Annotated in this window: 48 protein-coding genes (2 of these 48 cut by a window edge); 28 read left to right on the top strand and 20 right to left on the bottom strand. The window is 67.7% G+C overall.

The genetic code is table 11. The features are described 5' to 3' along the window. The 5 genes from ACIHAX_RS18805 to ACIHAX_RS18785 form a co-directional block, all read left to right on the top strand. Positions 1-403: the end of a glycosyl hydrolase family 28-related protein gene (locus tag ACIHAX_RS18805; RefSeq protein ID WP_397278721.1), read on the top strand. 956 nt of this gene lie to the left of the window's left edge; only the last 403 of its 1,359 coding nucleotides appear in the window; its start codon lies off the left edge, out of view; its stop codon occupies positions 401-403. Further along, positions 400-1,764: a GNAT family N-acetyltransferase gene (locus ACIHAX_RS18800; RefSeq protein WP_397278719.1), complete on the top strand. Its 1,365-nt coding sequence runs from the start codon at positions 400-402 to the stop codon at positions 1,762-1,764. Before ACIHAX_RS18805 ends, ACIHAX_RS18800 begins: the two co-directional genes overlap by 4 nt. A gap of 160 nt (positions 1,765-1,924) precedes the next feature. Beyond that, positions 1,925-3,292: a glutamate-1-semialdehyde 2,1-aminomutase gene (locus ACIHAX_RS18795; RefSeq protein ID WP_397278717.1), complete on the top strand. Its 1,368-nt coding sequence runs from the start codon at positions 1,925-1,927 to the stop codon at positions 3,290-3,292. Continuing rightward, complete coding sequence (locus ACIHAX_RS18790) at positions 3,289-4,383, top strand: glycosyltransferase (protein WP_397278715.1); 1,095 nt, start codon at positions 3,289-3,291, stop codon at positions 4,381-4,383. Before ACIHAX_RS18795 ends, ACIHAX_RS18790 begins: the two co-directional genes overlap by 4 nt. Before the next feature lie 259 nt (positions 4,384-4,642). Beyond that, on the top strand, positions 4,643-5,836 hold the full coding sequence (locus ACIHAX_RS18785; protein ID WP_397278713.1) for a glycosyltransferase: 1,194 nt from the start codon (positions 4,643-4,645) through the stop codon (positions 5,834-5,836). Between the two features lie 39 nt (positions 5,837-5,875). On the opposite strand, the gene ACIHAX_RS18780 is transcribed toward ACIHAX_RS18785, so the two are convergent. Next, positions 5,876-6,988, bottom strand: a complete 1,113-nt coding sequence (locus tag ACIHAX_RS18780) for a helix-turn-helix transcriptional regulator (RefSeq protein ID WP_364432810.1) — start codon at positions 6,986-6,988, stop codon at positions 5,876-5,878. 157 nt (positions 6,989-7,145) lie between these two features. Here ACIHAX_RS18780 and ACIHAX_RS18775 point away from each other — a divergent pair, with 157 nt between their 5' ends. Next, positions 7,146-7,610 carry a DNA-directed RNA polymerase subunit beta gene (locus tag ACIHAX_RS18775; RefSeq protein WP_364432813.1) on the top strand — a complete coding sequence of 155 codons (465 nt, stop codon included), beginning with the start codon at positions 7,146-7,148 and terminating at the stop codon, positions 7,608-7,610. A 487-nt stretch (positions 7,611-8,097) separates the two neighbouring features. Here the strand turns inward: ACIHAX_RS18775 and ACIHAX_RS18770 are convergent, their stop codons facing one another. Next, a complete protein-coding gene (locus ACIHAX_RS18770) occupies positions 8,098-8,919 on the bottom strand; it encodes a helix-turn-helix domain-containing protein (RefSeq protein ID WP_397278710.1) in 822 nt (273 codons plus the stop codon). An 85-nt stretch (positions 8,920-9,004) separates the two neighbouring features. On the opposite strand from ACIHAX_RS18770, the gene ACIHAX_RS18765 reads away from it, so the two are divergent. Together ACIHAX_RS18765 and ACIHAX_RS18760 are read left to right on the top strand one after the other, a co-directional pair. Beyond that, positions 9,005-9,868, top strand: coding sequence for an SDR family NAD(P)-dependent oxidoreductase (locus tag ACIHAX_RS18765; RefSeq protein ID WP_397278708.1), 864 nt, complete (start codon positions 9,005-9,007; stop codon positions 9,866-9,868). 105 nt (positions 9,869-9,973) lie between these two features. Then, positions 9,974-10,318 (top strand): hypothetical protein, encoded by a 345-nt coding sequence (locus ACIHAX_RS18760; RefSeq protein WP_355073219.1) that lies wholly within the window; start codon positions 9,974-9,976, stop codon positions 10,316-10,318. 124 nt (positions 10,319-10,442) lie between these two features. Here ACIHAX_RS18760 and ACIHAX_RS18755 read toward each other — a convergent pair whose 3' ends face one another. From ACIHAX_RS18755 to ACIHAX_RS18735, 5 genes are all read right to left on the bottom strand, one after another. Further along, positions 10,443-11,537, bottom strand: a complete 1,095-nt coding sequence (locus tag ACIHAX_RS18755; RefSeq protein ID WP_397278706.1) for a threonine aldolase family protein — start codon at positions 11,535-11,537, stop codon at positions 10,443-10,445. An 18-nt stretch (positions 11,538-11,555) separates the two neighbouring features. Beyond that, entirely contained in the window at positions 11,556-13,802 is a 2,247-nt protein-coding gene (locus ACIHAX_RS18750; RefSeq protein WP_364432833.1) for a heavy metal translocating P-type ATPase, read from the bottom strand. 34 nt (positions 13,803-13,836) lie between these two features. Then, the gene (locus ACIHAX_RS18745) at positions 13,837-14,781 is read right to left on the bottom strand and encodes a hypothetical protein (protein WP_397278704.1); all 945 of its coding nucleotides are present in this window, start codon (positions 14,779-14,781) and stop codon (positions 13,837-13,839) included. 16 nt (positions 14,782-14,797) lie between these two features. Further along, positions 14,798-15,004, bottom strand: a complete 207-nt coding sequence (locus tag ACIHAX_RS18740) for a heavy metal-associated domain-containing protein (protein ID WP_356963323.1) — start codon at positions 15,002-15,004, stop codon at positions 14,798-14,800. Positions 15,005-15,137: 133 nt separating this feature from the next. Then, entirely contained in the window at positions 15,138-15,884 is a 747-nt protein-coding gene (locus ACIHAX_RS18735) for a carboxymuconolactone decarboxylase family protein (protein ID WP_364432840.1), read from the bottom strand. Positions 15,885-16,003: 119 nt separating this feature from the next. Here ACIHAX_RS18735 and ACIHAX_RS18730 point away from each other — a divergent pair, with 119 nt between their 5' ends. Continuing rightward, positions 16,004-16,558 (top strand): TetR family transcriptional regulator, encoded by a 555-nt coding sequence (locus ACIHAX_RS18730; RefSeq protein WP_364432843.1) that lies wholly within the window; start codon positions 16,004-16,006, stop codon positions 16,556-16,558. Positions 16,559-16,925: 367 nt separating this feature from the next. Here ACIHAX_RS18730 and ACIHAX_RS18725 read toward each other — a convergent pair whose 3' ends face one another. From ACIHAX_RS18725 to ACIHAX_RS18715, 3 genes are all read right to left on the bottom strand, one after another. Beyond that, positions 16,926-17,642 carry a sterol desaturase family protein gene (locus ACIHAX_RS18725; RefSeq protein ID WP_397278701.1) on the bottom strand — a complete coding sequence of 239 codons (717 nt, stop codon included), beginning with the start codon at positions 17,640-17,642 and terminating at the stop codon, positions 16,926-16,928. Positions 17,643-17,650: 8 nt separating this feature from the next. Next, positions 17,651-18,388, bottom strand: coding sequence for a FadR/GntR family transcriptional regulator (locus ACIHAX_RS18720; protein ID WP_397278699.1), 738 nt, complete (start codon positions 18,386-18,388; stop codon positions 17,651-17,653). A gap of 214 nt (positions 18,389-18,602) precedes the next feature. Next, positions 18,603-19,685, bottom strand: a complete 1,083-nt coding sequence (locus ACIHAX_RS18715; protein ID WP_397278697.1) for an alpha/beta fold hydrolase — start codon at positions 19,683-19,685, stop codon at positions 18,603-18,605. A gap of 105 nt (positions 19,686-19,790) precedes the next feature. Here ACIHAX_RS18715 and ACIHAX_RS18710 point away from each other — a divergent pair, with 105 nt between their 5' ends. Beyond that, positions 19,791-20,585, top strand: coding sequence for a TetR/AcrR family transcriptional regulator (locus tag ACIHAX_RS18710; RefSeq protein ID WP_397278695.1), 795 nt, complete (start codon positions 19,791-19,793; stop codon positions 20,583-20,585). 271 nt (positions 20,586-20,856) lie between these two features. Here ACIHAX_RS18710 and ACIHAX_RS18705 read toward each other — a convergent pair whose 3' ends face one another. Genes ACIHAX_RS18705 through ACIHAX_RS18675 form a run of 7 tightly spaced genes read right to left on the bottom strand, consistent with a single transcriptional unit; the run spans position 20,857 to position 30,361 of the window. Further along, positions 20,857-21,519, bottom strand: a complete 663-nt coding sequence (locus tag ACIHAX_RS18705) for a hypothetical protein (RefSeq protein ID WP_397278693.1) — start codon at positions 21,517-21,519, stop codon at positions 20,857-20,859. Continuing rightward, a complete protein-coding gene (locus ACIHAX_RS18700) occupies positions 21,516-23,186 on the bottom strand; it encodes an ABC transporter family substrate-binding protein (RefSeq protein ID WP_397278691.1) in 1,671 nt (556 codons plus the stop codon). Before ACIHAX_RS18700 ends, ACIHAX_RS18705 begins: the two co-directional genes overlap by 4 nt. A gap of 37 nt (positions 23,187-23,223) precedes the next feature. After that, positions 23,224-24,924, bottom strand: coding sequence for an ABC transporter family substrate-binding protein (locus tag ACIHAX_RS18695; RefSeq protein WP_397278689.1), 1,701 nt, complete (start codon positions 24,922-24,924; stop codon positions 23,224-23,226). Continuing rightward, a complete protein-coding gene (locus tag ACIHAX_RS18690; RefSeq protein WP_397278687.1) occupies positions 24,921-26,606 on the bottom strand; it encodes an ABC transporter family substrate-binding protein in 1,686 nt (561 codons plus the stop codon). The genes ACIHAX_RS18695 and ACIHAX_RS18690 overlap by 4 nt, the downstream gene beginning before the upstream one ends. Positions 26,607-26,619: 13 nt before the next feature. Further along, positions 26,620-28,470 carry an ABC transporter ATP-binding protein gene (locus tag ACIHAX_RS18685; RefSeq protein ID WP_397278685.1) on the bottom strand — a complete coding sequence of 617 codons (1,851 nt, stop codon included), beginning with the start codon at positions 28,468-28,470 and terminating at the stop codon, positions 26,620-26,622. Next, a complete protein-coding gene (locus tag ACIHAX_RS18680; protein WP_355073166.1) occupies positions 28,467-29,387 on the bottom strand; it encodes an ABC transporter permease in 921 nt (306 codons plus the stop codon). The genes ACIHAX_RS18685 and ACIHAX_RS18680 overlap by 4 nt, the downstream gene beginning before the upstream one ends. Next, positions 29,384-30,361: an ABC transporter permease gene (locus ACIHAX_RS18675; protein WP_355073164.1), complete on the bottom strand. Its 978-nt coding sequence runs from the start codon at positions 30,359-30,361 to the stop codon at positions 29,384-29,386. Before ACIHAX_RS18675 ends, ACIHAX_RS18680 begins: the two co-directional genes overlap by 4 nt. A gap of 155 nt (positions 30,362-30,516) precedes the next feature. Here ACIHAX_RS18675 and ACIHAX_RS18670 point away from each other — a divergent pair, with 155 nt between their 5' ends. Beyond that, on the top strand, positions 30,517-31,356 hold the full coding sequence (locus ACIHAX_RS18670; RefSeq protein ID WP_355073162.1) for an HAD family hydrolase: 840 nt from the start codon (positions 30,517-30,519) through the stop codon (positions 31,354-31,356). Positions 31,357-31,800: 444 nt separating this feature from the next. Here ACIHAX_RS18670 and ACIHAX_RS18665 read toward each other — a convergent pair whose 3' ends face one another. Continuing rightward, a complete protein-coding gene (locus tag ACIHAX_RS18665; protein WP_397278683.1) occupies positions 31,801-34,314 on the bottom strand; it encodes an N-acetylmuramoyl-L-alanine amidase in 2,514 nt (837 codons plus the stop codon). 250 nt (positions 34,315-34,564) lie between these two features. On the opposite strand from ACIHAX_RS18665, the gene ACIHAX_RS18660 reads away from it, so the two are divergent. After that, positions 34,565-36,004: a SpoIID/LytB domain-containing protein gene (locus ACIHAX_RS18660; protein ID WP_397278681.1), complete on the top strand. Its 1,440-nt coding sequence runs from the start codon at positions 34,565-34,567 to the stop codon at positions 36,002-36,004. 73 nt (positions 36,005-36,077) lie between these two features. On the opposite strand, the gene ACIHAX_RS18655 is transcribed toward ACIHAX_RS18660, so the two are convergent. Then, positions 36,078-36,578: a MarR family winged helix-turn-helix transcriptional regulator gene (locus ACIHAX_RS18655; protein WP_397278679.1), complete on the bottom strand. Its 501-nt coding sequence runs from the start codon at positions 36,576-36,578 to the stop codon at positions 36,078-36,080. A 104-nt stretch (positions 36,579-36,682) separates the two neighbouring features. On the opposite strand from ACIHAX_RS18655, the gene ACIHAX_RS18650 reads away from it, so the two are divergent. Both ACIHAX_RS18650 and ACIHAX_RS18645 read left to right on the top strand, forming a co-directional pair. Next, on the top strand, positions 36,683-37,660 hold the full coding sequence (locus ACIHAX_RS18650; RefSeq protein ID WP_355073154.1) for an EamA family transporter: 978 nt from the start codon (positions 36,683-36,685) through the stop codon (positions 37,658-37,660). Positions 37,661-37,711: 51 nt separating this feature from the next. Next, positions 37,712-38,470 carry a MerR family transcriptional regulator gene (locus ACIHAX_RS18645; RefSeq protein ID WP_397278677.1) on the top strand — a complete coding sequence of 253 codons (759 nt, stop codon included), beginning with the start codon at positions 37,712-37,714 and terminating at the stop codon, positions 38,468-38,470. Between the two features lie 50 nt (positions 38,471-38,520). On the opposite strand, the gene ACIHAX_RS18640 is transcribed toward ACIHAX_RS18645, so the two are convergent. Continuing rightward, entirely contained in the window at positions 38,521-39,153 is a 633-nt protein-coding gene (locus ACIHAX_RS18640) for a helix-turn-helix domain-containing protein (protein WP_355073149.1), read from the bottom strand. A 108-nt stretch (positions 39,154-39,261) separates the two neighbouring features. On the opposite strand from ACIHAX_RS18640, the gene ACIHAX_RS18635 reads away from it, so the two are divergent. The 14 genes from ACIHAX_RS18635 to fadD32 form a co-directional block, all read left to right on the top strand. Next, a complete protein-coding gene (locus ACIHAX_RS18635) occupies positions 39,262-39,984 on the top strand; it encodes an SDR family oxidoreductase (RefSeq protein ID WP_364432887.1) in 723 nt (240 codons plus the stop codon). Positions 39,985-40,228: 244 nt separating this feature from the next. After that, positions 40,229-41,455 carry a UDP-galactopyranose mutase gene (glf, locus tag ACIHAX_RS18630; protein ID WP_356963340.1) on the top strand — a complete coding sequence of 409 codons (1,227 nt, stop codon included), beginning with the start codon at positions 40,229-40,231 and terminating at the stop codon, positions 41,453-41,455. Between the two features lie 7 nt (positions 41,456-41,462). After that, positions 41,463-43,397, top strand: coding sequence for a glycosyltransferase (locus ACIHAX_RS18625; protein ID WP_356963503.1), 1,935 nt, complete (start codon positions 41,463-41,465; stop codon positions 43,395-43,397). Positions 43,398-43,471: 74 nt separating this feature from the next. Next, positions 43,472-44,032, top strand: coding sequence for a phosphatase PAP2 family protein (locus tag ACIHAX_RS18620; protein WP_355073744.1), 561 nt, complete (start codon positions 43,472-43,474; stop codon positions 44,030-44,032). 1 nt (position 44,033) lies between these two features. Next, positions 44,034-44,960 carry a decaprenyl-phosphate phosphoribosyltransferase gene (locus ACIHAX_RS18615; protein ID WP_355073143.1) on the top strand — a complete coding sequence of 309 codons (927 nt, stop codon included), beginning with the start codon at positions 44,034-44,036 and terminating at the stop codon, positions 44,958-44,960. A gap of 4 nt (positions 44,961-44,964) precedes the next feature. Further along, positions 44,965-46,905: a flagellar motor control protein ZomB gene (zomB, locus tag ACIHAX_RS18610; RefSeq protein WP_397278852.1), complete on the top strand. Its 1,941-nt coding sequence runs from the start codon at positions 44,965-44,967 to the stop codon at positions 46,903-46,905. A gap of 229 nt (positions 46,906-47,134) precedes the next feature. Continuing rightward, complete coding sequence (locus ACIHAX_RS18605; RefSeq protein ID WP_355073141.1) at positions 47,135-48,202, top strand: alpha/beta hydrolase family protein; 1,068 nt, start codon at positions 47,135-47,137, stop codon at positions 48,200-48,202. Positions 48,203-48,508: 306 nt separating this feature from the next. Beyond that, a complete protein-coding gene (locus tag ACIHAX_RS18600; protein WP_364432894.1) occupies positions 48,509-49,570 on the top strand; it encodes an alpha/beta hydrolase family protein in 1,062 nt (353 codons plus the stop codon). 882 nt (positions 49,571-50,452) lie between these two features. Then, entirely contained in the window at positions 50,453-51,493 is a 1,041-nt protein-coding gene (locus tag ACIHAX_RS18595) for an alpha/beta hydrolase family protein (RefSeq protein WP_364432897.1), read from the top strand. Positions 51,494-51,715: 222 nt separating this feature from the next. After that, positions 51,716-53,515 (top strand): alpha/beta hydrolase-fold protein, encoded by a 1,800-nt coding sequence (locus ACIHAX_RS18590; protein WP_397278674.1) that lies wholly within the window; start codon positions 51,716-51,718, stop codon positions 53,513-53,515. A 630-nt stretch (positions 53,516-54,145) separates the two neighbouring features. Beyond that, positions 54,146-54,643, top strand: a complete 498-nt coding sequence (locus ACIHAX_RS18585; protein WP_355073133.1) for a DUF732 domain-containing protein — start codon at positions 54,146-54,148, stop codon at positions 54,641-54,643. Continuing rightward, the gene (locus ACIHAX_RS18580) at positions 54,634-55,626 is read left to right on the top strand and encodes a cutinase family protein (RefSeq protein ID WP_397278850.1); all 993 of its coding nucleotides are present in this window, start codon (positions 54,634-54,636) and stop codon (positions 55,624-55,626) included. Before ACIHAX_RS18585 ends, ACIHAX_RS18580 begins: the two co-directional genes overlap by 10 nt. 170 nt (positions 55,627-55,796) lie before the next feature. Continuing rightward, the gene (locus ACIHAX_RS18575; RefSeq protein WP_356963344.1) at positions 55,797-56,840 is read left to right on the top strand and encodes an LLM class F420-dependent oxidoreductase; all 1,044 of its coding nucleotides are present in this window, start codon (positions 55,797-55,799) and stop codon (positions 56,838-56,840) included. 190 nt (positions 56,841-57,030) lie between these two features. Further along, on the top strand, positions 57,031-57,488 hold the start of the coding sequence (gene fadD32, locus ACIHAX_RS18570; RefSeq protein WP_355073128.1) for a long-chain-fatty-acid--AMP ligase FadD32. 1,456 nt of this gene lie beyond the right edge of the window; the window shows 458 of its 1,914 coding nt (coding positions 1-458); it begins with the start codon at positions 57,031-57,033; the stop codon falls past the right edge of the window.

Raw genomic sequence — 57,488 nt, 5'->3', positions numbered from 1 at the left:
CTTCGACGCGGAGTCGCAGCCGCCGGGCATCCCGGTGCGCGTGGATCCGGTCGGCTGTCCGGAAGGCACCGCGCTCGGATTGATCTCGGGGATCACCGACGACATTCCCGTCGAGACGTTTCCGGGCGGCTGGAATGTCATCGGCCGCAAGGGCATGCGCACTCCGCGGTTCACCGGCACCGTGGTGTCCCAAGCGGGACCGCACGGCGCGGACGTGTTCCAGGCACAGAGCAGCGACGGGGCCGTCCGCGCCGCGGTGACCGCCGACGGAACCTGGGTTTGCGAGCACGCCGACAACGGTCCAGTGCTCAAGGCGCCCGACGGCGGCTACTGGCGGCTCACGGTCTCCGACGACGGAAAGCTGGGCACGGTCGCGCTCGGCAGGAAGCGCCCCGGCGGATGACCCGACGACAGTACCGCCGTATCGAAGCGCAGCCGACCATCACCGGTCCACCCGGAACGCCGGTGCGGTTGCGGCCGCCGCGCTTCGACGATTTCGCTGAGTGGCGGCGGATCCGGCTCCATGATCGCGCGATCATGGAGCGCTACTGGGTCAGCTCGGAGCAGGACTGGCCCGACCGCCACACCGCCCGCCATTGGGTGCGGGAATGCCTGGACAACTGGGCCGAGGCACGCGCTGGGCGGCGGGTGAGCATGGTCATCGAGGTGGCCGGGCGGTTCGCCGGACAGATCGAACTGGCCTCGATCGATGCGGCGGCGGGCAGCGCCGAACTCGGCATCTGGATCAGCTCCGCCGTCGCGCGCGGCGGTATCGGCGCTCTTGCCTTGACCATGATGACGGACTTCGGTTTCGACAGTCTCGGCCTCATGCGAATCACCGCACCGATCGCACCCGGCAACGTCGCCGCGGCCAAGGTCGCGGCCACGGCGGGCCTGCGGTACGAAGCCCGGATGACCACCTATTTCGATGCCGGTGGCGCACGCCGCGACCACGAGCTGTGGGCGGTGACCCGCCCCGATCGGCCCGACCTCGGGTTCACCGCCGTCTACCTGGCCCGGCAGCGCCTCCACCCGACGACGACGCAACTGCCCGCCGCCCCCGCTGTCCCGCACGGGCCGCCCCGCGTGAGCATCGCAGCCGCGCGTCTGCGGTACCAGCTTTCCCGATCGCGCCGGGTGTTCAGGTGGTTGCGGGGCAGCGCCGCCGTCGCCCTCACCGACTCCGATGACCGCGGCGGGGTGCTGGTGCGGTCACGCCGTGTCTCCGATTTCCGGCAGCGCCGCGCGGCCCGTATCCGCAACCGGGCGACGCTGGCACGCGATCCGCACATGTCACCCGCCGCGTGGCTGCGCCGACAATCCCTGCGCCACTGGCTGGCCGAACTCGCCGAAGCCAGGGCAGGCCTGCGTTCCGGGCCTGGGCTGACGCTGACGATTCTCGACGACGGCCGATTCGTCGGGGAAGCCCGGCTGCACGGGCTGGACATGTTCGATCGCAATGTCCGGCTCAGCGTCTGGACCGACGCGTCGGCTCGCCCGGAAACCCGCGCGAGCGTGCTCCGCCTACTGGTGCGCCATGCGACCGAACGGCTCGAGATTCTCCGCGTCGCCATCGCGATCCCCGTGTCCGACGTCGCCGCAGCGGCTGCGGTCGCCGCGGCCGGGTTCGCCGAGGAAGGGCGGATGCGCGGGCACCTCGATGTCTTCGGACCTCGCGGCGATCACGACCTCTGGGCGTACAGTCATCCGGCCCGCACGGCTGTCCCGGATGACGCGCCGGTCCGTGGGGAGCCGGTCCCGTGAGTTCGGCGACCGGGCGCGCCCCGGCGCACGACCACAACACCTCCGGCCGTCCCGCGACCTCCTCGCCGCCGGAGCGTATCCCCGTCCGGCACTTCACCGGCACCGCTCTGCTGTACCGGCTTCCGCCGGTATCCTGCCCGCACCGCATACGGAGCACCAGATGACTCTGCCCCCCGACCTCCCACCGCACCACGGGTTCGCCCGCAGCAATGCGCTGCAGCGTCGGCTGCACGAGCTGGTGCCGGGCGGCGCGCACACCTACGCCCGCGGAGCCGATCAATACCCCGAGCAGATGGCGCCGATATTGGTGCGCGGCAACGGATGCCGAGTCTGGGATGCCGACGGCAACCAGTACGTCGAATACGGGATGGGACTGCGTTCGGTCACCCTCGGCCATGCTTGTGCACCGGTTCTCGACGCCGTGACGACCACGATCGCCGACGGAGTGAACTTCAGCAGGCCGACCGAACTGGAACTGCTCGCGGCCGAGGACTTCCTGGACCTGGTCCCCGGTGCGGACATGGTCAAGTTCGCCAAGAACGGCTCCGATGCCACCACCGCCGCCGTCCGGCTGGCCAGGGCCGTGTCCGGTCGCCAGCGGCTCGCCGTCTGCGAGCAGCCGTTCTTCTCGGTCGACGACTGGTTCATCGCGACGACACCGATGTCGGCGGGCATCCCCGCTCAGGTCGGCGCCGAAACCGTCCGGTTTCCCTACAACGACGTCGACGCCCTCGCCGCGGTCCTGGCGGGCGACACCGTGGCCGCGGTCGTCATGGAGGCGGCCACCGCGACCGCGGAACCCGAGCCAGGCTATCTCCAAGCCGTGCGCGCCCTGTGCGATCGGCACGGCACCCTGCTGGTGTTCGACGAGATGATCACCGGATTTCGCTGGGCCGCAGGCGGCGCACAGTCCGTCTACGGCGTAACTCCCGACCTGTCCTGCTGGGGCAAGGCCATGGGTAACGGATTCCCCATATCGGCGCTCGCCGGACGGCGCGAGTACCTGGAACGGGGCGGTCTGCGCACCGACGCCGACCGCGTGTTTCTGCTGTCCACCACGCACGGGCCGGAAACCAGCGGGCTGGCGGCCTTCCGCGCGGTCGCCGCGGCCTACCGGACCGGCGATCCGATCGCTCGAATGGAAGCGGCCGGCGCCGCACTGGCGACCGGGTTCACCGCGCTGGTAACCGAACTCGGGATCGGCGACCACCTCCGGGTCCGCGGTCGCTCCTCCTGCCTGATCTTCGAAACCCTCGATTCCCACGGGAACCCATGCCAGGCGTTCCGCACGTTGTTCCTGCAAGAACTGCTGCAACGCGGAGTACTCGGGCAATCCTTCGTCACCTCGGCGGCACACGACCACGACGCGATCGCCGCCACCCTGTCGGCTTGCCCGGCCGCGGCCGAGGTGTACCGGACCGCCCTCGAACGCGGCACCGTCGATGGACTGCTGCGCGGACGATCGGTCGCTCCCGCGATTCGCCGCACCGCCGCGCCGCGGCACATCGAAACGAGCACATCTCGATGACCACACCCCGCATCGCCATCGTCCACGAACGGTTCACCGAATTCGGCGGATCCGAAGCCGTCGTGGGCGAATTCGCCCGCACCTGGCCCGGTGCGGACATCTACGCCCCGATCGTCACGCCGGACGGAATCCGCCTGCCCGTCCGGCATGTCCACGACACCTGGCTCTCCCGCGCCCACACGGTGACCCGCGGTCGGCACGCCCCTCTGCTGCCGTTCGTCCCCCGTTCCCTGCGTCGTATGCCGTTGCAGGGCTATGACGCCGTGGTCGTCAGCCACCACTCGTTCGCCACTCAGGCCGCGTTGGCCACCGACGCGCCCGTGATCGCCTATGTGCACAGCCCCGCGCGATGGGCCTGGGATCGAGAGTTCCGCATCCGCGAAGCCGGCGGACGGACCGGCCAGTTCGCCCTCTGCGCCCTGGGCGCACTGGCCCGCCGCACCGAACTGCGAGCCGCGCCGCGCCTGACCCAGGTGATCGCCAACTCGACCGCCGTCGCCGACCGGATCCGCGACTGGTGGGGCCTGACCGCCACCGTGATCAATCCCCCCGTCGATGTCGACCGTTTCACCCCCGATCCCACACGTGCCCGGGAGGACTTCTTTCTCTGCGCCGGTCGCCTCGTTCCCTACAAACGCGCTGATCTCGCCATACGAGCCGCGCAACTCGCCGGCGTGCGGCTGGTCGTGCTGGGCGCCGGTCGTTTCCGGCCTCAGCTCGAAGCCCTCGCCGGACCCGAGACAACTTTTCTGGGCGCCACCTCTACCGACGTCCTGCGGGACATGTACCAACGCTGCCGCGCCCTGCTCATGCCCGGCGTGGAAGACTTCGGCATCGTCCCGGTCGAAGCCATGGCCTGCGGTACCCCGGTGATCGCCATCGGCGCGGGCGGCGCGCTCGACACGGTACGACCGGGCACGACCGGCGAACACATCGCTCCGGGCGCCGATCCCGACGTCGTCACCCGCCTGGCCGCGGCGATGGCCGACTTCGACGCCGCCCGCTACGACCCGCGCATCGTCCGCGCCCACGCGGAAACGTTCGCACCAACTGCGTTTCGGGCACGGATGGCCGCGTGCGTCGCTCAGTAAGCGGCCGCCCAGCGAAGTGCCGAACGCTGTTTGCTCGGCGAGCGTGATCTGCCTGGCCGCATGGTCGAGCGCGTCTGCTCACTCGTCGAGCCGGTCGTAGCAACGGCTGCCGTGACGTATCACAGGTTCTCCGGGATGGGAACGGATGCGCAGGGGGGCAACGTGTTCCGGGTCGATGATGGTCGGTATGGGCGGCATCGTCGACTTCGTTCGGGCCAGGCGCATCAGTGTGCATCCAGCTGTAGAGCGTCGGTGACCCGTGCGGGTGCTGTTGACGGCGAGTGGGTCGCGCGGCGACAGCGAGCCGATGTTGGGGCTCGCGCTGTGGTTGCGGGAATTCGGAGCGCGGGTGCGGGTGTGCGCGCCACCGGATATCGCCCCGCGTTGCGCTGACCTGGGGGTGCCGATAGTGCCGCTGGGGCCGCTAAAGGCCGGTTCCCGAGCCGGGAGACCGTCGCGGGCTGAGCTGTCGCGATTTGTGACGGCCTGGCCCAGAATCCAATTCGACACGATCGCCACAGCGGCCGCAGAATGCGACGTTGTGGTCGCGGCCGGCGTGACCCAGGTCGCGGCCCGGTCCGTCGCCGAGAAGCTCGGCATCCACTACCAGTATGTGAGCTACCAGCCGACCAGTCTGCCCTCGCCGCATCACCCGCCGATGCCGCTGCCGGGCGATCGACCCGCGCCCGAGGCGATCGCGAACCAGTTGCTGTGGGAAATCGACAGCCACGGTTGGAACGCACAGTTCGGCCACGCGCTCGATACCGGCCGGGCGGCGCTCGGGCTAGGGCCGGTCACCGACGTACGCGACCACGTCATCACCGAGAGTCCGTGGCTGGCCGCGGACCCGGTGCTGGGTCCATGGCCGCAATCGCCGCAACTGAACGTGGTGCAGACGGGTGCCTGGATCGTCCCCGACGAACGCGCCTTGCCCACCGACTTGTCGGCGTTCCTGGACGCGGGCACACCCCCGGTGTATGTCGGGTTCGGCAGTATGCCGATGCGCGGCGGGATCGCGCGGGCCGCGATCGAAGCGATCCGCGCCCACGACCGCCGAGTCCTCCTTTCCAGTGGCTGGGCCGAGCTGGCCCTGATCGATGACCTGCCCGACTGCATGGCCATCGACGAGGTCAACCATCAAGCGCTGTTCGGCCGGGTCGCCGCCGTCATCCACCACGGCGGCGCGGGCACGACGACCGCCGCCGCCCGGGCGGGCGTCCCGCAAGTGGTGGTACCCCAGATGATGGACCAGCCGTACTGGGCACGCAGGGTGGTCGACCTCGGCATCGGAGCGGCGTGTGCGGAAGCCGACCCCAGCGCAGCCGCATTGTCCGCCGCTCTCGACATCGCATTGGCGTCTACCACCCGAGCGCGCGCGAACGAAGTGGGCGGCATGATCCGCTCGGACGGGGCGGCGGTGGCTGCGAAACTGCTGATCGACGGGATCAATTGAGTTTCGGCTCGTAGCCAGCGCGATTCCGCGAGTGCTCATTCAGGTCAGCATTCCCCGCACTTCGGCAATCCGCCGATCCAGCCGTGCCGAGTGCGCGGTGGCGGCAGCCTTCTCCGCCTGCCGGATGGTTGCGCGCGCTGCGTCCAGTTCACGCTTCCTCAGGAAAGACTCCGCGAGCCAGGTGCGGTAGAGGGCCACTTCGCGGGTTCGGTCGGCCGAGAGTTGCCCGATCGCGCGGGACAACAGTGGGCTCGCTTTGGCTGGTTCGCCCAGCTCGACGAAGCACCTGCCTGCCATCACGTCTATCTCGGTACGGTCCATCCAATACACCCACTCCGGCTCAGGAATGTCCGATGACCTGCGCTCATACGACTCGTCGACCGCATCGAGCGCTCGTTCGGCTCCTTCGCGATCACGCGACCGTGCGCATGCCCACGCCAAGCGATCGGTCAGCAAGGACCGGACCACCGGAGGTGCATCTATCGCTCCCTTGACGGCGGTACGTGCGAGCAGCGCGGCCTCACTGGGATTGCCGATATTGGCGATCTGATAGCTGAGGCTGGATAAAAGTTGCGCCGTCAATACGCGGTCTCCGGCATCATCGGCGGCCGATGCGCCGCTCAGGTACAGCCGCTGGGCGTCGTCATATCTACCTGCGTCGCCGGCCACCCACCCGGCGAGTTGTGCGAGCTCACCCGCGACTGTCAACAGCCGCTTGCCCACTCGTTCGGAATAGCTGCATTCCGTGATGACTTCCCGTGCGCTTTCGAACTCCTGCAATACCAAGGGGAACAAGTCCTCGCCACCGACACTGTCGTCCAGATGCCGAAGCTGGACCACACGGTGTTCCATTTCGGTCGCCAGCGATTCTCCGACGCGCCGACCAGTCGAGGCACGCGCCTTGGGTACAGGATCCGCCACCAGCCATTCGTGCGCGACTCGGATCGGGTCCGGTGATGGCGTCATGAGGGCACCAATCGGAATATTCAGCGCCCGTGAGTAGCCAATGATGTGCTCTTGCTTCACATCGCGCTGCCCGTTCTCCAACATGCCGAGCAGCGACTTGCTGTAGTTGGTCTTCGCCGCGAGCGCGGCCAGGCTGACCCCCCGGCTCAGCCGCGCAGTGCGGAGCAAAAATCCAGGATTCTCCATGGAGCCGACGCACCCCCGATTCTGTGGACTCTTGTGGACTGTAAATCGATTCCGCGCCCCACCGATCGATCCGAGACTACTACGTACCGCCTGGTAGAGGCGGGTCCGAATCGTATGGGAGTGGGGGTACCGAATGGAAACGCGCGGAGATACACCGTTGTCGCGATGCTTGTTCTATCGGCAGGAGTGCGGTCTGCCCGCTGTGGTCGACCCGCCGGAACTCGGGCGGATCGTGATGCGGGCCGGGTCGGTGTGGGCGATGACGATGCCCACTCGCCTGGGGCAGGCGGTGAAGGCGCACATGCACAACAGAAGCGTCCCGTTGGGACCGATTGTGGGACATCCGCGTTCGGGGCGCTGGACCTTCCTCATCCAGCCCGATCTGCCCGATGACGTGCGGTTGTTCGCCGAACTGTTCCGGCTGGACGTGGCGGTCGCGCGGACGGGAGCGACGATCGCGCTGCCTTCGCCAACCGCTGCGGTAGGCGCGATCCGGCACTGGATAGTGCCGCCGCGCACCGCCTTCCGCCCGTCAGGCAGGTTCGTAGTCGAAGCCGTCCGGGCCTGGGCGGACCAGATGCCGCGTACTCGGCACAGGTCGGGGACAACTCATGTCGGATGACGAATTGCGCACGAGGCGGCTCCTCCGCGTCGATGAGTCGCGGTTCCGGCGCGCACATGACAACCCACACTGGCCGGTATCCAGTCGCGCGAATGCCAGAAAGGCGCTGGAACTGCACTACGAATGCGACTACTCATCGTGTGCGACGCTCGTCGCGGCGGTGATAGCCAGCCGCGAGGACTACCGATACTTCCGCCGCACCGAAACGAACGCAGCCGGAGTCGTGAGCGATTGCGCGACGTCCACACCGGGACCAGGTGCGTGATGTGTGGCGATTCATCCATGAACCCATCGAACGACGTTCACGTGAGCGTATTCCTACACGGACTGCGAATGGATTTCGCCGCATGCGCCACGGCGGCGATCACCTTCGCACGGGAATGGCGGCACACCCATTATCCCGACGCGGTGGAGATCCTCCCGGACGGCGCACACGGCTTGCCCCGCCTCCCTTGTGAACGCTTGTATTGCGATCGTTCGCGCCCGATCAACGGAAGCGGGTGAGTGCGCGGCACGGGGACGGGGCGGGCACCTCACCTCGGAGGAACGAGGTCGGCGGCACGCCCATCAGGCTGCGGAAATCGGCTGTCATGTGGGACTGGTCGTAGTAGCCGGTGCCTGCCGCGAGGTCGGCCCACGGTGTGTCTTCGGCTCGGGACAAGACGCGCCGGACGCGGTCGATGCGGGCGAAGTGTTTCGGGGAGACGCCGATTCCGGTGGTGAACAGGTTGCGGAGCTGGCGTTCGCTGACGGAGAGGCGTGTGGCGAGTTCCGGGACGGGGAGCGGGTGGGCGGCGGCGATGGTTGCTACGGCGGTGGCGAGCAGTCGGCGGTGGGCGCGCTGGGCCGGATCGTCGGGAATGCGGCGCGGCAGTGCGTTCTCCAGGTACGGCACGACCTCGTCGTGCTCGAGTTCGATCAGCTCGGCGGCGAGGTGCGCGACCGGGCCGGGTAGGTCGTCCAGTCGCGCTACGCGATCGGTGAGGTCCGCCGCAGGGACTCCGAGCAGGGCGGGGACGGCACCGGGCGCGAGTCGTAGGCGCACGCAACCTGCGGGTTTGCTCGCGCGCGAGTAGCTGGCTTTCGTCTGCGGGCCGACGACGAGCGCGGCGCGGGTGGCTCCGGCATCTCCGTGTTCGGCGCGCAGCACGATCGTGGTGGCCGTCTGTGGAATGTGCGCGAACGGCTCGGAGAGGTCGAGCACGGTGGGGATGCGGCCGAGTTCGACCAGCCACGGCCGCAGCGACTCCGGTGCGGGTTCGGACGTCTCGACCAGATCGGCGGTCACGACGCGCGGCAGGGTGATCACCGGATCCACTGTAGGCAGTCGCTGCCGCGCCAGGTGTGCCGGAATTTCCTAGAGACCTGCGCGAACGCCCGGCACGGTGGTCCACATGATCGTGATCACGGGTGCGACCGGCACCATCGGCAGTGAAATCGTCCGGCAGTTGAGCGAGCGAGGGATATCGGTCCGGGCCGTCACCCGAAACCCGGACCGGGCGGAGGTACCCGCCGGGGTAGAAGTGGTGCGCGGCGATTACACCGACCTCGCGTCCATGGCGAAGGCGATGGCCGGTGCGGAGGCCGCGTTCGTCGTCGGCGTGCTGGGCCCGGAATATGTGGAGGCCGACCGGGCACTCATCGCCACCGCGCGGGACGCGAAAGTTGCCAGGATCGTCAAACTTTCCGCCATCGGCACCGGAGATGCCGGACTCGGCCGGGTCGGAACCTGGCATTTGCCCGGTGAGCAAGCCGCACGCGAGAGCGGAGTCGACTGGACTATTCTGCGCCCCAGCTCTTTTGCCTCCAACACCCTGAGCTGGGCCGCCGCGATTTGTGCCGGGCAGCCGGTGCCGAATATGACCGGCTCCGCCGCACAGGGTGTGATCGATCCTCGTGACGTCGCCGGTGTCGCCGCCGAAGCGTTGGTCTCCGCCGAGCACGCGGGCCGGATCTACACCCTCACCGGGCCGGAATTGCTCACCACGCACGATTTGGCCGCCACTTTGGCTACCGTGACCGGCCGCACGGTGGAGGTTGCCGACATTCCGGAAACCGTAGCGCGGCAACACATGCTCGCGTCCGGAATGTCCGCCGAATTCGCGGACGGTGCGCTTGCGGGGCAAGCCTATGTGCGTGCGGGACACAACGCGATCGTCACCGACGATGTGCGGCGGATACTCGGGCGGGCGCGAACTTTCGCCGAATGGGCTGCCGACAATGTGCGGGCATTCGATGCCGCGGTGCGCACGTCATAGGGTATATGTGATTGGCCTCACATCGAATTGCCGAACGCTGCCTGCTCGGCAAGGGTGACATGACTGGCCGCGTGGTCAGTGCGTTTACACGAAAAGGGGATTCGGATGCGTCGACGGGTCATGACGGTCTTGGTCGCGCTCGTAGCGGGAGGTTCGGCAGCGGCGTTCGGCGGGGCGAGTGCCTCGGCGGTCGCGGTGAATCCGTTCCCCGGTGGCACGGAGGTCTACTTCGACAACGGTGAATCCGCGGCGATCGCGAACCTGAACCTCGGACCGGTGCTGAGCCAGGTGGCCGTCGCATGGTCGCCCGGAGCGAAAGCGCTTCTCGGCGAAGGGATCACCGAGCACGCCCAATGGGCCGCCGAAACCCCGACCGGTGGGGTGTCGATCGAGGTCTACGGGGCATTCATCCAACCGTCGCTGGTCACGGTCACCACGCTGCGCGGCTGAGCTTTTTTCGTTTCGGAATTCGGTGTGCCAGAGGTATGCTCGCCCATGGCGTTATGCGCATGAGACCTCCTGGCGGATGCCCGGACGGGACGACACTACGTGTGCCGTCCCGTCCGGTGTTTCATCATCGTGCTCGGTTGCCCGCGGTTTCCGGGAACGCGTCCTGAGCGGCCATTTCCTGGGCGATCGCCGTCGCGAAGGCGTCCACGTCGGCCTCGGTGGTGTCGAACGAGCACATCCAACGGACCTCGCCGGTGCGCTCGTCCCAGGTGTGGAAGCGGAAGCGTTTCCGCAGCCGCTCGGTGACCTCCCGAGGCAGTATGGCGAAGACGGCGTTGGCCTGGACCGGCCGTACGATCTCGACACCCGGCACCCGGGCGACGGCCGTGGCCAGCCGGGCCGCCATCGCGTTGGCGTGCCGCGCGTTGCGTAGCCACAGGTCACCTTCCAGCAGCGCGACGAACTGCGCCGACACGTACCGCATCTTCGAGGCCAGCTGCAACGCGGCCTTGCGCAGGTACTGCACGCCGCGCACCGCGTCCGGGTCGAGCACCACGATCGCCTCACCGAGCATCAGGCCGTTCTTGGTGCCGCCGAACGACAGCACGTCCACCCCGGCGTCAGTGGTGAACGCGCGCGGCGGCAGGTCGAGCGCGGCGGCCGCGTTGGCCAGCCGGGCGCCGTCCACGTGCAGCAGCATGCCGCGCTCACGCGCCAGCGCGCCGATCGCCGCGATCTCACCGGGCGTGTAGAGGGTGCCGAGTTCGGTGCTCTGGGTGATGGAGACGACCTTGGGCTGGGCATGGTGCTGATCGCCGAAGCCCCATGCGTACCGGTCGAGCAACTCCGGCGTCAGCTTGCCGTCCGGAGTGGGCACCGGGATCACTTTCAGCCCGGCCACCTTCTCGGGTGCGCCGCACTCGTCCAGGTGGATGTGCGCGGACTCCGGGCAGATCACGGCGCTCCACCGGTCGCACATCGCCTGCAACCCGACCACATTCGCGCCGCTGCCGTTGAAGACCGGATAGACCTCGGCGCGCTCGCCGAAATGCCCTTTGATCAGCTCGCGTAGCCGGGCGGTGTGGACGTCCGCGCCGTAGGCCGGCTGATGTCCCTCGTTGGCGGCGGCCAGCGCCGCCATGATCTCCGGGTGTACGGAGGCGTTGTTGTCGCTGGCGAATCCGCGTAGCGGCTCGCTCTCGGTAGCGTTGTCGCTCACCGGTCCTCCGGTTCCGTGTTATCGGGCTGTCGAGCGGAAGCCACGCAACCGCAGGCTGTTGCTGACCACGAAGACCGAGGAGAACGCCATCGCGGCGCCCGCGAGCATCGGGTTCAGCAATCCCGCCATGGCCAGCGGGATCGCGGCCACGTTGTAGGCGAAGGCCCAGAACAGGTTGCCCTTGATCGTCGTGAGGGTGCGGCGGGACAGGCGGATCGCGTCCGCCGCCGCCCGCAGGTCGCCGCGGACCAAGGTCAGATCGCCCGCCTCGATGGCCACGTCGGTGCCGGTGCCCATGGCCAGGCCCAGGTCGGCCTGGGCCAGTGCCGCGGCGTCGTTCACACCGTCGCCGACCATCGCGACCACTTTGCCCTCGGCCTGCAACCGCTTGACGGTGTCGACCTTGTCCTGCGGCAGCACCTCCGCGATCACCTCATCGATGCCGACTTGCGCGGCGATCGCGTCGGCGGCGGCCCGGTTGTCGCCGGTCAGCATGATCGGGGTGAGCCCGAGGGCGCGCAGCTGGGAAATCGCCTCGGCCGAGGTGGGTTTCACCGCGTCGGCCACCACGAGCACGCCGCGCGCCTCGCCGTCCCAGCCGACCGCGACGGCGGTCTTTCCTTCGGCTTCGGCCGCGCGCATCGCCCGGGTCAGGTCGTCGTCGAGATGCTGTGACCAGTCGGCGAGCAGCCGCGCGCGGCCGACGACCACCGCGTGCCCGTCTATCGTGCCCTGCACGCCCAGGCCCTCGACGTTCGCGAAATCCTCGACCGGCTTCAGCTCACCCACCCGCTCGCGGGCGCCCTTGGCGATGGCCTGGGCGATCGGGTGCTCGGAGGAATCCTCCAGCGCCCCGGCCAGTTCCAGAATCCGTTCGACCTGCTCACCCTCGGCCGCGACGACATCGAGCAGCGTCATCTTGCCCGCGGTGACGGTGCCGGTCTTGTCCAGCACGATCGTGTCCACCCGCCGGGTCGACTCCAGCACCTCGGGACCCTTGATCAGGATGCCCAGCTGCGCGCCGCGTCCCGTGCCGACCATCAGCGCGGTCGGCGTGGCCAGTCCGAGCGCGCACGGGCAGGCGATGATCAGCACCGCCACCGCGGCGGTGAACGCCGCGGCCACCGAACCGCCGGTGCCGAGCCAGAATCCGAGCGTCGCGACCGACAGCGCGATGACGATCGGCACGAAGATCCCGGAGATCCGGTCGGCCAGCCGTTGCGCCTGCGCCTTACCGGTCTGCGCGTCCTCGACGAGCTTCGCCATCTGCGCCAGCTGGGTGTCGGAACCGATCCTGGTGGCGCGCACCACGATCCGGCCGCCCACGTTGACGGTCGCGCCGACCACGGCGTCATCCGTGCCGACCTCCACCGGCACCGACTCACCGGTGAGCATCGAGGCGTCGACGGCCGAGGAACCTTCCACCACGACGCCGTCGGTGGCGATCTTCTCGCCCGGCCGCACCACGAACCGGTCGCCGACCGTCAGCTGCTCCACCGGAATGCGCAGCTCGGTTCCGTTGCGCAGAACCGAGACCTCCTTGGCCCCCAGCTCGAGCAGGGCACGCAGCGCCGCACCCGCCCGCCGTTTGGCGCGCGCCTCGAAGAAGCGTCCGGCCAGGATGAACGTGGTGACTCCCGCCGCGGCCTCCAGGTAGATGCTGCCGGTGCCGTCCATCCGGGAGATGGTGAACTCGAACGGGTGCGTCATGCCCGGCCTGCCCGCGGTGCCCCAGAACAAGGCGTACAGCGACCAGCCCAGTGCGGCCAGCGTTCCCATCGAGATCAGGGTGTCCATGGTCGCGGCGCCGTGGCGCAGATTGGTCCACGCCGCGCGGTGGAACGGCAGCGCGCCCCACACCACGACCGGCGCGGCCAAGGTCAGTGACAGCCACTGCCAGTTGGTGAACTGCAAGGCCGGGATCATCGCCATGGCGATCACCGGCACCGACAGCGCCACGGAGATCAGCAGTCGGGTGCGCAGGCTCGCCGCGGGATCTTCCTCGGCGGCGATTTCTTGTGGCTTCGGGGGCGCGGGCAGGGCGGCGGTGTAGCCCGCTTGTTCGACGGTGGCGATCAGGTCGTCGGGCGAGACGTCACCGGTGACGTCCACCCGGGCCTTCTCGGTGGCGTAGTTCACGGTCGCGGTGACGCCGTCGAGCTTGTTGAGTTTCTTCTCGATCCGGGCGGCGCAGGACGCGCAGGTCATTCCACCGATCACGAGTTCGACCTGCCCGGAGGGCTGCGGTTGTGTCGCGGTGGTCATCGTGGGTGCTCCGTTCTGTGCGGCGGTCGGCGGGTCAGTGCACGTGGCCGTCCGGCGCCTGCTGCTGACCAGTGTGTTCGTTGTGGCTCGAGGCGTCTACGGCGGGGGTACCCGGCGCGACGGCCAAGGTGAATTCGGCGGTGCGGACCACGCCCTCGTGCTGGAAGTCGAGGAACAGGCGGTAGTCGCCCGCGCTCGGCGCCGTGACGGCGAAGGTGATGCCGGGTCCGGCCGCGGTCACGCCGTCGCCGGGGTGGCCTTCCGGATGGACGTGCAGATAGCCCAGGTCGGCGGCGCGCAGGGCCACCAGATGCCCGTAAGCGCCGAGGTAGGGCTGTAGGTCGGTCACCGGCTTGCCCGCGCGGCTCACCGACAGCGTCACCTTGGAAGCCCGGCCGGGAACTACGGTGCCGTCCAGCGTGACGGTGTAGTCGCCGACGTTGGTGGTGGAGATCGCAGCGGGCAGCTGCTGTGGGTCGTAGACGCCCGCCACCAGCAGGTCCGCGCCGAGTGTCAGGTTCTCGCCGCCCTGCGGAGTGAAGTCGGCGAACACGCGATAGTCACCGGCGCGGCTGAGGTCGAGTGGGACGCTCCAGGTCCCGTCGGCGCCGAGCACCGGGTGGACGTGCTGGAAGGCGGCCATATCACGGCGCACGACGATCAGGTGCAGATCCTTCTCGTGACTGCGCACGTAGCGGGTGACGGGCTTTCCGTCCCGGTCGAGGATGGTGAAGCGCAGCGGTACGTTCGCCGCGGCGGTGGCTCGGGTGGTGTCCAGCCGCAAGGTGTAGCCGCGGTCGGTCGCCATCATTCCTCCAGGTAGTGCGTGGTCCTCGCCTTGGGCGGCGCCGTGTGCGTTCGAGTCGTGGGCGGCGGGTTCGGTGGGCTCCGGCCCGATGGTCGCACCGGCCGCGAGTGCGATCCCGAAGACCGCGGCGAGGCCGAGGGTGAAACCGCCGAATTTGATGGTCGCGTTCATCGGAGTGCTCCGTCCGTCAGCCTGCGACCGCGTAGCCGGCGCGAACCACCGCCGCGGCGAGTTCGGCGCGTTCGATCGGGGTCGCGCTATCGACGGTCACCAGCCCGTCGGCGAGGTCGACGGCCACCGACTCGACGCCGGAGATGCGGCCGATCTCGGTGCGGACCGATGCGGCGCAGCCGCCGCAGGTCATGCCGGTGACGGTCACGGTGGTGGTGCTCATGGTCGGTGTCCTCCTGCTGGTTCGTCTGCTTCTCGAGTTCTACCCTACCCCCCTAGGGTATCTACATGTCAAGTCCGGAGCAGACGAAAGCCCGGCCCGCGACGAGTCGCGGACCGGGCTGTGTGGGTCGGGATCAGCGGTAGGTCACCAGCGCGACGGCGGGTGCCGAGACCACTTGCACATCGGCCGAGTCCGACACCTTGACGTGCAGGAATCCGCCCTCGATCGCGATGTGGACGTCATCGACGGTGCGTGCGGCCCGGCCCTCACGGTCCACCAGGGAGTAACCCTCGACCAGGACAACCTTGCTCGCGGGCCGCCATTTCGCTTCCATTGCCGTGCCTTTCGTCGGTGCCGCGGGCGGGAAGTCGAGTTCCGGCTCGGCGACATGGTTGAAGTAGTTGGACAAGACGTTCAGTGCGACATGGCCGACGATCTCGCTCAGTTCGGCGTCGCTGACGCCACGGGCGCGCGCCGAGGCGAGCGCGGCGTCGTCGAGCCGGCCGCGGGAGCGGAGGACGTCACGGGCGACGCGCAGGATCGCGTCGGCGTGCGGGTCGTCGGCGCGCGCCGCGCGGGTGTCGACGATCGCCTGCTCGGTGAAACCCATCCGGTCGGCGCGCATGGTGTGCGCGGCGGTGCAGTAGTCGCAGCCGTTCTCGCTGGCGACCAGAAGGGCGAGTTGCTCGCGCACCCGGGCGGAGAGCTTTCCCTTGGTCAGCGCGTCGCGCAGGTTCAGGTATCCGCGCAGGGTGGCGGGGCTGTTCGCCATGGCGGCGTAGAGATTCGGGACCCGGCCCAACTGGCGCTGTACCTCGGCGAGCAGATCGGCCTGCTCGGCGTCGGCGGAGTCGGTGGACACAAGGGGCAGGCGGGACATCGAAGCCTCCAGCTCGTACAAGATGGTACCGATCGGTGCCGAATCGAGACGGTACCGATTGTTTCCGTATTGGTCAAGTCGGATGGTACTGATCAGTTCCGTTCTGCTACCGTGGCGTTATGCCAACCCAGGCCAAGCAACGTTTGCTCACCACGGCGGAAGAACTGTTCTATGCCGAAGGCATTCGTGCCGTAGGCATCGATCGCCTGCTCCAGGAGTCCGGCGTCGGCCGGGCTTCCTTCTATCGCCACTTCGCGAGCAAGGACGACTTGGTCGTCGCTGTGCTGGAGGATCGCGACCGCCGGTGGCTGGACTGGCTGCGCGAATCGGTCGAACAGACCGTCGACCCCGACGCCCGCCCGCTCGCGGTCTTCGACGCTCTGGCCGAACGGTTCGCCCGCAACGACTTTCGCGGCTGCGCGTTCATCAACACCATGGTCGAGGTGGCCGATCGCGAGAGTGCTGCCCATCAGGTCGCCGATCGGCACAAGCGCCGCGTGATCGAGTACCTGAACGAACTGCTCACCGAAGCGGGGCGATCCGACGCTGAGGTGCTGGCCGCCGAACTCGCGCTGCTGGTCGACGGAGCGATCGTCACCGCGGTCCGTGAGGGAACTCCGGAGGCGGCCCATCGTGCGCGCACGATCGCGGAGCGTTTGCTCGCGACGCGGTGAGAGTTGGCGTACTACCGCCGATTTGCATGCGGGGTCTACTCGCTCGCGGTGATCGGGCCCGTGGCGTGTAGCCGCTTCTTGGCTACGGACCTGTTTGCTTCATGAACTCGTCGCGAGACGGTCGGCGTTGTGACGAAGCGCCACCCGGATCGCTGAGCGGCGCCCGGGGTAGTCATCGCGGACCCGTCGCTGTCGGCGTCGTGGCGACTGCGGCCGTTGGGCGAGCTCACCGGCGTGCCACCCGGTGGAGTCGTCGCCGGACCGCCTTGGTCGCAGCGGTCCGAATGCCCGGTGCGGGTAGTGCGTCGTGGGTATGCGCGCCGGGTGCCGCCCCGGCTGACTTATCGCGGGGCGGCACCTGCTTGGATCAGGCGGAGTGCAGATTACGTGCCGTGGGTGAGGTCTCGGTCGTGGCCGGGTCGGGGTAGGTGCCGAAGAGGCGGTCGGCGGTACCGGAACTGGTGACCGTGAACCAGTAGTGCTCGTTCTTGTAGTGGTGGTGGCGATGGTTGCGCCAAACCGCCCGGTAGAGCGAACCTTTCGGCTTGTAATCGGTGTGGATCAGGTAGTGCGTCCACTCGTAGCCCAGGCCGAGCAGGGTGATGGTGATCAGAAAGGTCAGGCCGAGGCCCGAACCGGGGAAGGCGAAGGCCGCCAGCGCGATCAACACCACGACCAGCACCGCCAGCGTTTTCGTCGGGATGAAGATCAGCGGGATGTCGCGCGGATCCACGTGATGCTCCCGGTGCTTGCGGGCCAGTTCGCTATCGAGTGCGATCGGGCCGAGCCGCCGTGGCCGCCAATGCAACACCGTGACGTGCACAATCCACTCGAACACCGGGAACACCGCCAGCATCACGGCGGGGACCAGCAGATCGGTGAGCTGCCAATCGCCGACGACGACGCGAGCGATCAGCGCGCCCACCAGCGTGGTCCCGATCATCCACGGCGAGGGGTGCCGGAGGAATTCTTCGAATGCCTGGCCGAGGGTGAGTCCGCGCCGCAGCGCCCGCTCATCCCTGCCTACCCGCGCCCGTGCGTCCGTGTCGATCGAAGCGTGTTCGGATGCTTTCGGTTCGGTCATGATCGTTCCTAGCTGTGCGTGACCGGCGGTCCGCCGAGGACCTCGATCAGGGCGGTGGTCGCCGGCTCGAGCAGCGCCCGAGCAGTGCCGGCGGCCTTCTGCGGCCGGCCCGCGGCGATGGCGGCGGCCAGTTCGCGGTATGCCTCGACGTTGCCCACCTCGGCGGACATGATCGGGGCCAGCGCCGCGAGCGCCGGTTCATATGCGGCGCGCAACATGTTGAACATCAGCCGGAACACGATCGAGTCGGCCGCGTCCACGACGTGATCCCAGAACTCCATCGCATGCCGTTGCTGTGCGATCGGATCCTGTTCGGCGGCAAGCGCTTCGAGGGAAGCCTCCAGCAGGGGACGAACCTCGCCCGCGCCGATCGCGCCGACCCGGCGCGCGGCCAGCTCCGCCACCTTCGGCCCGTTGTGCAGGCGGGCCTCCAGAATGCTGCGTGCGACCGCGGGGTCCAGTTCCCCGGCCTGCACCAGCAGCCTGGGCAGAACCTCGAGCCCCGCGCCGCGCCGATAGTCCAGCACGGTCGTCGCGTCTCCCTGGCGCACCGACACCAGCCCGGCCGCGGCCAGCCGCTGCAAGGCTTCCCGCACCGCGGGCCGGGACACCCCGAGCGCCTCCGCCAACTGCCGCTCACTGGGCAAGGTCGCCCCGGGCGCCAGCTCACCGCTGAGCACATCCGCGGCGATCTGCTCGAACACGTCCGCCGACACCGATCGCTTGACCACAGGTTGCAACGCCATGCGTCTACTGTGCGCCTCGATGGTCAGGAGGTCAAGTGGTCAGACCAATTTCGCCTGGAGGGGCTGGCGTTGGCCGATGAATGGGCGGTGCGCAAGTGTTGGACGGCGGTCGGCTCGCCGTCTGATCCGTGGCCGCGTGACCATGACAGTGCGAAACCCCTGACCTCTTGTGGGCTCAGGGGTTTCGCACGAGCGTGGTCGCGGGAGTCTGTTGTCACCGATGGGTCGGCGGGGCGGTGAGGGTGGGGCGGACCTTGGTGAGCATCAGGTCGAGGAACTGGTCGGGGTGGCGGAAGGAGGCGAAGTGGCTGGCGTCTTCGATCAGCGCGAAGTGCTTGACCGGCGCGGTGACATCGTCGAAGAACCGCTTGGCCGGTTCGGGCGGGGTGAGGGCGTCTTGGTCGCCCTGGAAGATGAACAGTGGGATATCGAATGCGGTGCCCTCGGTCCATTCGTCGATCGTCACGGCCTCGGGTGCAAATCGCTCGGAGAAGGTCATGCCTTTGAAGTAGGTGCGCAGTTCGCTGAGCGTGTGCAGCGGTGAGAACCACAGCGAGCGGATCACCACGGTCTTTATGGTGTCGTAGGTGAGCGGATCAGTGGTGACGACGAGCCTGTTGTACTCCGCCAACTGCTCGGCGGACCACGCTGACTTGTCGGCACCCATGCCGGTGACCGTGGCCAGCTCTTTACGTTTTCCGGCCTGCTGCAGCCGGCTCACCAATGCGTTGTATGCCGAATGGTTGCGCCCGCCGGCGTTGATGTTCTGGTCGGCGCCGACGTAACCGCTGTACAGCTGAGGGTGGTTGCGGGCCAGGCGCAGCCCGACAACGGTGCCGAAGGAGTTGGCGACCAGCAGGACCTTCTCGACGCCGAGCCGGGCCCGGACATGCTCGGTGACCTCGAGGGCGTCGCGGTACCACCGCTCCAGGCCCATCTCACCCTGTCCGCCCGGGGCGGTGCGGCCGAAAGTCTTGCCTGCGCCGCGCATATCCCACCGCACGATGGTGAAGTGTTTCTCCCAGCCGCGGGTGCGTGGGGCGAAGACGAGGTTGGAAGCGCCGGGGCCGCCGTGGACTTCGACGATAACCGGATTGCGCAGGTCGTCGCCGCGGATCGAGATCCACTGGTCGATACCGCCGATGCAGATGAAGCCGGACTCGTCGATGCCGTTCGCCGTGGTGATGCGCAGCCGCTTGGCGTTGGCCGCACGCCTGAGCTGCCGGTGGCCGAGCAGCCCGGCAACGGGCGCGGCAGCGGCAGCGACGATGGCGGCGAGGACGATGGTCGTAAGCATTGTTATCTCCCTAAACTGTTTATGCCGTCAGCAGATACGTTTAAGGTATATACAATTGGAGGTGGGTGTCAACCCATCCGCCGGTAACCACCAGAAAGGACTGTCATGGCCAGGACAGACGCTGCCCGAGAAGGTAAGGAGAAGGCACGTGACCTGCGGGCGAGCGTGGCATTGCTGTGGGGGGAGCAGGAGCGGCGCACCCGTGGGCCCAAGCCCAAACTCTCGCCCCGCGGCATCGCGGAGGTCGCGGTGGCACTCGCCGATGCCGAGGGCTTGGACGCCGTGTCGATGAATAAAGTCGCGGCCGAGTTCGGCGTCTCGGCGATGGCGCTCTACCGCTATGTGCCCGGTAAAACCGAACTCGTTGAGCTGATGGTCGAAGCCGTACTGACCGATTGTCCCGATCTGTCGGTCGCAGGCAGCGGATGGCGGCTCCGGCTCTCGCAGTGGGCCCGCCGGTCATCGGAGGTGTACCAGAACCATCCCTGGTTACTCGCCGCGACCGCGATGCGTCGTCAGCGCATGGGGCCGGCCCAACTCGCTTGGCTGGACGCCGCACTGGCGGTTCTGGAGCCGACCGGCCTGACCGCCGCCCAGCGGCATCAGGTCTTCCTCCTGATCGTCGCTCTGGTGCGCAACCACGCCCAGCAGATGGCCGACTTCGATGAGAGCCACGACGAGGAATGGAACCGCCTCACCGGCGAACTACTCGACCGCCACGCCGACCGTTTCCCCGCCCTGACCAAAGCCATCGCTGAGGGCGCGTTCGCGCCGGAGGCTGTTGCCGACCCGCTCGAATTCGGCCTCGAGCGCATACTCGACGGCGTCCAGATGCTCATCGACCACGGCGGGAGTGACATCGCTCCTGCCGCCGCCTCGTCCGAGACAACGGTGTCGTGAATGGCCTCGCCGTCGGCGAGTCGGTCGATGTGGCGGTGTTCGAGTCCGGCGCCGGTCTGTGCCGGGCCGAGATCCCTTAATCCGCAAAGTAGATCCGAACACTCCGGGCCGCAGGTCAGCCGCTGCGCAATCCGAAAAGTTCACGCGGAACGGACATGATGGACGTCGATGCGCGCTTGGCGCATGGGCGATTTCGCAAGGTGCCGTGTGGTTTCACGGAGCGGACGGCCGCGCGCGAGTGCTCGGCGCTGCGGTGCTCTTGGCCGGCGGTTCAGGTGGGGTCGGAGCCCTGCACGGCGGAGAGCCAGATCGTGCAGGCGGCGGCAATGGTGGTGGCGGCCAGAAAGACCGAGAAGCCGCCACCGTCGAGGTAGACCCACAGGAGGGCGGCGATGGGGGCGGCGACGGTGGATTGGGAGTCGAGCAGGAGGCGGCGCCGCAGGCGGGTGGCCTTCGCGATGTGGGCGGGTGCGCCGGGGTCGGGGCGGCCGGGGTTGTCGATGAGACGGCCGGGCGGTTCGACGTCGCGCATGCGGCCGGACGGGTAGAGGCGTCGTCCCGCGACGTGAATCGTGCGGTCGGTGAGTTCCCCTTCGGTTTCGGTGAGAGTGACCAGCGCGGGATCGAAGTACACCGGAACCCACCGCGGGCGACCTGCGCCGCCCACCTCCAACCACGACCGGCCGACCAAGCGATGCTGCTGACGGATGCGGGCAACCCGAACGGTCGGCGCGGTGGCCGGACGACGGAATCGGAGTATGCCGAATGCGAGGGCGAGCCGATACCCGGTGTACCCGCAGACGCCGAGCGCGACGGCCGCGATCGCCGCCACCTGATCCAGAGTGCCGAACGGCGCCCAAGCGGCACAGACCGCGAGGGCGCCGATCGTCACGGTGATCGGATAGGCCAGCGGATGGCCCGGTCCGGAACTCACTTCAGGAAACCGACCTTGGTGTAGTCGCGCGAGGCGAGGCCGAACGCACCGTAGTTCGCCAGGTCGGTACGGGCGGCATAGGTGCCCGCCGCCTGGTTCAGCGGTACGGAGTAACCCTCTTCGAAGATCATCCGATCGCATTGGTTGGCCAGCTGAATGGCCTTGTCGGGGTCCAGTTCGGCGACGGTCTGGTCGATCAGCGCGTTGAGTTCAGGAGTGCCGATGCGCGCCTTATTGCTCTGCAGGTTGGCGGGATCGTAGTAGTAGATCTGCCGCAACCCGCTGAGCGGCAGAACGCTACCACCCCAGCTGAACTGGGCCAGGTCGAAATTGCCCGGGTCGATGACATTGGTGAACAGGCCGGTGCCCGGCACCGTCTGGATGATCAGCTTCACCCCGACTCTCGCGAGATTCTGCTGCACGATCTGCGCGGTCTGCACCCACTGGTCCTGCTGGTACATCACGTCGCGGAGTTCGAGCTTACGGCCGTCCTTCTCGCGGACATCGCCGTTGAGCTTCCAGCCGAGCGCGTCCAACATGCGGGCCGCCTCGTCCGGGTCGTAGGCGATCGGCGCGGCATTGTCCTGGTAGCCCTTCTGCCCCGCCACGAAGACGTGATTGTTCAGTGGCTTGGGATCGTCGACGACGCCGTGCTGCGAGGCGGTGACCACTCCCTGCCGATCGATCGCCTTCGAGATGGCGATCCGCAGCTGCGGGTCGGCGAGCAGGGAACCTGGTGCCCCGTTGAACGTGATGTGGGACCACGTCGATTCCGGCGTGCGACGGATGACCACGTTCGCGGCATTGCGCGCCGCGCTGACGTTCTCGATGCCGGACATGTAGGCGATGTCGAGCTCGTTGTTCTGGATCGCGGGCAGCCAGGCCGAGTGGTCCAGCACGCTGAAGGTGACGGAATCCAGCTTCGGCGTCTCGCCCCACCATCGGGGATTGCGCCCGAGCACGATGCGATTCTGACTGCGATCGATGGAGGTGATCACGAAGGGGCCCGCGCTGAGCGGCAGCTCGTTCTTTGCCGCGTTGGTGAAGGTGTCGGGCGTCGCCGTGACCGACTTCGGGTACAGCGGGTTGAACAGTCCTTGCCATTCGCCGTACGGCTGGTCGAAGGTCACCACGGCCTGCCGGTCATCGGCGCCGCGCTCGACCTTGCCCACCCGTTCGAAACCGCCGGTGGCCGAGACGAGGAACGCGTTGTCCTTGCCGCTCAACGCATTCGCCTGAGACCGGAGGTCTTCCCAGGTGATCGGCGAGCCATCGGACCACACGGCCTTCGGATTGATGGTGTACTCCACCTGCTGCGGATCGGTGCCGATCAACTTGATGTCGGTGAAGAAGTCGTGCGCGATGCTCAACTGCCCCGCCGCGTCGCTGACGAAGGTGGTGGGCATTGTCGCTTCGACCAGGTAGAAGACGGTCTCCGTTCCGCCGTCCACATGCAAATAGTTGAAGTTCTCCGGGAAGTTGGTGAGTGCCAGCCGCAGGTTCCCGCCGTCGCGCAGTTCGCTCGGGTCCCTCGGATTGATGTCGTTGGTGGTGCCGATCGTGCTGCTGCCCGCGGTGACACCATTGTCGCCGCCGCATCCCGTGAGCGTCAGCCCTACGACGACCAGCGACAAAGCCAGCCGGGCACACGCAGAGGTAATCCGCATGGTGATCCTTCCTGCTCGTTGCGTCCTACGGACCGGCTCACTTCACGAAGCCCACCCGAAGGTAATCCGTGGAAGCCAGCCCGAAAGCGCCGTAGTTGGCCAGGCCTTCCCGGACGGCCACGTTGCCGGGCGATTGCGCGATGGGCACCGAATGGCCGAGATCGAAGATCATCCGGTCGGCCTTGTTCGCCAGCTCGATCGCTCGCTCGGGGTCGAGTTCGGAGATGGTCTGCTCGATCAAATCGTTCAGTTCGGGCGACCCGATCCGGCCCTTGTTGCTGAGCGTGTTCGCCGGGTCGTACGCGTAGATCTGGGGCAGCGCGCCGAGCGGGAAAATGCTTCGTGACCAGCTGAACTGAGCGATATCGAAGTTGCCGGGGTCGATGACATCGGTGAACAGGCCGTTGCCGGGGTAGGTCTGGATCAGCAGTTTCACCCCGATCCGCGCGAGATTCTGCTGCATGATCTGAGCCAATTGCACCCAGGTGTCCTGCTGGAACATCACGTCGCGGATCACCAGCTGGCGTCCGTCCTTCTCGCGGACGTCACCGTTGAGTTTCCAGCCCAGTTCGTCCAGCATCCGGGCCGCCTCGTCTGGGTTGTAGGCGATCGCCGCGGAGTTGTCCTGGTAGCCCTTTTGTCCGTCCAGGTAGATGTGGTTGTTCAGCGGCTTGGGGTTCTCCACGATCCCGTTCTGCAGCGCGGTGACGATGCCTTGACGATCAATGCCCTTCGCGATCGCCACGCGCAACTTCGGATCCGCGAGGATCGACCCAGGGGCGCCGTTGAACGTGATGTGCGAGTTGTACGGACGCGAGGCACGCCGCACGATGATGCCCGGTGAGTTGGTCGCGGACTTGACCTCCTCGATGCCCGAGACATCGATGGCGTCGAGTTCGTTGTTCTGCAAGGCGTTGAGGCGGGCCGAATAGTCGAGCACGCTGTAGGTGACAGTGTCGAGCTTCGGCGTCTCGCCCCACCATTTCGGATTGCGGCTGAGCACTATTCGTTGTTGTGCCCGGTCGACGGTGGTGATCACGAACGGTCCCGCCGACTTGGCGAGCCCGTTGCGGTCGCGCTCGTTGAACGCCTGCGGCGTAGCGGTCGATTCCTTCGGCATCAGCTGACTGAACAAGCCCCGCCACTCCGCGTAGTGCTGCGCGAAGGTGACGATTGCCTGACGGTCGTCGACGCCGCGCTCGACCTTGGCCAGCCGGCTGTAGCCCTGGGTCGCGGAGACCCGGTACTCCGTGTTGCGGCCGCTCAGCGCCTCTGCCTGGGACCGCAAATCTTCCCAGGTGATCGGGCTGCCGTCGGACCAGACCGCCTTGGGGTTGATGGTGTAGACCACCCGCTGCGGGTTGGTCTCGGTCAGCGTGATGTCGGTGAAGAAGTTGTGGTCGATCGACAACTCTCCGGCGGCATCGGACGTGATCGGCCCGGGCAACGTCCAGTCGACCACCTCGGCGACGTCACCGTCGGCGTCGACATGGTGCGAATTGAACGTCGGGGGGAAATTGGTGATGGCGAGACGCAGGTTGCCGCCGTCGCGCAATTCGCTCGGCTCGCGGGGATTGATGTCGTTGGTCGATCCGATCGCGTTGGAACCCGACTTCACTTCGCTGCCGCCCGCGCCACAGCCGACCAGCAGTGCGAGCGCCGTGCCGACAGTGAGCGCCCGAACCATCACGTTGCGTGCCTGCCTTCGGCGATTGCGGGTGGGCTGTGCTGGTCTCATTTCACAAATCCGATCTTGGTGTAGTCGTACGACGCCAGGCCCGGGGAGCCGATATTGGCGAGGTCCGCGCGGGCTCCGAAACTGCCGTCGGACTGGGTCAGCGGCAGGGAATGTCCTTCCTCGAATACCTTCCGGTCGACCTCGTTGGCCAGTTCGATCGCCTTCTTCGGGTCCAGTTCGGTCAGCGTGCGCTCGATCAGGGCATTGAGTTCGGGAGAACCGATGCGGCCGTAGTTGCCCTGCAGGTCGTTCGGGTCGTAGTAGTAGATCTGCCGGATCGAGCTCATCGCGAAGGCGTCACCGGAGAAGATGAACTGTGCGGCGTCGAAATCACCGGGAATGATGACGTCGGTGAAATAACCTGCCCCGGGCTTGGTGTCGATGGTGAGCCGCACGCCGATCCGGGCCAGATTTTGCTGGATGATCTGCGCGATCTGCACCCACAGTGGGTCGTTGTACATCACGTCGCGGATTTCCAGCTTGCGGCCGTCCTTTTCGCGGACGTCACCGTTGAGCTTCCAGCCGGCCGCGTCGAGTTCCCGTGCCGCCTGGTCGGGGTCGTAGGCCACCGGGGCCGAATTGTCCTGGTATCCGTCCTGTCCCTGCAGGAAGATATGGTTGTTCAAGGGCTTCGGACTCTCGACCAGACCGTTCTGGGTCGCCGTCGCGATGCCCTGCCGGTCGATGGCCTTCGCGATCGCCACGCGCACGCGCGCGTCCGCGAGAATGGAGCCGGGCGCGCCGTTGAACGTGATGTGCCGCCAGCGATTACCGGGCGCACGGCGAATCACCAGCCCATTGGTATTGCGGACCGTCTTGACCTCGTCGATCGAGGTCAGCCGGACGAGATCCAGTTCGTTGTTCTGCAAGGCGGCCGCCCAGGCCGCCTGATCCAGCACGCTGTAGGTGATGGTTTCCAGCTTCGGTGTCCTGCCCCACCATTTCGGATTACGGCTGAGCACGATCCGGCCCTGGACGCGGTCGGTGGATCGGACGACGAACGGACCCGCGCTGAGGCCGAGCCGGTCCACGAGTCCCTTGTTGAACGATTCGGGATTCGCCGTCACCGACTTCGGGAAAAGCGAGGAGTTGCCCGCGAACTGTCCGCGCCATTCGCCGTAGGGATGGTTGAAGGTGAGGACCGCCTGCCGGTCGTCCACTCCGCGCTCGACCTTCTCGACGAACTCGAAGCCGTTGGTGATCGCGATCAAGAAGCGCTTGTCGCGGCCGCTGAGCGCGTGCGCTTCCGCGGCGATGTCCTCCCAGGTGATCGGCGTGCCGTCGGACCAGACCGCTGCGGGATTGATGGTGTAGGTGACCTGTTGTGGATTGGTGCCCGTCAGCGCGACATCGGTGAAGAAGTCCTTGTTCACGGTGAGGTTGCCCGCCGCGTCGACGTCGAAAGCGCGCGGCATGAGCGGGCGCTCGATATCGGCGATCTCGCCGTCGTTCCCGTCATTGGACAGGGTGTTCCAGTTCGCCGGGAAGCTGGTGACCGCCAGCCGTAGGTTGCCGCCTTCGCGCACTTCGTCGCGGTTCTTCGGGTTGATGTCGCTGGTGGTGCCGAGCGCGTCGGACAGGCCCGCGGCCGATTCGTCGGCGCCGGCCGCGCAGCCCGCGGCGATCAGTGCGATCGCCGCCAAGCCCGCGGTCCACCGCATTCGGTCGAAACGGATCCGCATCGCGCCCTCCTACCTATCTGCTGACTGCCGGCACCGGCACCGCGTCGATCAGCGCCCGCGTGTACTCGTGTTGCGGGGCGGCGAAAATCTGCTCCGCCGGGCCGTACTCCACGATCTTCCCGCGATACATGACCGCGATGTCGTGGGCCAGGTTCCGCACCACGGACAGATCGTGTGAGACGAACAGATAGGAGAGGCCGCGCTCGGTCTGCAGGTCGCGTAGCAGGTTCAGCACACCCGCCTGGATCGAGACGTCCAGCGAGGAGACCGGTTCGTCCAGCACCAGCAGCTCCGGGTCCAGCGCGAGTGCGCGGGCGATGCTGATGCGCTGTTTCTGGCCGCCGGAGAAGTCGCCGGGGTAACGGTCGGAGTGTTCCGGGCGCAGACCCACCTTTTCGAGCAGTTCCGGTACCCGGCGGGCGATCTCGGCGCGCGGCCGCCCGTCGATGCGCAACGGCTCGGCGAGGGCGTCGAAGATCGGCAGGCGGGGGTCGAGGGAGGCGGTGGGGTCCTGGAAGACGATCTGCATCTTGCGGCGGATCTCCCGTTTGCGCGCCTTGCTCAGGGATCCGACGTCGTTGCCCATGATCTCGATGGCGCCCGATTGCGGCGGGACCAGATCGAGGATCTGGGTGAGCGTGGTCGATTTGCCGGAGCCGGACTCACCGACCAGCGCCAAGGTGCGCCCGCCGCGGACCTCGAAGCTGATGCCGTCGACCGCCCTGATCTCCCCCTTGCGGCGGCGCAGCACCACACCGGAGGTGATCGGGAAGACCTTCACCAGGTCCGAAACCCGCAAAACGACATCCGACTCCACCTGCGCTTCGGCCTCCGGCTCGGCGATCTCGCGCCGATAGGCGTCGAACAGCTCGTCGGTGCCGACCTCGGCGGTGCGGATGCAGGCGGCGGTATGACCCGGTTCGACTGCCTCCAGCGGCGGTTCCGCCGCCCGGCATTCGCCGATCGACACCGGGCAGCGCGGTGCGAACGAGCAGCCCGGCGGCAGCGCGTGCATGGCGGGCGGGGCGCCGACGATCGGGATCAGCGGTCGCCGCGGCGGACCGTCCATGCGCGGGATCGAGCCGAGCAGACCAACGGTGTACGGCATCCGCGGCGCGTTGAACAGGGCGCTCGCGGTGGCGGTTTCGACGATCTTGCCCGCGTACATGACGGCGACCCGATCGGCCAGGGTCGCGGCGATGCCCATGTCGTGGGTGATCATGATGACGCCCGCGCCGGTGATGTCGCGCGCTTTGCGCAGCAGATTGAGGATCTGCTTCTGCACCGTCACGTCCAGCGCGGTGGTCGGCTCGTCGCAGATGATCAGCGCCGGATCGTTCGCGATCGCCATCGCGATGACGACGCGCTGGCGCTGGCCACCGGAGAACTCGTGCGGAAACGCCTTGGCCCGCACTTCCGGGTCCGGGATACCGACCAGGTCGAGCAGCTCCACCGCGCGCTTCGCGGCATCGCCTCTGCTCGCCTTGCCGTGCGCCAGCAGGGCTTCGGCGATCTGATCGCCCACCCGGTAGACCGGCGTGAGCGCCGAGAGCGGGTCCTGGAACACCATGCTGATGGAACTGCCGCGCAGCTTGGACAGTTCGCGATCGCCCAGCCCGAGCAATTCGCGTCCGCGGAACCGGATGGAACCGGTGATCCGCGCCTGCTCCGGCAGCAACCCCATCACCGCCAGCGAGGACACCGACTTGCCCGAACCGGATTCACCGACGATGGCGAGCACTTCGCCGTCGGAGACCGTGTAGTCGACGCCGCGCACCGCGTCGATGCGGCCCTCCTCGCTGGGGAAGGACACCCGCAGATCGGTGATCTCCAGCAGTGGCGCGGTGGAGGTCGTCGTCGTCATGCCTTCGCCTTCTTCTTCGACCGAGCCCGCTTCGCGCCGGGATCGAACGCGTCGCGCAGTCCGTCACCGACGAGGTTGGCGCACAGCACGGTGATGATCAGCAGACCGCCTGCGAACAGGAACAGCCAGGGATAAGTCAACGCTGATTTGGTCCCCGCGGCGATCAGCGAGCCGAGCGACACGTCCGGCGGCTGCACGCCGAAACCGAGGAAGCTCAGCCCCGTTTCGGCCATGATCGCCGAGCCGACGGTGAGGGTGGTGTCGATGATCAGGATCGAGGCGATGTTCGGGATGACGTGGCTGAGGATCACCGTGCGGGTGGGCGCGCCCATGTACCGCGCGGCCCGGACGAATTCGCGATCACGCAGGCTCAGCGTCAGGCCGCGCACGATCCGCGCCGAGATCATCCAGCCGAAGCAGGACAGCAGGAGGATCAGCAGCAGGATGGAACCGCTGCCCTTGGTGCGCGGCGCGAACAGCGCGATGATGATGAAGCTCGGGACCACCAGCAGCAGGTCGACCAGCCACATGATCGCCCGGTCGGTCCAGCCGCCGAGCAGTCCGGCCAGTGAACCGGCGGTGGCGGCGATCGTGGTGGACAACAGCGCCACGCACAGGCCGATGACCAGGGACTTCTGCAGTCCGCGCAGGGTCTGCGCGAGGACGTCCTGACCGATCTGGGTGGTGCCGAACGGATGTTCCGGGCTCGGCGGTTTGAGCAGGGCGGTGTAGTCCAGCTGCTGGTAGTCGTAGGGCAGGAAGGGCGGCAGCGCGAAACTGACGACGAACAGCGTGATGAGGACGATGCCGCCCGCGACGGCGGGTTTGTTGCGCAGGAAGCGCCGCAGGACCAGCTTGCGCCGCCCGGTCGCGGCGACCTCGGGCGCGCCTTGGACGATGATCTCGGCTTCGGTCATCCCACACGCACCCTTGGATCGAGAATCGCGTACACGATGTCGGACAGCAGACCCGACACCAGCACGACCAGGCCGGCGAACGCGGTGACCGTCACCACGACGTACAGATCCTGGGCGTTGATCGAGTCGACCAGCCACTCGCCGACGCCGTGCCAGCCGAAGATCTTCTCGGTGAACGTCGCGCCGGTGATCAGGGCGCCGAGACTGTAGGCGAACAGCGTGGCCATCGGGATCAGCGCCGTGCGCAGGCCGTGCTTGTACAGCGCCTTGCTTCGAGTGAGCCCCTTGGCGCGGGCGGTGCGGATGAAATCGCTCTGCAGCACGTCGAGCATCGCGTTGCGCTGGTAGCGGCTGTAGCCCGCCATCGCACCGAGGGCCAGCGCGGTGGTGGGAAGGATCAGGTGCTGGATGCGGTCGAGCAGTTGCGGCCCGAATCCTTCGATCTTGTTCGCCGACGTCTCGCCGGTGTAGAGGAAGATCTGCGATCCGGTGAGCGAGTTTACTTCCAGCGCACCGTATTTCAGCAGCGTCGCGAGCAGGAACACCGGCGTGCTCAAGATCAGTAGCGACACCACGGTGGTGAAGTAGTCGCTGAACTTGTATTGCCGGATCGCCCCCGCCGCGCCGATCAGCACGCCGAGCACCGTGCCGACCAGGGAGCCGACGATCAGCAGCCGCAGACTCACCGCGACCCGCCGCGGCAACTCCTCGCTGACCGGTTGACCGGCCAGCGTCGTGCCGAAGTCACCGTGCGGAATGCCCTTCAGCCAGGTGATGTAGCGCTCCGGGATCGGGTCGTTGAGGTGCAGCTCCTCGGCCTTGGCGTCGATCACTGCCTGTGGCGGGCGCGGATTGCGTTGTTCGAGACTGTCCAGCGGCCGGAACGTCAGGGACGCCAAACTGAACGTCAGGAACGAAGCCAGCAGCAACAGCACGACATAGTTGAGCGCGCGTCGTAGCAGGAAGCCGGTCATCAGTCCTCTGGTCTTTCGGCTGGACGGGCCAGCGTCGGTATTAGCCCCCGATCATAAGGACGTGGTTCGCGGCGCGCGTGCCACACGACATCCGGGCATGTCCGGGGCACAGCCGAGCACGGTGGCCGGGCGCGGGCCGGAGGTTGTCCGGCAGGATGGAATGGGTGACGCCCCTGCACCTCCCCAAACCGAAGATGGTCGCCACCGATGTGGACGGCACGCTCATCGATCACGACGAGCGGGTGACCGCGCGGACGAAGGCGGCGGTGGGCGCCCTGATCGCCGACGGTGTGCCGTTCGTGCTGGCCACGGGCCGTCCGCCGCGCTGGATCGACCCGGTGGTGCAGGGGCTCGGGTACGCGCCGCTGTGCGTGTGCGGCAACGGCGCGGTGATCTACGACAGCGCCGCCGACCGGGTGCTGGTCAGCATGACGTTGGACGTGCCGACGCTCGCCTGGCTCGCCGACGTCGCCGAACGTGCCTTGCCGGGCTGCGGCCTCGCGGCCGAACGCGTCGGCGAGAGCGCGCACGACGCGGTGACGCCCCAGTTCGTCAGCTCGCCCCAGTACGAGCACGCCTGGCTCAATCCCGACGACACCTCGGTCGCCCGGGAGGAGGTCATCGACGCGCCCGCCATCAAGATGCTGATCCGGCTGCCGGGTGCGCGCAGCTCGGACATGCGCACGGTGCTCGCGCCGCTGATCGGCGAACGCGCCGACATCACCTACTCGACCGAGCACGGGCTCATCGAACTGTCCGCGCCCGGCATCACCAAGGCCGCGGGGCTGGCGGTGGTCGCCCAGCGGCTCGGCGTGGACGAATCGACCATCGTCGCGTTCGGCGACATGCCCAACGATGTCCCCATGCTGACCATGGCCGGCCACGGTGTCGCGATGCGCAACGCCCACCCCGAAGCCCTCGCCGCGGCCGACGAAATCGCCGAATCGAACACCGACGACGGAGTCGCGCGCGTCCTCGAGCGCTGGTGGGTGTGAGCTGTGTTTGTTTTTCCAGCGCCTGCGGCGCTGGGTGTTCGCGGCCCCTTATGGCTCGCGTCCGAACGACCGCCGCTTGCTCCTTCGTCGCCTACGCGGCGGCCGCTCGGACGCGAGCCGGGCCGCGAACGGCGGATGCTCGGTCTCGCTTCGCTCGGAAGACGTGGTTGAGGTTGGCTGGGCGCGCTGGTCTCCGACCTGGGGAAACGGTGCGCGCAGGGAACGCGGGGAAACGGTGCGCGCGGTTCGGGTCCGAGGGGGCCGACGGGGTGTTCGGGGCCATCTGGTGGCCGATTGGTTTGCCGGGGTCGAGTGACCGCGGCTTCGGCATGTCCGACCCACACGGCCATGGGTATGTGCCTGAAACGACTCGGAGCCCGCGCGGGGCGCGAGCTCCGAGAGGGGCAACTCGTCCGGGATCAATCCTCGGTGGTGGCGTCAGCCCTAAGGTGATCGCGGTGGAGCGGGGAACGCGGCTTCGGCTGGGGCCGGGCCGTGTGGCGGGTGTACGGCGGGGTGCTGTGGGGGTAGCTGTGGCGGACTGGTCGATGCCGGTGCGTCTGCCGGGGCCTGGGCGAGTGAGGTTCGTGCCGCGGGTGCCGGGCCGATCGACGGTGTGGGTGTAGCCGGGGCGGGGGTGCCGTTCTGGATCGGAGCGCTACCCGGAGCTGTGACGGCCGGAGCTCCGTTGGCCGGTGTGGGTGTAGCCGGGGCGGGGGTGCCGTTCTGGATCGGAGCGCTACCCGGAGCCGTGGTGGCCGGAGCTCCGTTGGCCGGTGTGGGTGTAGCCGGGGCGGGGGTGCCGTTCTGGATCGGAGCGCTACCCGGAGCCGTGGTGGCCGGAGCTCCATTCGCCGGTGCGGCCGGAGCCGGGGGTTGGTGCGGGAGCGGGGCGCTCACCTGCGCCGCGACCGGGTTCCGGCTTACTTCCTCCTGGTAGGTGTCGTTGTAGGTCTTCCATATCGTCGTGACGATGCCGGTGAGCTGGTTGAGGATCAGCGAGCCGTGCTCGAAGTCGGCGCGCAGGCCGTCGGAGACCGGGTGAGCGTTGCGCAGGGGGAGTCCGAGCGCGCCCGTGTCGGCGCCGAGTTGCAGGAAGCGGTCCAGGATGGTGCCGAGCACCTCGACGACCTGTCCGTCCGCGGCGGTGTAGACGTAGCCGTTGGCGAACTTCGCGTACTGCCTGCCCTGCGCGGCGGGCAGCACGTCCGACCGCGCGGCGCCGAGCGGGCCGTTAGGTCCACCGGACTGCGACCAGTGCCTGGCGATGATGTTGTCCTGCACCATGTTCAGCAGCTTGGTGGTCAGCGCGGCGAGGCCCGCGACCTCGGATTCGCCGGGCGGAGCGCCCTGGCTGTCGTGCGTGCCGGAGGCGCCTGGCGTGCCGTCGGCGATGTCGCGGATCCGGTCCATCAGCGCGTACGCGGCGTCGCCGGGGCAGGTGGTGTTGCCGACGTCGCGATGTGCGAAGACGACCGGCAACCGCACCGCCTCACCCTCGGCGTACGAGGTGAAGGAGGTGCCCTCGGAGTACATCGTGGTGGAGCCTTTGGGATCGAGTCCGGCGATCTTGGTGCGCCAGCCGACGAAAGCGCCGATCGCCTGGATCGCCTCCTGTGTCGGTTGCTCGGACTCGTAGTTGCCCATAAGCGCGACGCCCGAGGTGTTCTCGTTGAACCCGCCCGCGTGCGCGCCCTGCACCGGGCGGTCGAGGCCGCCGAAGCGTCCCTCGAAGACCTGCCCGTACTTGTCGACGAGCGCGTTGTAGCCGATGTCGCACCAGCCCAACGTCTTCGCGTGATAGGTGTAGATCGCGCGGACGATGCCCGCCGACTCGGACTTGCTGTAGTCGTTGCGGCCCGCGGTGTGGTGCACCGTGACGCCGCCGAGGTGGTCGTCGTAGGTCGGCTGGTCGCAGCGGATGGATTCGTCGGCGCCCCATTGGGCGCGGGTGATCACGCTCGGTCCGCCGCCGGGCAGCGCGGCGGCGACGCTGTGCAGGTCGCCGTCGGCGGTGGCCCGACCGGGATCGATCAGCACGGCGGTCAGGTCCGCGGACTGCTGGGCCGGGTCGTCGGAACGCGCGGCGGGGTGCGGAGCCGGGTCGCCCGGTCGCGACTGGTCGTCCGCGATGGGTCCGGGCTGCGCCACCGGCTGGATCGTCGGAGCTGCTTGCTTACGGGTGACCAGGACCTGCACGGCGTTCGTGTTGCCGACGTAGATCGGCTCCGTGCCGTCGGTCGGGCCGGGACCGGAGTGATCGGTGCGGTAGGTGTCCACCGCCTCGGTGTCGTACCAGGGCCCCCAGGTGCCGTCGGGCTGGCGGGCACGGATCGTGGCCGTGGTGTCCGCCAGTCGGCGCGCGGTGAGTGCGACCATGCTGAACGGGGTGTCGCTGGAGAGTTCCTTCACCTGCGCCCCCACCTGGCTCATCAGTTCGGGGGTCACCGCACCGGGAGACAACGCGGGGGTTTCGGGAGTGGTGCCGGGCTGGAGCCGGGCGGGATCGGCGATGAAGCGCACACTGCTCGTTGGCGCCCCGGAAATCGGCTGACCAGGGGAATTCGCGCTTTCGGACGTTTGACTCGGAGTGAATTCCGAACCGGAGGTTTGAACGGAATTCGAGCTGGGTAGTCGCATTCCTTCCGGTGGCTGCGCGCCCGGTGGCAGCGGCCCGTCCGGAATCGGAATGCCCGCGGCGCTCGGCAGCATGCGCAGGTCGGAAAGATGCAGATCAGGCAGGCTCAATCCGGTGAGTTCGCGCAGCGGCAACACGATATCGGGCGCGCGCGTGAGTGCGACCTCGGCGAGTCCGGCCGCGACGGCGGCCGGCTCGCTGTTGGTGGCGGTGCGGTAGTCGTTCGAATCGCTGAGCATGAGCGTGCCGAGCGGGGCAGCTACCGCGAGGGTGGTGACAACCGGTAGCACGTAGGAGCGTTTCGGTTTGCGGTACCGCACGAGCGTCTCCAATCAGGTCGTACCAGTGATCATGTGTGATTAAGGGTCACTTCCTGATGTATCAATGGTCACAATAGCCACATTTGTCACATGGCTAAACCTCTGGTTGAGGATTATGTGATTGCCTGAATGTAGCTCGATGATTGCTGGCGCGTCTGGAAAACGTGCGAAAAAGGTGGGGATCTACCGGATCTGTTAACCGTGGGAGTGAGCGGATGCATCGTAATACGCATATGCGGAGATCAGAAAAATGCAGGTAAAGGCGATATCGACGAGCCAGGAGCTGGCCAGGCGGCCGCATCGGCGCGTGATCGGCCTCCTGGTGCGCACTTCCCTGTTGCTCATCGGATCCGGAGTGATCGCTGGAGCCCTCGCCGCGCTTCCGGCCCGGCCGGTCGACGCGCTGTATCGCCCGCTGGTCGGACCCGGGCACGGCCGCGGCTTGAGCCAGGTCGGCGCGTTCGAAAGCGCCCGAGCGGGGTGGGGGGCCGACCGCATTCTCGCGCACTACTATCCCGGCGCGACGCTCGGCGCCGTCGCGCCTACCCCGGTCCGGGTCCGCCTCACGGCACAGGACGGCTCCTCGCTCGACGCCTTCGCCGCCACCGGCCTGCGAGTGGCGGGCCGAGAGTTGCCGCCAGGCCAGGCCGCGCACCTCACGCCGCTGCCCGATGGCGGCGCGAATGTGGTGGTGACGGTCGGCTGCGACGGTGAGGTGCTGTGGCAGGCGCCGACCGACGACCCCTGGATTCATCCCATCGACGCACGTCCGAATCGCCCTGTAGCGGAACATCTCACGGTGTGCGGTGGTCTGTCGTACCGCGGCGCCCTCGGCGTCGCCCTCGAGGATGGCGCGGCCCGCACCATCAACCAGGTGGATGTCGAGGACTATCTACTCGGCGTGGTCCCGGCCGAGGTGCCACCCGACTGGGCGGACAAGGGAGCGGCCGAGGCGCTGCGTGCCCAGGCGATCGCGGCCCGCTCGTATGCCCTTGCCGAGCAGCGTTATCCGTACGCGCAGACGTGCGACACGACGGCCTGCCAGGAGTATCCCGGTACCGCGCGGGAGGACCCGCGGACGGCGGCCGCCGTCGCGGCCACGGCGGGCGCGGTACTGGTGCGCGAAGGCCGGATCCTGCGGACGGAGTACTCCGCCGCACCGGGCGGTGGGGAACCGGCGGATATCAACACCATGGACGTCGGGCCTGCGCCCGGGGAACTGCTCACCACCGCTCCGGCCGGCGATCCACGGACGCAGGCGGCGGTCACCGAGTCGGCGGCGGAGGTCACCGAGTCGGCGATCGATGCCGAGTACCGCCGTATCGGCGGTGCGAACAGTTCCCTCGGTGCGCCGGTCGGACCGCAGATGATCCTGCCGCAGCGTGCGGGGATCTACCGGATGTACACCAACGGCATGATCATCGTGACGCCCACGCTTGGCGCGCAGGTGGTGGACTATTCGCGCATGTTGCAGGTGGTGCCGGAAGTCGCTGGGGCGCAGCAGGTCCCGCCCAGCGCGCCTGGTGCCGCGCTTCGGCCCGAAGCGGGCGGTATGGCTCAGCCCGGCGCCGTCACGCCTGACGGTGGGGCACCAGCCATCGGTTCTCCGCCATCGGCCGGTGTGATGCCCCTCGGTCCGCCTGCGGAGACCGTGGGCATGCCTCCGGTCACTGGATCTCGGCCCGCTTGACCGCTGGCCTCTGCCGCGCCCTCTCGATGACGGGGTGCCGGTCCGGACGTCGTCGTAGTGTCCGGGCGGCTGCTCACTCCGGCGGCGTATCGCCGAGCGACTCGGCCAGTGTGCGCAGAAATCCGGCCAATTGCTCGCGGGAGGCGGCGTCGAGCGCCGCCAGCAGCCGCTGTTCGTTCGCCATGTGCTTGGGCAGCAGGTCGTCGATGAGGGTGCGGCCCTGCTCGGTGAGGTGGATCCGGACGGCCCTGCGATCCTCCGCGCACGGTTTGCGCACGACCAGTCCTTTGGTCTCCAGTCGGTCGATCCGGTTGGTGATGGCGCCGGAGGTCACCATGGCGACTTGGAGCAACGCGCCCGCGGTGAGTCCCTCTTCGGCGCCGGAGCGGCGCAGCGTCGCCAGCACGTCGAATTCCCAGAACTCCATGCCGAACTCGCCGAAGAACCGCTTCAGGTCCTGGTCGACCAGTCGCGCCAGGCGTTGGATCCGGCCCACGACGTGCATCGGCGAGACGTCGACGTCCGGGCGCTCGCGCTGCCACTGACGCCCGAACAGGTCCACCGCGTCGGACATGAGTCTCCTCTCTACAGGAATAATCTCAACGTTCATCTACTTGACGCTGAGGCAACTCGACCGGTAAGTATTTCAACGTTGAGATTATCAATGAGGAGTCAAGTATGACGACACGCACCGCGGGGCCCGCCGAGGCTTCGGTCGCGGCCACCCTGGCGCTCACCTCGCTCACCCCGATCGTCTGGGGTTCCACCTACGCCGTCACTACCGAGTTCCTGCCGCCGGACCGCCCGCTGTTCACCGCGCTCATGCGCGCCCTACCCGCGGGACTCGCGCTGCTCGCGATCACGCGAGTTCTCCCCCGCGGCCGGTGGATCGGCCGGGTGGCGGTGCTCGGCGCGCTCAATATCGGTGCGTTCTTCCCGCTGCTGTTCCTGGCCGCCTACCGGCTGCCAGGGGGCGTCGCGGGCGTGCTCGGCGCGGTCGCACCGGTGTTCGCGCTCGCCTTCGCGACCGTGGCTCTGAGCGAGAATCCCGGTGCGCGCAAGTTGTTCGCAGGGGTGGTCGGCGTCTTCGGCGTGGCGCTGGTCGTGCTGCGGGCCGACGCGCAACTCGACGTCGTCGGGGTGGTCGCGGGGTTGGCGGGCGCGGCGTCGATGGCGATGGGCACCGTTCTGACCAAGAAGTGGGGTCGACCGGACGGCGTCGGCCCGCTGACGCTCACCGGCTGGCAGCTGACCGCCGGTGGTCTCTTCATCGCTCCGCTCGCGCTGCTGGTGGAAGGCGCCCCGCCCGCGCTGGACGCGGAAGCGGTCGGCGGCTATCTGTACCTCGGCGTGATCGGGACCGCGGTGGCGTACTGGCTCTGGTTCCGCGGCATAGCGCGAGTGCCCGCCACCTCGGTGGCCTTCCTCGGATTGCTCAGCCCGGTGTCGGCCGCGGTGATCGGATGGGTCGTGCTCGGGCAAGCGCTCACCACGCTCCAGATGGCCGGCATGGCGATCGCGCTGGGCAGCACGCTGCTCGGCCAAGCGGTCGGCGCGCCGAAGGAACCGGTTCAGCCCGCGCCCGTTCCGGCTGGCGACTCCAGCGTTGCGCTGGGCACCGAAACCTCGCCGGAGAAGGTCTTGACTTTGACGTAACGTCAACTTGCAAGCTGGTTGCACCGACGAGAGCACGAGGGAAGACGGGTCGTGGGCGGCAAGGAGTGGTCCATCCAGGATCTGGCGAAGGCGGCCGGTACCACCAGTCGTACGCTGCGCCATTACGGGCAGTTGGGGCTGTTGCCGCCCAGCCGGATCGGAGCCAACGGCTACCGGTACTACGACCAGCACTCCCTCGTGCGGTTGCAACGCATCCTGCTGCTGCGTGACCTCGGCCTCGGCCTTCCGGTCATCGCCGAAGTCCTTGCCGGAGAGCAGGAAACCGCCGCCGCGTTGCGTACGCACCTGGAACTGCTCCGGCAGGAACAGGATCGGATCCGGCGGCAGATCGAGTCGGCGCGAACCACGCTGCACAAGACGGAAAGAGGTGAACAACTCGTGGCAGCAGAAGTTTTCGACGGCTTCGACCACACGAAGTACAAGGACGAGGTGATCGAACGCTGGGGCAAGGACGCCTACGAGAGCGGTGACCGCTGGTGGCGCTCGATGTCCGACGCGGACAAGAAGAACTTCCAGCAAACCCATCTCGACATCGCCGCCGACTACGGCCGAGCGCATGCCGACGGACTCGCGCCCGACGCCGACGAGGTGCAGGCCATCGTCCAGCGCCACTACGACTGGATCGGCATCGGCTGGCAGGGTCGCCCGGTGGTGCGAGAGGCGTTCGTCAACCTCGGCGAGATGTACGTCGCCGACCCGCGTTTCGCGGCGAACTACGACGTGCACGGCGCGGGCACCGCCGAGTTCGTGCGCGACGCGATGAAGGTCTACGCCGAGCAGCGGCTGTAGAGCACAACTCTCCGGCGGCCGGTACGCATGTGCGCGTACCGGCCGCCGGATCAACTTTCGTCGTCGCGGCCGAGCGCGTGCATCAATTGGTGCTCCGTGATCGGAGGCACCGGAAGCGGGTGGGCGGCCTCCGCGCGCAGGCCGTCGAGTATCAGACCGAGGTGGCGCCGCCAGGCTTCGGGGGCGATGTGACTGGTCGCCTCGACGATTCTGGTGTGTGACCAGGTGATGAAGGCGATGTCCTCGAGTACCCAGTCGGCGCGCAGCGCGCCGGCCTCCTGCGCGCGGGTGATGATCCGGCGCATCAGGCCGTGGCCGTATTCCTGGGCCTGCGCGATGGCAGGACTGGGCGCGGCCCGCACGGCGAGTTCGCTGAGCAGCCGGTCGGCGGCCTGCAAAGCGCACACCTGCTCCACCAGGTAGACGAACGACTCCCACGGGTCATCGATGGCGAGCGCGTTCTCGGCGATACGGCTGCCCGCTTCGATCCGGTCCTCGACCGCGGCCGCGATGAGGTCGTCGCGGGTCGGGAAGCGGTTGTAGAGCGTGCCGATGGCCACCCCGGCGCGGGCGGCGATCTCTTTCAGCGGCGCGTCGAGACCGCGTTCCTCGAAGACGGCGCGGGCGGCGGTCACGAGCGCGTCCCGATTGCGCTGGGCATCGCTGCGTAACGGCTTGTCCACGGGCCGATCCTACAAATCGGGCAACACGCATATGTTGAGCATTGGTTCAACTTAATGCTAGCGTCGACCGCATAACTTGAACCATGTCTCAACTTAACAGGAGTGGCAATGTCCAAGACCATCGCGATCTTCGGATACGGACCCGGCCTCGGCGTCGGCACAGCACGCCGATTCGGGCGCGAAGGCTTCCGGGTGGCCGTCATCGGCCGGGATCCCGAAAAGGCGCGGCGGCACGCGGAGGAGTTGACGGCCGAAGGCATCGAGGCCGCGGCCTTTCCCGCGGATGTCACCGTTGGCGCGCAGGTCACGGGGGTGATCGAGAAGATCGAGGCGACGTTCGGGCCGATCGACGCGGCCATGCACGGCGCGGCGGGCAACATGAGCGATCGCATCCCTGACACCCTGTCGGTGGACATCCCGTCCCTCGATGCGCCCATCGCGCTGAAGCTGCACTCGCCGATCATGGTGACGCGCGCGCTCGCGCCGAAGATGGTGGAGCGAGGCGAAGGCGCGCTGCTGTTCTCCTCGGGTTCGTCCGAGCACTACGTGGCGCCCTATCTGGCCAACTTCGGCATCGCCCTGGCCGCGCAGCGCGGTTACCTGCGCCAGCTCGAGGTGGAATTGCGGGGTACCGGCGTCTACGTCGGCTTGCTCAACATCGGCGTGCTGATCGACGGCAGCAAAGCCGCGCAGATCATCGATGAGAATCCGGAAGTGATCCCGGCGGGCCTGGAGATCGTCCGTATGAGCGGCGACGAACTCGGCGATCACTATTGGCGGCTGTACACCGAGCGGGACAAGGTGGAGCTCGACGTAGGTTTCCCGGTCTGAGACCCGTCCCGAGAAGATCACTCGAGCGCGCACCGGCTCCGGCGGCCGGGAGCACCCGGAGCCGTGCGCGCTCATTGGGCCGCGGCAGTAAACAACCGGTCAGTTGCCAAAGAAGTCCATTTGGGCAAACATCCGGCGAAATACCGAGGTCAGGGAGGTGAAACCGGGTGCGGCGAGTGGTGTCGCTGAGCGCAGTTCCGACTCCACCCGGACGCGGCGGGGACTTCCGATACTCTGGGCTCCCGTGACCGTCGCATCGTCCCCGGGTACCTCCGTCCATTCCGCCTCACAGTTCGATCTGATCGTCGTCGGCTCCGGATTCTTCGGGCTGACCGTTGCCGAACGCGCCGCCTCCGTGCTGGGTAAACGGGTTCTGGTGATCGAACGGCGCCACCACATCGGTGGCAACGCCTACTCCGAGCCGGATCCGGAAACCGGGATCGAGATCCACAAGTACGGCGCGCACCTGTTCCACACGTCGAACAAGCGGGTGTGGGACTACGTCACCCAGTTCACCGAGTTCACCGGCTACCAGCACCGCGTCTTCGCGATGCACAAGGGACAGGCCTACCAGTTCCCGATGGGCCTCGGCCTGGTTTCCCAGTTCTTCGGCCGCTACTTCTCGCCGGAAGAGGCGCGCGCGCTGATCGCGGAGCAGGCCTCGGAGATCGAGACCAAGGACGCGCAGAACCTCGAGGAGAAGGCCATCTCGCTGATCGGCCGCCCGCTCTACGAGGCGTTCGTCCGCGACTACACCGCCAAACAGTGGCAGACCGACCCGAAGGAACTGCCCGCGGGCAACATCACCCGCCTCCCGGTCCGCTACACCTTCGACAACCGCTACTTCAACGACACCTACGAGGGCCTGCCCCGCGAGGGCTACACGAAGTGGCTGGAGAACATGGCCGCCTCCGACCTGATCGAGGTGCGCTTGAACACCGACTGGTTCGAAGTGCGCGAGCAGTTGCGCGCCGAAAGCCCGGACGCGCCGGTCGTCTACACCGGCCCGCTGGACCGCTACTTCGACTACAGCGAAGGCGAGCTGGGCTGGCGCACCATCGATTTCGAGACCGAGGTGCTGCCGCTCGGCGACTTCCAGGGCACCTCGGTGATGAACTACAACGACGCGGACGTTCCCTACACCCGCATCATCGAGCCGCGCCACTTCCACCCCGAGCGCGAGTACCCCACCGACAAGACGGTGATCATGCGGGAGTACTCCCGATTCGCGCAGACCGGCGACGAGCCGTACTACCCGATCAACACACCGGAGGACCGGGCGAAACTGCTGGCCTACCGGGAGCTGGCCAAGCAGGAGACCGCCACGGCGAAGGTCGTCTTCGGCGGCCGTCTCGGCACCTACCAGTACCTGGACATGCACATGGCGATCGGCAGCGCGCTGAGCACGTTCGACAACGTGCTGCACCCGCATCTGGCGGATGGTGCGCCGCTCGTGGACCAGGAGGCTTAGGAGCGGAATGACCTCCCAATCCATTTTGGAAGACATGACCACCGAGACCCGCGCCAAGTCGCTGTTGCAGCGCATCATCCTGCCGAGGCCGGGCGAGCCGCTGGACGTGCGCACGCTCTACGTCGAGGAGTCGCAGACCAACGCCAGGCGCGCGCACGCGACCACCCGCACGTCGCTGTCGATCGGCGCGGAGTCCGAGGTCTCCTTCTGCACGTACTTCAACGCCCTGCCCGCGAGCTACTGGCGGCGCTGGAGCATCCTGTCTTCGGTGGTGCTGCGGCTGGAACTGGCCGGTCACGGCCGGGTGGACGTGTACCGATCCAAGGCCGACGGCTCGCGAATCCACGTGCAGGGCAAGGAATTCGCGGTCGCGACCGGCGCCGACTCGGTGGTCGTCGAATTCGAGACCGACCTGGGCCCGTTCGAGGACGGCGGCTGGATCTGGTTCGACATCACCACCGACACGGCGGTCACGCTGCTGTCGGGCGGCTGGTACGCGCCGATCGAGGCGCCCGGAGAGGGCAGCATCGCGGTCGGCATGCCCACCTTCAACCGGCCCACCGACGCGGTGAAGACGCTCGCCGCACTCGGCTCCGACCCGCTGGTGCTGGAGAAGATCGCGGCCGTCATCATCCCGGACCAGGGCACGAAGAAGGTCGTCGACGAGCCCGGCTTCACGGAATCGGCGGCCGCGCTCGGGGATCGCCTTTCCATCCACGACCAGCCCAACCTCGGCGGGTCCGGCGGCTACAGCCGGGTCATGTACGAGGCACTGAAGACCACCGACGCCGAGTACATCGTCTACATGGACGACGACATCGAGATCGAGCCGGACTCCATCCTGCGCGCGCTGGCCTTCGCCCGCTTCGCGAAGTCGCCGGTGCTGGTCGGCGGCCAGATGCTCAACCTGCAGGAGCGCTCGCACCTGCACGTCATGGGCGAAGTGGTCGATCGCGGCATCTTCATGTGGACCGCGGCGCCGAACGTCGAGTACGACCACGATTTCTCGAAGTACCCGCTCAAGGACCGGGACAACTCGAAGCTGTTGCACCGGCGCATCGACGTCGACTTCAACGGTTGGTGGACCTGTGTCATCCCGCGGCGCGTCGCCGAGGAGCTCGGCCAGCCGCTTCCGCTGTTCCTGAAGTGGGACGACGCGGAGTACGGCTTGCGTGCTCGCGCGGCCGGGTACCCGACCGTCACGCTGCCCGGCGCGGCGGTGTGGCACATGGCCTGGAGCGACAAGGACGACGCCATCGACTGGCAGGCGTACTTCCACTTGCGCAATCGCCTGGTCGTCGCCTCGCTGCACCTGCCGGGCAACGGGCGCGGCATGGTCGTCAACACGATCAAGGCGACGCTGAAGCATTTGCTGTGCCTGGAGTACTCGACGGTCGCGATCCAGAACCTCGCCATCCGCGATTTCCTCGCAGGCCCGGAACGGCTGTTCCAGCTACTGCCCAGCGCTCTGGGGGCGGTGCACGAGCTGCGCAAGCAGTATCCGGACGCGGTGATCCTGCCCTCGTCCACCGAACTGCCGCTGGCCAGCCACATCGGCGTCGGGGCGGTCGGTGAGCCGGCCAATCCGATCGCCAAGGTGGCTCGGCTGGCCAAGGGCGTGGTGCACAACTTCCGCTCCGCGCGCACCGAACACCACGAGACCCCGCAGCTGAACGTGCCGACGCTGGACGCGCGCTGGTTCCTGCTCTCGCAGGTCGACGGCGTCACCGTCACCACGGCCGACGGCCGCGGCGTCGTCTACCGCAAGCGCGACCCCCGCCAGGCGCTCGGCCTGTTCAAGGAAGCCATGCGCCTGCGCAAGGAGCTGGCCGCCCGTTTCCCGGAGATGCAGCAGCGCTACCGCGCCGCCCACCCGCAGCTGACCAGCACCGCGGCGTGGGAGAAGGTCTTCGGCATCGACACGAAGGATGAGCAGCAGTGAGTCTCGGAGCGAGCGCCGCCGACGACGCGGCGGTGCAGCCGCCGCTGCACAGCGCCAACGGTCACGGTGGCCCGGTGTCCGCGCACCCCGCGCCTGCCGGGCAGGCGCCGCCGGAGGTCGCGATCATCAACGCGGTGCAGGCCACCCTCGGTAGCAAGCCCGCCGTGGTGTCCGCCGCGCGTGGCCTGTCGCACTTCGGCGAGCACGCGCTCGGCTGGGTCGGCATCGCCGCCGCAGGCTGGCTGGTGGACAAGCCGCGGCGCAGACAGTGGGCCGGGGTCGCGGTCGGCGCGGTCGGCGCGCACGCGGCCTCGATCGTCATCAAGCGCGTCGTTCGCCGTCCGCGCCCGAACGATCCGTCGGTGCAGGTCAACGTGGGGACGCCGAGCAAACTCAGTTTCCCGTCCTCGCATGCGACCTCGACGACGGCAGCGGCCGTGTTGCTCGGCAGATTGACCGGGCTACCCTTGCCTGCGGTGCTCGTCCCCCCGATGCTGCTTTCGCGGGTGGTCCTCGGGGTGCACTACCCCACCGACGTGCTCGCCGGTTCCGCGCTCGGCGCCGCGTCCGCCGCCGCCCTGCTCGCCGCCGAAAAGAGACTCGACAATGACCGCACAAGAAAGAGCCTTCGTTGACATGAGTGAAGAGCCGACCGGCGCCGACCTGGCCGAGGCGGTAGTCAAGGGCCCGCCCAAGACGCTGGCCGGCGGTCTGTTCAAGGCAGTCCGTCCGCGGCAGTGGGTCAAGAACGTATTGGTGCTCGCCGCTCCGCTGGCCGCGGGCACGGCGACCAACGTGGACGTGCTCGCGCACGTCGGCATCGCCTTCGTGGTGTTCTGCATGGCGGCATCGGGCATCTACCTGGTGAACGACGCGCTCGACGTGGAGGCCGACCGGGCGCATCCGACCAAGCGGTTCCGGCCGATCGCCGCGGGCGTCGTCCCGGTGAACCTGGCCTACCTGCTGTCGGCATTGCTGCTGGCCGGGTCGATCGCGGGCTCGTTCCTCGCCTCGTGGCATCTCGCCGTGGTGATGACGGTCTACATCGGCATCCAGCTGGCCTACTGCTTCGGACTCAAGCATCAAGCCGTGCTGGACATCTGCATCGTGTCCTCCGGCTTCCTGCTGCGCGCGGTCGCCGGTGGCGCGGCGGCCGACATCGAGCTGTCGCAGTGGTTCCTGTTGATCATGGCCTTCGGCTCGCTGTTCATGGCGGCGGGCAAGCGCTACGCGGAGCTGCAGATCGCGCTGGGCACCGGCGCCAAGATCCGCAAGTCGCTGGAGTACTACACGCCCACCTACCTGCGCTTCATCTGGACGCTGGCCGCGACGGCGGTGGTGGTTTTCTACGGGCTGTGGGCGTTCCAGCAGGACGGCATCAAGGACACCAACTGGTTCGCGATCTCGATGGTCCCGTTTACCATCGCAATCCTGCGTTACGCGGTCGACGTCGATGGGGGCGAGGCCGGGGAGCCGGAAGAGATCGCGCTGGGGGACCGCGTCCTGCAGTTCCTCGCAATCGCCTGGATCGGAGCGGTAGGTGTCGCTGTCTATCTCACCTGACGAGATGCTGGTGGCGGAGCGAACGGAATACGCGGCGGAGCGGTCGGCCGATGAGTCGTCCGGCTCCGCGTCGCGGTTCGCGCGTCTGTCCAAAGCCACGTTCGTCGGTGGGATCACGCTCACCGTTGTTCTTTTCGCGGTCGGGGGCTGGCAGCGGCGGTGGATCGCCGACGACGGTCTCATCGTGTTGCGCACGGTGCGCAACCTGCTGGCGGGCAACGGCCCCGTCTTCAACGAGGGCGAGCGCGTCGAAACCAACACCAGCACCGCGTGGACCTACCTGGTCTGGTTCTTCAGCTGGCTGACCCAGGCGCGGCTCGAGTACGTGGTGCTCGGCGTCGCGCTCACCGTCTCGCTGGCCGCGGTCGTGTTCGCCATGCTCGGCTCGGCGCGCCTGTGGGGCGGGACCCGCACCGGGCTGTTGCTGCCCGCGGGCGTGCTGGTCTACATCGCACTGCCCCCGGCCCGCGACTACGCCACCTCGGGTCTGGAAAGCGGCTTGGTGATCTGCTGGATCGGCCTGCTGTGGTGGCAGTTGATGCGCTGGAGCCAGGCCAAGTCGGTGCGCCTGCCCGGCCTGCTCGGACTGGTCTTCCTCGCCGGGCTGGCCCCCCTGATCCGGCCCGAGATGACCTTGGTCGGCGCGCTCGCGCTGCTGATGATCTTCTGCGCGCCCATGCCCGAGAGCAGGCTGCGGCCGATCGTGCTGCGCGCGGTGATCGTCGCGGTGGCCGGACTGGTGCCGCTGGGCTACCAGATCTGGCGGATGGGCTACTACGGCCTGCCCTACCCGAACACCGCCGTCGCGAAGGACGCGGGCGGCGCCAAGTGGGGGCAGGGCTTCACCTACCTCTGGGACCTCGTCGGTCCGTACTTCCTGTGGGCGCCGCTGCTGGTATTGCTGATCGCCGGTGTGCTCGCCGCTCGCACGGGTGCGACTCGGAACGCGCGTGCCGAAAACGAAGACGCGCGTGGCTGGTCGATCGGCCGGATCCGGGAGTGGTTGCGCTCGCCGGGCGCTGTGGTCGCTTCGGTTCTCGCCAGCGGGTTCCTCCTGACCATCTACGCGCTTCGGGTCGGCGGCGACTTCATGCACGGCCGAATGCTGTTGCCCCAGCTGTTCCTGTTCCTGCTCCCGGTCGCGGTCATTCCGATCCGGGCGCCGCAGGGCGGTGTGCGCGCGGCCACCGCCGCCGACTGGTCCTACGCGGCGCTGGCGGTGGCATTCGTCGGCGTCGCGGGGTGGGCGCTGTTCGCGGCGAACACCACCGCGATCAAGACCGGCACCAAGATCACTTCGACCGGAATCGTCGACGAGCGCGTCTACTACGTGCTCAACACCGGGCACGACCACCCGATCCTGGCCGAGGACTACTTGGACTACCCGCGCATCCGCGCGATGGTCAACGACATCACCGGCACTCCGGACGGCGGTCTGCTGCTCAACTCGCCGTCGTTCATGTTCTGGTACATCGCTCCGCCGCCCCAGCCGATTCCGGACGGCGGCGCCGGGCACACGGTCTACTTCCTGAATCTCGGCATGACCAGCATGAACGTTCCGCTGGACGTGCCCGTGATCGATCCGATGGGTCTGGCCTACCCGTTGGCCGCGCACACCGACCGGCTCACCGACGGCCGGATCGGCCACGACAAGAGCCTGTACCCGGACTGGGTCGTCGTCGATACCGGCATGGTGGACAAGAAACCGTGGATGCCCTGGTACCTGGACGAGAAGTGGGTCGCCCAGGCGCGCACCGCGATGTCCTGCCCGGACACCCAGGCGTTGTTGATCTCCTACCGCGATCCGCTCACCTTCGAGCGTTTCCGGCACAACCTGCGCAACGCGTTGCGGTTCGCGAAGTACCGCATCGATCGCGTCCCGAAGTACGAGATCCAGCGGTGCGGACTGGTCGATCCCTTCCCGCGACCGGTCGCGCAGCGCTGATCCCGTGAATCACATTGGGCCCATCGGGCACGGTGGGCCCAATGGCCCCATTGTGCGAGGTAGATAAAGTGGCGTACGCCGCTTTATCTCTTTTTGGTAACGCCACCGTGTCGATACCGATATACGCTACGACCGTATGCCCGGCCTGGCGTCCACCGGTCGTGGGCATCGACGGGTTACCGTGTGGACGGCTTGCCGCTGTCGCTGTGCAAACGAAAGGTTCAAACTGATGCGAGGCGTGATCGGGCGTCGTCTTAATTCTCGAAGAGCGGGTTCCTGGCTCAAGCGGTCCATGCTGGTTTCGCTGGCAGTTCTGCTACCGCTCGGGGTGTCGGTGGCAGGCCCTGCCGCCCCGGCGTCCGCCGCGTTCAATCCGGATGGCATGGATTTCTGGGTCGACTCCGAAATGGGGCCGATCAAGTCGCGTATCTTCCGCGCCGCCGATGGCAACACCGGCCGCGTGGTGTACGCGCTGGACGGCATGCGGGCGCGCAACGACCTCAGTGGCTGGGAGATCGATACCGAGGTCGCGCGCGAGCTGACCAAGTGGAACATCAACGTGGTCATGCCGGTCGGCGGCCAGTCCAGCTTCTATGCCGACTGGAACGGCCCGAGCGACTTCTTCGGCCTCGGCAGCGCGGGCTCGTCCTCCACCGGTTCGGCGAACTCCGGCTCCGGCCTGCTGACCGGTTCCGCTGGCGGACCGGGCAAGACCAGCACTTACAAGTGGGAAACCTTCCTCACCAACAACCTTCGCTGGGCGCTGCGCGACCGCCTCGGGTTCAACCCGAACGGCAACGGCATCTTCGGTCTCTCCATGGGCGGCAGCGCCGCCCTCACTCTGGCGGCCTACCACCCCGACCAGTTCCGTTACGCCGGTTCGTACTCCGGGTACCTGAACATCTCCGCGCCGGGTATGCGTGAGGCGCTGCGCGTGGCGATGCTGGACGCAGGCGGCTACAACATCGACGCGATGGCGCCGCCGTGGGGCCCGCAGTGGCTGCGGATGGACCCGTTCGTGTTCGCGCCGCGACTGAAGGCGAACAACACTCGCCTGTGGGTCTCCGCCGGTAGTGGTCTGCCCAGCGGGGCGGACGGCATCAGCTTCAACACGCTCAACGCGATGGGTCTGGAAACGCTGGCCCTGGCCAACACCCGCGCCTTCCAGGTTCGCATGCTCACCCTGGGCGCGAACAATGTCACCTACGACTTCCCGGCCGTGGGTGTGCACAACTGGAACTACTGGGCCGATGAGGTCTATCGGATGATCCCGGATCTGTCCGCGAACATCGGGTAGTAGCCCGGCCATAGCGAGGAAAGGCCGTTTCGCGCCATCGGCGCGGAGCGGCCTTTTCGGCGTTTACCCGGTCGTCCGCGGGTACTTCGGCAACGAATACGAAGAGAAAACGGCTTCGGTAGTTGTGGTCTGGATCACCATCCAGCAACATGAAGGCATTCGTTTCCAATTGATACCCGAACAGCATGCACCAAGGTCGATTCGTCCGGTTTCTTGGTGGGCGTCTCGTCTTGGTGTCCGACGAGGGGCCGGTTGGGATTGCTAATAGTTTGCCAGACCGGGCCGCCTGAGGGAAAGGTCGATGTGATGCGTAGTGCGCGCGGGAAGCGCTGGCCCCAGAGGCCCCGAGTAGCCGGTTCGTGGTTGCGGCGGTCCGCCCTCGGCATCGCCGCGGCGATGCTGCTGCCGCTCGGGGCGACCGTCGCGGGCGTGGGCGCCACGGCGTCGGCGGCGTTCGACCCCGCGGCCTTCGATTTCTGGGTCGATTCCGGCATGGGTCCGATCAAGACCCGGATCCTGCGTGCCGCCGACGGCAACACCAATCGCGTCGCCTATGTGCTGGACGGCATGCGGGCGCCGGAGACGCTGAACGGCTGGGAAATCGAGACCAACATCCCGCAAGTCCTGGCGAGCCAGAACATCAACGTGGTCATGCCGGTCGGTGGCATGTCGAGCTTCTATGCCGACTGGATCGCGCCGAGCGAGTTCTTCGGCGTCCCGGCGGGCGCGGGCTCCAGCACCGGTTCCGGCGGGCTGGACGGGTTCGCGGGCGGGCCCGGCAAGAGCTACCGGTATCAGTGGGAGACCTTCCTGACCAACAACCTGCGCTGGGCGCTGCGCGATCGGCTGGGGTTCAACCCCAACCGCAACGGCGCCTTCGGCTTGTCGATGGGCGGTAGCGCGGCGCTCACCCTGGCGGCCTACCACCCGGACCAGTTCAGCTTCGCGGGGTCGTTCTCCGGCTATTTGAACAACTCGGCGCCGGGTATGCGGGAGGCCATCCGCGCCGCCATGCTGGACGCGGGCGGCTACAACGTCGACGCGATGGCGCCGCCGTGGAGCCCGCAGTGGCTGCGGATGGACCCCTTCGTGTTCGCGCCCAACCTGATCCGCAACGGCACCCGCCTGTGGATCGCCGCGGCCAGCGGACTGCCCTCGGCCGGCGACCCGCCGAGCTTCGGCACCCTCAACGGCATGGGGCTGGAAAGCCTGGCGCTGGCGAACACTCGCGCGTTCCAGGTCCGGATGGCGACCTTGGGTGGCGGCAACGCCGTCTACTCCTTCCCGCCGTTCGGTATTCACGCCTGGAACAACTGGGCTGACGAGGCCATGCGAATGATCCCGGATATGTCGGCGAACATCGGCTGAATCCTTTGGCGGCGCCTGCGGCGCCGCGTGTTCGCGGGCCCCTATGGCTCGCGTCAGAGCGGACGAGTCTCGCGCCTGCGGCGCATGCGCTTCGTCCACTCTGGCGCGAGCCGGGCCGCGAACGGCGCTCGTAAGACTCGCACCCGGGGGGGTCAGTGTGTGGGAAACTTGCGCTTTCTGGTGTGCGGGGGGATTGGCGGGGGCATTTGTTCGCGGTTTGTGCAGTTGTCTTCCTGGCCGTTGCGGGCTGCGTAGTGGTCGTTTTGAACAGGGAGGCGTTCTCGTGGCCGCCAGCTTGGGGGAGTGGGGGTAGGTAGTAGGGGGTTATGCGGGGGCGGCGCGGGGGAAGTCCGGGCATCCGACCCAATGTTTGCTGCATGATCACTGTCGTGTGGTCAACGGTGCTCGGGGCTGTTTGCCCGAAGTCGCATCTGTGGCTATCACGGCAGATCTCGGTTCCGATCACGGTTCGGTCACTGGTCTGGGTGGCCTCTGCCTCGTTGCTCGGAGGCGCCGAAGGCCTGCGGGGAGGCCGCTGGGGTGCCGGGATTGCGAAGATCTCGGGTCGGTGACAGTTCCCGCCAGGAGCGCGAATATCTTGCGTTCCAACACGACATCACCGCGAGAACGCGATAAGGTCACCGCACCATTACCTTGCGTGAACGGATGGATTTCGGCCAGTGGAAAGCCCCGGATCTTGCTAAAGCGGGGGGCGTCGAATATCGTCCAGCGAGCGCAAGTGTGACCAGATCGTTGTAGCGCCGTCATGGGTATCGGATTGTCGGGACCATGTCCGTGACGCGCGTCTCGTTGGCAACACGGGTGCCGCTTCGCCCCTCGGGCGGCGAGTGGCACCACAACAGCAGAAAGAGAGCAGGATTCATGCGTTTCGGCAGGGCGGCCGCGCCGAAGAGAACACAGTCGGGACGGCGAGGCGCGGCTCGCGGTTGGCGTAATCGAATTCTGGCTGTCGGTGCCGCCGCGCTGGCGCTACCGATCGCCGCAGGCCTGGCAACCCCGACTCTCGCCGCAGCGGCGCCGTCGGTGCACACGCCGGTGTTGCGGGCGCCCGCGGGCGGCTTCGAGGACCTGATGGTCCCGTCCAGCATGGGCCCGATCAAGGTGCAGGTGCAGTGGGCCGCACGCGGCGGCAACGCGGCGCTGTACCTGCTCGACGGTCTGCGCGCCCGCGACGACCGCAACGCCTGGACGTTCGAGACCAACGCGCTGCAGCAGTTCGGCAACGACAACATCACCCTGGTGATGCCGGTCGGTGGCCAGTCCAGCTTCTACACCGACTGGTACGCGCCGTCGAACACCAACGGCCAGAAGACCACCTACAAGTGGGAGACCTTCCTCACCAAGGAGCTGCCCGCCTTCCTGGAGGGCTACGGCGTCTCGCGCACCAACAACGCGGTCGTCGGCCTGTCCATGGGCGGTAGCGCGGCGCTGGCTCTCGCGGCCTACCACCGCGACCAGTTCAAGTTCGCCGCCTCCTACTCGGGCTACCTGAACATCTCCGCGCCGGGTATGCGTGAGGCGATCCGCATCGCGATGTTGGACGCGGGCCGCTACAACGTCGACGCGATGGCCGCGCCGTGGAGCTCGCAGTGGCTGCGGATGGACCCGTTCGTCTTCGCGCCGCAGCTGCGCGGCCTGCCGATGTACATCTCGGCCGCCAGCGGCCTGCCGGGTCAGTACGACCAGCCGAACTCGGCGGTCGGCGTGTTCAACACCGGCAACGGGATGGCGCTGGAGGCCCTGTCGCTGGTGAACACCCGCGCGTTCCAGGCCCGCCTGAACTCGCTGGGTATCCCGGCCCGGTTCGACTTCCCGGCCGCGGGCACCCACTCCTGGAAGTACTGGGAGGGCGAGCTGTTCGCCTCGCGCAACATGATCCTGGACGCCACCGGCGCCTGGTGATCTGATCCACCTCGTCGCATTCAGGCCGCACCGATTCGGTGCGGCCTGAATTGCGTTCGGGGGCAGCTATGATCGCGTGACAGCGAACATTGTTTGCTGTGCAGCGCGTGTCTCCCGTAAACGTCGCTATAACGGGAGTACAAAGCTTTTGTGGCAGGGATTACACGCGGTAGCTGTGGCATACGCGGGCGTCTCGTCGCGCGTTCGGCACGCGAGCGGCTCATGCTGGTCGCCGCCACGATGGTGATCCCGCTAGCCGCGAGCGTGTCCGTCGAGGCTCCCGCCGTCGCGGAGCCAGCGGCGGCCGTGGCCGCGCCCGCGCTGGAGAAGGTCCAGTGGCTCAGCGACCGTCGCGTCGCGCTGTGGGTGACCTCGCCGTCCATGGGAGTGCCGATCCAGGTCCAGTTGCTGCTGGCCAGAGACTGGAACGCCCACCCGGAGGCCAGATTCCCCGTCCTGTTCCTGCTCGACGGTCTGCGCGCGACCGACGACGAGAGCGGCTGGACGAAGGAGGCGGGGGCGGTCGATTTCTTCGCCGACAAGAACGTCACCGTGGTGCTGCCGGTGGGTGGGCAGGCCAGCTTCTACGCCGACTGGCTCCAGCCGGACAACGGCCGTACCTACAAGTGGGAGACTTTTCTCACCAAGGAGCTTCCGCCGCTGCTGGAGAGTCATTGGCGTGCGACACCCGTGCGGGGCGTGGAAGGCCTCTCGATGGGTGGCACGGCCGCGATGTTCCTCGCCGCCCGCAATCCGGGCTTCGTACGGCACGCCGCGTCGTATTCGGGCTTCCTGACCACGACGACGCTGGGCATGCCGCAGGCCATCGAGTTCGCCATGCGGGATGCGGGCGGCTTCGACTCCGCCGCCATGTGGGGCAGGCAGACGGACCCGGAGTGGGAGGCGCACGACCCGTACGTGCTGGCCGACAAGCTGCGAGGAGTCAGTCTCTACGTCTCCAGCGGCAGCGGCGCGATCGGTCCCTATGACCACGCCCTCGGCATTCCTGGGGTGAGCACCAACATCGCGGGCATGGGATTGGAGATCCTCTCCCGGCTCACTTCGCAGAACTTCGTGACCAAGCTGTCCAAGCTGGCCATTCCCGCGCAGGTGAACTATCGCCCGTCCGGCACCCATTCCTGGCCGTACTGGGACTTCGAGATGCGTCAGTCCTGGACCCAGGCCGCGTCCGCGCTCGGTGTCGATCAGGGCAAGCCCGCCTGTCAGCCGGGCGGCGCGATCGGCCCGGTAGCAGCCGCGGCGGGCTGGCTCGGTGACTGCCTCACCGGGGAGTACGCCGTGGCAGGAGGCACCGCGCAGGACTTCAAGGGCGGCCGGGTGTTCTTCACGCCGGACAGTGGCGCTTACCCGGTCGGCGGCGTATTCGGGCCCGGTTACCAGGCGGCGGGAGGACCTACCGGACCGCTCGGGCTGCCGACGGGCGAGGAACGCGCGCTGGAGGACGGCCGCGGCCGGTTCCAGGCCTTCCAGCACGGCGCGCTGTACTGGACGCCGCAGACCGGAGCTCAAATGGTGCGTGGCGCAATTTACGACGAGTGGGGCAAGCAGGGGTTCGAACGCGGTCCCGCCGGTTACCCGACAGCGCCGGAGGCCAAGACACCGAGTCGCGACGGCGCCGTGCAAGCCTTCGAGAACGGTCCGTTCTACTACAGCCAGGCCACCGGCGTGCACCGCGTCCAAGGCCTGATCCTCGGCAAGTACGCCCAGCTGGGCTTCGAGAACAGTCCGCTCGGCTTCCCGGTCGCCGAAGAGCAGACGGTGAAGGACGCGGGCCGCTTCAGCCGATTCGAAGGCGGGACCATCTACTGGAGCCCGGTGTCCGGCGCTTGGGCGGTCCGCAACGGCCCGATACTGGATGCTTGGCGCGACGTCGGCTACGAGAACGGCAAACTCGGCTTCCCCACCGGCGACGAGTTCCCCATCTCCGACGGCGTGCAGCAGAACTTCCAGGGAGGTTTCATCACGCTGCGCGACGGCAAACCGGAACTGCACGCGCTTTGAGTGCGACCGGTGCACGGCAGCCCGCGCGCTCTCACCCGACCTGCCCGACCCGCGCCACGTGTTAGCGGATGCGCCTGCGGTCAGGTCGTGCGCGGCTTCCGGATCGACCGCACGAATGGGTTGCCGGTCCCGGCTCGGTCAGCGCAGCGCACACAGTGTTCGCTCCGCTGTCGTCGGCGGGTGGACCATCACCCGCCTTGCGACCTGTGTCGGCCGCATCGGCAGCTGCCGCGAGTGCGCCACCTGGTTCGGTTCGGCCAGTTCGGCGGCTACGGCGTCGCCCGCCCGGCCAGGTGGAAGTTGTGCGTCGGGCCTTGGCCAAGTGCCGGGAAGCATGCATCGGTTGGTGAGCTGACATGTATACGAGCACGTCGGCGCAGCTCCCGGTTTCGAGCGAAGCGAGACCGAGCATGCGCCGTTCGCGGCCCGGCTCGCGTCCGAGTGACCGCCGCGTCCGCGACGAAGTCGCCAGCGGCGGTCGCTCGGACGCGAGCCATAAAGGGGCCGCGAACACGCAGCGCCGCAGGCGCTGCAAATCGGACCCAGCTAGCCTGGTGGGCGACCCGACCCCGCTCAGTGACAGATCGAGGACAAGAATTCATGCATCGGACCCGTGGAAAGGTATTCGGCGTGGTTGTGGCGATTGCCGCAACCGGCCTGCTCGCCGCGTGCGGCGACAATGATTCGACCGCGACGAGCACGCCATCGCCTACCCGCACCACGACGGCAGCGGCGGCGACCACGTCGCCGGTCGCTTCGACACCCGCCGAAACCGGCCAGCCCGCTCCCGCGCCGGAGCAGCCCACCACGACGGTGGCGCCCGAGCGTCCGCAGCCGGTGCCGACCGAAGCCGTCCCGCCCGCGGACACCTCGAAGCTCACCGACAAGGACAAGAAGTTCCTGGATGAGCTGGCCAAGCAGGGTGTCACCCCGTCAAGCCCGGACATCGCGCTGAGCATCGGCGCGTACGTCTGCCAGGGCACCGCCGCGGGCGCGTCCGATCAGGATCTGATGACCTTCGTCAACGCCATGGCAGGTTCGGATCCGTCCTTCGACCCGGCGAAGATGCCGGTGGAGAAGGCCGGGCAGATCTACATCTCCACCGCTCGCGCCACGTACTGCCAGTGAGTTCGCGCGTCCGTTCGACCTCCCGCCGGTCCAAGCCGGCGGGATGCCTGCTCGTGATCGGCGGCATCCTGCTGATCATCCTGGTGGTCCTGCTGCTGTGGTACCTGCTAGCAGGGCGTTTGCGCCCGCCCGGCCCCGGGCCGAAACCGCCGGAACGCCCGACGTCGCAGCCCTCGAGCTGTCCGGATGTGCAGATGATCTCGGTGCCCGGCACGTGGGAGTCGAACAGCGCCGACGATCCGCACAATCCGACCGCCAACCCGGTGTCGCTGATGCTCAACGTCTCCGGCCCGATCACCCAGCGGTTCCCGAGCGAGCGGGTGGACGTGTACACCGTCCCGTACGTCGCGCAGTTCTCCAATCCGATCGCGATCCCGCCGGACGGCCAGCAGTCGTACAACAACAGCCGATCCGAGGGCACCCAGCGGATGGTCGACGCCATGGCCGCGCGGCACCAGGAGTGCCCGCTGACCACCTACGTGCTCGCGGGGTTCTCCCAGGGCGCGGTGATCGCGGGTGACGTCGCCGCGCAGATCGGTGCGGGCGCGGGCCCGGTGCCCGCCGATCTGGTGCTGGGCGTGACGTTGATCGCCGACGGACGCCGTACCGGCGACAACGGCCCGGGCCAGGCGATCCAGATCGGCACCCCGCCGCCGGGTGTGGGTGCCGAAGTCGCGCTGAAGGGGTTGAACGTGCCCGGCATCACGATGACCGGTCCGCGTCAAGGGGGCTTCGGCACGCTGGCCGGTCGCACCTACACCATGTGCGCGCCCGGCGATCTGATCTGCGACGCACCCCGGGAGGCGCTGAGTCCGTGGAACATCCTGGGCAGCGTGAACACGCTGGTCCGGGCCGCGGGAAACCCGGTGCACACCCTCTACAACAGTTTCGTCGTCGACGGCGACGGCAACACCGCGACGCAGTGGACGGCGAACTGGGCGGCCGGACTCATCGAGACAGCGCCGCATCCGGCTCATTCGTGAAAATTCACAGGCCGTGAGATACCCCGCACCCGATTGGCGTGACAAGCGCAACTCGAGTTGGGTAGCACGCTGTAAAGTGCGCTGGTGATCGCGACGCCGGGCACCACCCCAGCACGGACCCGAAGCGGGCGTCGCGCCCGTATTTTCCTTACAGCCAGGAGCATGAGTTCATGACAGAAGCCGCCGCACCGGCCACCACGGCGAGCCGTGACGCGGATGCTGCGTTGTCCGCGCTGGGCACTCCGTTGCGCCCGTTCCGCTTCGCGGCGGCCGGGGAAGGAAACAAGCAGGAGGGCGGCGCGCGGAAGTTCGTGCAGACCGCTCAGCAGGCCGAGGAGTACGGCTTCGACACCTTCGTGGTGCCCGACCACCTCGGTGAGCAGATCGGGCCGATCGCCGCGCTCGGCGCGCTGACCCAGGCCACCGAGAAGATCCGGCTCGGCACGTCGGTGCTGGCGAACGGTTTCCGCCACCCCGTCGTGCTGGCCAAGGATCTGGCGACCATCGACGTGCTGTCCAAGGGCAGGCTCGAGGTCGGCGTCGGCGCGGGCTGGATCAAGGAGGAGTTCGAGAACGCGGGCATCCCGTACGAGTCGCCCGGTGTCCGGCTGGAGAAGTTGGACGAGTCGTTGACCATTCTCGACGTGCTGCTGCGCGGCCAGGAGTGCACCTTCGAGGGCAAGCACTACCAGGTCCGCGGCGTCAAGGGGACCCCACGGCCGCGGCAGGGCCCACGCCCCCCGATCTGCACCGGCGGCGGCGGTCCGAAGATGCTGCGGCTGGCCGCCAAGCACGCCGACATCGTCTCCGTCGTTCCCGTGACCACCAAGAACGGCAAGGGCCTGCTCTCCGGTATCACCATCGAGAAGGCCGTGGAAAAGGTGAATCTGATCAAGGAGGCCGCCGGTGACCGGTTCGCCGACATCGAGCTGAACTGGGCCATCACCGCGATCGTGATCACCGACGATCGCGAGAAGACCGCGGAGATGGCGCTGTCGGCGTTGGACCGGGGACTGCACCCGAACCTGGAGGTCGATGTGCAGCTGTCCGTCGAGGACATCCTCAACTCGCCCTACGTGGCGATCGGAACATTCGAGGAGATCGCCGAGCAGATCCGCCGTGTGCGGCAGCTCACCTCGATGTCCTATGTCGGTGTATTCCCCACCCAGATGGACGCGTTCGCCCCCGTTATTCCCCTGCTGCGGGACGAGTGAGCCGGTCTTCTCTGTAACATGACTCTGGTTTGAGTACATCTAGCCGATAAGCGGTCACCGCGCAGACCGCACAAAATCTGCAGGCTGGCTCTGCACTTGGAGCACCCGCGGGCGAAAGCGAGTCGGGGCCTCACAGGTAAAAGCGGCGATCTCGCCGTCTTGCTGCGTGTGCCTCGGAGGAGAAGAAGGAATGGAAGAGACTTTCGACGACTACCTGGACGAAACCGGGAACATCCGCATTCCCGAGGATCACACCCTGGTTGATCACGTCGAGAAGCACACCCGGAACGACGCGAACACCCTGGCGTATCGCTACATCGACTACTCGCGCGAGCGCGACGGTGAGGCGCAGGAGTTGACGTGGCGTGAGTTCGGTATTCGGCTGCGCGCGGTGGCCGCTCGACTGCAGCAGGTGACCAACCCGGGTGACCGGGTCGCGATCCTCGCGCCGCAGGGCTTGGATTACGTGATCTCCTTCTTCGCCGCGATCTACGCGGGCACCATCTCGGTCCCGCTGTTCGACCCGGACGAGCCGGGCCACACCGATCGCCTGCACGCGGTGCTCGGCGACTGTGAGCCCTCGGCCATCCTGACCGCGAGCTCCTCCGCGGCCGGGGTCCGGCAGTTCTTCCGCTCGCTGCCCGCCGC

The organism is Nocardia sp. NPDC051929 (genome assembly GCF_044548645.1).
Taxonomy (GTDB): Bacteria; Actinomycetota; Actinomycetes; order Mycobacteriales; family Mycobacteriaceae; genus Nocardia; species Nocardia sichangensis.
This window is presented reverse-complemented; position numbering and strand designations above follow the sequence as displayed.

Coding starts and splice junctions, on each gene's coding strand:
- ACIHAX_RS18650 (WP_355073154.1), top strand. CDS start 36,683: ATGACGACACGCACCGCGGGGCCCGCCGAGGCTTCGGTCGCGGCCACC.
- ACIHAX_RS18695 (WP_397278689.1), bottom strand. CDS start 24,924: ATGAGACCAGCACAGCCCACCCGCAATCGCCGAAGGCAGGCACGCAAC.
- ACIHAX_RS18685 (WP_397278685.1), bottom strand. CDS start 28,470: ATGACGACGACGACCTCCACCGCGCCACTGCTGGAGATCACCGATCTG.
- ACIHAX_RS18680 (WP_355073166.1), bottom strand. CDS start 29,387: ATGACCGAAGCCGAGATCATCGTCCAAGGCGCGCCCGAGGTCGCCGCG.
- ACIHAX_RS18745 (WP_397278704.1), bottom strand. CDS start 14,781: ATGAACGCGACCATCAAATTCGGCGGTTTCACCCTCGGCCTCGCCGCG.
- ACIHAX_RS18765 (WP_397278708.1), top strand. CDS start 9,005: ATGATCGTGATCACGGGTGCGACCGGCACCATCGGCAGTGAAATCGTC.
- ACIHAX_RS18660 (WP_397278681.1), top strand. CDS start 34,565: ATGCAGGTAAAGGCGATATCGACGAGCCAGGAGCTGGCCAGGCGGCCG.
- ACIHAX_RS18800 (WP_397278719.1), top strand. CDS start 400: ATGACCCGACGACAGTACCGCCGTATCGAAGCGCAGCCGACCATCACC.
- ACIHAX_RS18730 (WP_364432843.1), top strand. CDS start 16,004: ATGCCAACCCAGGCCAAGCAACGTTTGCTCACCACGGCGGAAGAACTG.
- ACIHAX_RS18675 (WP_355073164.1), bottom strand. CDS start 30,361: ATGACCGGCTTCCTGCTACGACGCGCGCTCAACTATGTCGTGCTGTTG.
- ACIHAX_RS18635 (WP_364432887.1), top strand. CDS start 39,262: ATGTCCAAGACCATCGCGATCTTCGGATACGGACCCGGCCTCGGCGTC.
- ACIHAX_RS18750 (WP_364432833.1), bottom strand. CDS start 13,802: ATGACCACCGCGACACAACCGCAGCCCTCCGGGCAGGTCGAACTCGTG.
- ACIHAX_RS18780 (WP_364432810.1), bottom strand. CDS start 6,988: ATGGAGAATCCTGGATTTTTGCTCCGCACTGCGCGGCTGAGCCGGGGG.
- ACIHAX_RS18670 (WP_355073162.1), top strand. CDS start 30,517: ATGGAATGGGTGACGCCCCTGCACCTCCCCAAACCGAAGATGGTCGCC.
- ACIHAX_RS18735 (WP_364432840.1), bottom strand. CDS start 15,884: ATGTCCCGCCTGCCCCTTGTGTCCACCGACTCCGCCGACGCCGAGCAG.
- ACIHAX_RS18715 (WP_397278697.1), bottom strand. CDS start 19,685: ATGCTTACGACCATCGTCCTCGCCGCCATCGTCGCTGCCGCTGCCGCG.
- ACIHAX_RS18690 (WP_397278687.1), bottom strand. CDS start 26,606: ATGCGGATCCGTTTCGACCGAATGCGGTGGACCGCGGGCTTGGCGGCG.
- ACIHAX_RS18590 (WP_397278674.1), top strand. CDS start 51,716: ATGCTGGTCGCCGCCACGATGGTGATCCCGCTAGCCGCGAGCGTGTCC.
- ACIHAX_RS18575 (WP_356963344.1), top strand. CDS start 55,797: ATGACAGAAGCCGCCGCACCGGCCACCACGGCGAGCCGTGACGCGGAT.
- ACIHAX_RS18795 (WP_397278717.1), top strand. CDS start 1,925: ATGACTCTGCCCCCCGACCTCCCACCGCACCACGGGTTCGCCCGCAGC.
- ACIHAX_RS18790 (WP_397278715.1), top strand. CDS start 3,289: ATGACCACACCCCGCATCGCCATCGTCCACGAACGGTTCACCGAATTC.
- ACIHAX_RS18655 (WP_397278679.1), bottom strand. CDS start 36,578: ATGTCCGACGCGGTGGACCTGTTCGGGCGTCAGTGGCAGCGCGAGCGC.
- ACIHAX_RS18760 (WP_355073219.1), top strand. CDS start 9,974: ATGCGTCGACGGGTCATGACGGTCTTGGTCGCGCTCGTAGCGGGAGGT.
- ACIHAX_RS18725 (WP_397278701.1), bottom strand. CDS start 17,642: ATGACCGAACCGAAAGCATCCGAACACGCTTCGATCGACACGGACGCA.
- zomB (WP_397278852.1), top strand. CDS start 44,965: ATGCTGGTGGCGGAGCGAACGGAATACGCGGCGGAGCGGTCGGCCGAT.
- ACIHAX_RS18595 (WP_364432897.1), top strand. CDS start 50,453: ATGCGTTTCGGCAGGGCGGCCGCGCCGAAGAGAACACAGTCGGGACGG.
- ACIHAX_RS18740 (WP_356963323.1), bottom strand. CDS start 15,004: ATGAGCACCACCACCGTGACCGTCACCGGCATGACCTGCGGCGGCTGC.
- ACIHAX_RS18700 (WP_397278691.1), bottom strand. CDS start 23,186: ATGCGGATTACCTCTGCGTGTGCCCGGCTGGCTTTGTCGCTGGTCGTC.
- ACIHAX_RS18615 (WP_355073143.1), top strand. CDS start 44,034: ATGAGTGAAGAGCCGACCGGCGCCGACCTGGCCGAGGCGGTAGTCAAG.
- ACIHAX_RS18720 (WP_397278699.1), bottom strand. CDS start 18,388: ATGGCGTTGCAACCTGTGGTCAAGCGATCGGTGTCGGCGGACGTGTTC.
- ACIHAX_RS18600 (WP_364432894.1), top strand. CDS start 48,509: ATGCGTAGTGCGCGCGGGAAGCGCTGGCCCCAGAGGCCCCGAGTAGCC.
- ACIHAX_RS18605 (WP_355073141.1), top strand. CDS start 47,135: ATGCGAGGCGTGATCGGGCGTCGTCTTAATTCTCGAAGAGCGGGTTCC.
- ACIHAX_RS18625 (WP_356963503.1), top strand. CDS start 41,463: ATGACCTCCCAATCCATTTTGGAAGACATGACCACCGAGACCCGCGCC.
- ACIHAX_RS18710 (WP_397278695.1), top strand. CDS start 19,791: ATGGCCAGGACAGACGCTGCCCGAGAAGGTAAGGAGAAGGCACGTGAC.